General features: G+C 65.8%; 51 protein-coding genes (1 of these 51 cut by a window edge). 35 read left to right on the top strand and 16 right to left on the bottom strand.

Annotated elements, in window-relative coordinates:
* From VFW84_RS04580 to VFW84_RS04565, 4 genes are all read left to right on the top strand, one after another.
* On the top strand, positions 1-951 hold the 3' end of the coding sequence (locus VFW84_RS04580) for a phospholipase effector Tle1 domain-containing protein (RefSeq protein WP_329679254.1). 1,725 nt of this gene lie to the left of the window's left edge; 951 of the gene's 2,676 nt are visible here — the last part of the coding sequence; its start codon lies off the left edge, out of view; it ends in the stop codon at positions 949-951.
* Positions 948-1,661 carry a hypothetical protein gene (locus VFW84_RS04575; protein ID WP_329679253.1) on the top strand — a complete coding sequence of 238 codons (714 nt, stop codon included), beginning with the start codon at positions 948-950 and terminating at the stop codon, positions 1,659-1,661. Before VFW84_RS04580 ends, VFW84_RS04575 begins: the two co-directional genes overlap by 4 nt.
* Positions 1,662-2,071: 410 nt before the next feature.
* Entirely contained in the window at positions 2,072-2,719 is a 648-nt protein-coding gene (locus VFW84_RS04570) for a hypothetical protein (protein WP_329679252.1), read from the top strand.
* A 135-nt stretch (positions 2,720-2,854) separates the two neighbouring features.
* Positions 2,855-3,055 carry a hypothetical protein gene (locus VFW84_RS04565; RefSeq protein ID WP_329679251.1) on the top strand — a complete coding sequence of 67 codons (201 nt, stop codon included), beginning with the start codon at positions 2,855-2,857 and terminating at the stop codon, positions 3,053-3,055.
* Positions 3,056-3,139: 84 nt separating this feature from the next.
* Here VFW84_RS04565 and VFW84_RS04560 read toward each other — a convergent pair whose 3' ends face one another.
* Entirely contained in the window at positions 3,140-4,951 is a 1,812-nt protein-coding gene (locus VFW84_RS04560; RefSeq protein WP_329679250.1) for a PKD domain-containing protein, read from the bottom strand.
* 195 nt (positions 4,952-5,146) lie between these two features.
* Here VFW84_RS04560 and VFW84_RS04555 point away from each other — a divergent pair, with 195 nt between their 5' ends.
* The 10 genes from VFW84_RS04555 (at position 5,147) to VFW84_RS04510 (ending at position 14,682) form a co-directional block, all read left to right on the top strand.
* Positions 5,147-5,380 carry a hypothetical protein gene (locus tag VFW84_RS04555; protein WP_329679249.1) on the top strand — a complete coding sequence of 78 codons (234 nt, stop codon included), beginning with the start codon at positions 5,147-5,149 and terminating at the stop codon, positions 5,378-5,380.
* A 15-nt stretch (positions 5,381-5,395) separates the two neighbouring features.
* Positions 5,396-6,178, top strand: a complete 783-nt coding sequence (locus VFW84_RS04550) for a DUF692 domain-containing protein (RefSeq protein ID WP_329679248.1) — start codon at positions 5,396-5,398, stop codon at positions 6,176-6,178.
* Positions 6,151-6,426, top strand: a complete 276-nt coding sequence (locus VFW84_RS04545; protein ID WP_329679247.1) for a putative DNA-binding domain-containing protein — start codon at positions 6,151-6,153, stop codon at positions 6,424-6,426. Before VFW84_RS04550 ends, VFW84_RS04545 begins: the two co-directional genes overlap by 28 nt.
* Positions 6,386-6,886, top strand: a complete 501-nt coding sequence (locus VFW84_RS04540; RefSeq protein ID WP_329679246.1) for a DoxX family protein — start codon at positions 6,386-6,388, stop codon at positions 6,884-6,886. Before VFW84_RS04545 ends, VFW84_RS04540 begins: the two co-directional genes overlap by 41 nt.
* A complete protein-coding gene (locus tag VFW84_RS04535) occupies positions 6,883-7,458 on the top strand; it encodes a sigma-70 family RNA polymerase sigma factor (protein ID WP_329679245.1) in 576 nt (191 codons plus the stop codon). The genes VFW84_RS04540 and VFW84_RS04535 overlap by 4 nt, the downstream gene beginning before the upstream one ends.
* Positions 7,452-7,649, top strand: a complete 198-nt coding sequence (locus tag VFW84_RS04530) for a hypothetical protein (RefSeq protein WP_329679244.1) — start codon at positions 7,452-7,454, stop codon at positions 7,647-7,649. The genes VFW84_RS04535 and VFW84_RS04530 overlap by 7 nt, the downstream gene beginning before the upstream one ends.
* 33 nt (positions 7,650-7,682) lie before the next feature.
* Complete coding sequence (locus tag VFW84_RS04525) at positions 7,683-10,349, top strand: cation-transporting P-type ATPase (protein WP_329679243.1); 2,667 nt, start codon at positions 7,683-7,685, stop codon at positions 10,347-10,349.
* Between the two features lie 146 nt (positions 10,350-10,495).
* The gene (locus VFW84_RS04520) at positions 10,496-13,993 is read left to right on the top strand and encodes an MASE3 domain-containing protein (RefSeq protein WP_329679242.1); all 3,498 of its coding nucleotides are present in this window, start codon (positions 10,496-10,498) and stop codon (positions 13,991-13,993) included.
* Between the two features lie 229 nt (positions 13,994-14,222).
* Entirely contained in the window at positions 14,223-14,432 is a 210-nt protein-coding gene (locus VFW84_RS04515; protein ID WP_329679241.1) for a cold-shock protein, read from the top strand.
* A 112-nt stretch (positions 14,433-14,544) separates the two neighbouring features.
* The gene (locus VFW84_RS04510; protein ID WP_329679240.1) at positions 14,545-14,682 is read left to right on the top strand and encodes a hypothetical protein; all 138 of its coding nucleotides are present in this window, start codon (positions 14,545-14,547) and stop codon (positions 14,680-14,682) included.
* A 21-nt stretch (positions 14,683-14,703) separates the two neighbouring features.
* Here VFW84_RS04510 and VFW84_RS04505 read toward each other — a convergent pair whose 3' ends face one another.
* The 3 genes from VFW84_RS04505 to VFW84_RS04495 are packed head-to-tail and all read right to left on the bottom strand — an operon-like array spanning position 14,704 to position 17,337.
* Positions 14,704-15,135, bottom strand: a complete 432-nt coding sequence (locus VFW84_RS04505; RefSeq protein ID WP_329679239.1) for an MAPEG family protein — start codon at positions 15,133-15,135, stop codon at positions 14,704-14,706.
* A gap of 13 nt (positions 15,136-15,148) precedes the next feature.
* Positions 15,149-15,925, bottom strand: coding sequence for a 5'-methylthioadenosine/adenosylhomocysteine nucleosidase (locus tag VFW84_RS04500; RefSeq protein ID WP_329679238.1), 777 nt, complete (start codon positions 15,923-15,925; stop codon positions 15,149-15,151).
* A gap of 2 nt (positions 15,926-15,927) precedes the next feature.
* A complete protein-coding gene (locus VFW84_RS04495) occupies positions 15,928-17,337 on the bottom strand; it encodes a HAMP domain-containing sensor histidine kinase (protein ID WP_329679237.1) in 1,410 nt (469 codons plus the stop codon).
* A 206-nt stretch (positions 17,338-17,543) separates the two neighbouring features.
* Here VFW84_RS04495 and VFW84_RS04490 point away from each other — a divergent pair, with 206 nt between their 5' ends.
* The gene (locus VFW84_RS04490) at positions 17,544-17,843 is read left to right on the top strand and encodes a hypothetical protein (protein ID WP_329679236.1); all 300 of its coding nucleotides are present in this window, start codon (positions 17,544-17,546) and stop codon (positions 17,841-17,843) included.
* On the opposite strand, the gene VFW84_RS04485 is transcribed toward VFW84_RS04490, so the two are convergent.
* Positions 17,818-19,077 carry an MFS transporter gene (locus tag VFW84_RS04485; protein ID WP_329679235.1) on the bottom strand — a complete coding sequence of 420 codons (1,260 nt, stop codon included), beginning with the start codon at positions 19,075-19,077 and terminating at the stop codon, positions 17,818-17,820. The two genes, VFW84_RS04490 and VFW84_RS04485, sit on opposite strands and share 26 nt — an antisense overlap.
* A gap of 87 nt (positions 19,078-19,164) precedes the next feature.
* Here VFW84_RS04485 and VFW84_RS04480 point away from each other — a divergent pair, with 87 nt between their 5' ends.
* From VFW84_RS04480 to VFW84_RS04465, 4 genes are all read left to right on the top strand, one after another.
* Positions 19,165-20,154 carry a bifunctional enoyl-CoA hydratase/phosphate acetyltransferase gene (locus tag VFW84_RS04480; RefSeq protein WP_329679234.1) on the top strand — a complete coding sequence of 330 codons (990 nt, stop codon included), beginning with the start codon at positions 19,165-19,167 and terminating at the stop codon, positions 20,152-20,154.
* Positions 20,151-21,344, top strand: coding sequence for an acetate/propionate family kinase (locus VFW84_RS04475; RefSeq protein WP_329679233.1), 1,194 nt, complete (start codon positions 20,151-20,153; stop codon positions 21,342-21,344). The genes VFW84_RS04480 and VFW84_RS04475 overlap by 4 nt, the downstream gene beginning before the upstream one ends.
* Before the next feature lie 35 nt (positions 21,345-21,379).
* Positions 21,380-23,995, top strand: coding sequence for a magnesium-translocating P-type ATPase (gene mgtA / locus VFW84_RS04470; RefSeq protein WP_329679232.1), 2,616 nt, complete (start codon positions 21,380-21,382; stop codon positions 23,993-23,995).
* A gap of 67 nt (positions 23,996-24,062) precedes the next feature.
* Positions 24,063-25,823, top strand: a complete 1,761-nt coding sequence (locus tag VFW84_RS04465) for a PHA/PHB synthase family protein (protein ID WP_329679231.1) — start codon at positions 24,063-24,065, stop codon at positions 25,821-25,823.
* 18 nt (positions 25,824-25,841) lie between these two features.
* Here VFW84_RS04465 and VFW84_RS04460 read toward each other — a convergent pair whose 3' ends face one another.
* On the bottom strand, positions 25,842-26,417 hold the full coding sequence (locus VFW84_RS04460; RefSeq protein ID WP_329679230.1) for an NnrU family protein: 576 nt from the start codon (positions 26,415-26,417) through the stop codon (positions 25,842-25,844).
* A 161-nt stretch (positions 26,418-26,578) separates the two neighbouring features.
* Here VFW84_RS04460 and VFW84_RS04455 point away from each other — a divergent pair, with 161 nt between their 5' ends.
* Genes VFW84_RS04455 through VFW84_RS04445 form a run of 3 tightly spaced genes read left to right on the top strand, consistent with a single transcriptional unit; the run spans position 26,579 to position 29,908 of the window.
* The gene (locus tag VFW84_RS04455; protein ID WP_329679229.1) at positions 26,579-27,997 is read left to right on the top strand and encodes a glutamate-cysteine ligase family protein; all 1,419 of its coding nucleotides are present in this window, start codon (positions 26,579-26,581) and stop codon (positions 27,995-27,997) included.
* 11 nt (positions 27,998-28,008) lie between these two features.
* Positions 28,009-29,076, top strand: a complete 1,068-nt coding sequence (locus VFW84_RS04450) for a M14 family metallopeptidase (RefSeq protein ID WP_329679228.1) — start codon at positions 28,009-28,011, stop codon at positions 29,074-29,076.
* Positions 29,060-29,908, top strand: a complete 849-nt coding sequence (locus VFW84_RS04445; protein WP_329679227.1) for a class I SAM-dependent methyltransferase — start codon at positions 29,060-29,062, stop codon at positions 29,906-29,908. Before VFW84_RS04450 ends, VFW84_RS04445 begins: the two co-directional genes overlap by 17 nt.
* A gap of 4 nt (positions 29,909-29,912) precedes the next feature.
* Here the strand turns inward: VFW84_RS04445 and VFW84_RS04440 are convergent, their stop codons facing one another.
* Positions 29,913-30,542, bottom strand: a complete 630-nt coding sequence (locus VFW84_RS04440; protein ID WP_329679226.1) for a PEP-CTERM sorting domain-containing protein — start codon at positions 30,540-30,542, stop codon at positions 29,913-29,915.
* A gap of 241 nt (positions 30,543-30,783) precedes the next feature.
* On the opposite strand from VFW84_RS04440, the gene VFW84_RS04435 reads away from it, so the two are divergent.
* Both VFW84_RS04435 and VFW84_RS04430 read left to right on the top strand, forming a co-directional pair.
* A complete protein-coding gene (locus tag VFW84_RS04435; RefSeq protein WP_329679225.1) occupies positions 30,784-30,951 on the top strand; it encodes a hypothetical protein in 168 nt (55 codons plus the stop codon).
* A gap of 30 nt (positions 30,952-30,981) precedes the next feature.
* Complete coding sequence (locus VFW84_RS04430; protein ID WP_329679224.1) at positions 30,982-31,974, top strand: cation diffusion facilitator family transporter; 993 nt, start codon at positions 30,982-30,984, stop codon at positions 31,972-31,974.
* Here VFW84_RS04430 and VFW84_RS04425 read toward each other — a convergent pair.
* Positions 31,940-34,471, bottom strand: a complete 2,532-nt coding sequence (locus VFW84_RS04425; RefSeq protein WP_329679223.1) for a response regulator — start codon at positions 34,469-34,471, stop codon at positions 31,940-31,942. The genes VFW84_RS04430 and VFW84_RS04425 overlap by 35 nt on opposite strands.
* A 218-nt stretch (positions 34,472-34,689) precedes the next feature.
* Here VFW84_RS04425 and VFW84_RS04420 point away from each other — a divergent pair, with 218 nt between their 5' ends.
* From VFW84_RS04420 to VFW84_RS04380, 9 genes are all read left to right on the top strand, one after another.
* A complete protein-coding gene (locus VFW84_RS04420) occupies positions 34,690-35,892 on the top strand; it encodes a nitronate monooxygenase family protein (protein ID WP_329679222.1) in 1,203 nt (400 codons plus the stop codon).
* A gap of 127 nt (positions 35,893-36,019) precedes the next feature.
* A complete protein-coding gene (locus tag VFW84_RS04415) occupies positions 36,020-36,844 on the top strand; it encodes a gamma-glutamyl-gamma-aminobutyrate hydrolase family protein (RefSeq protein ID WP_329679221.1) in 825 nt (274 codons plus the stop codon).
* Between the two features lie 19 nt (positions 36,845-36,863).
* On the top strand, positions 36,864-38,231 hold the full coding sequence (locus VFW84_RS04410; protein ID WP_329679220.1) for a glutamine synthetase family protein: 1,368 nt from the start codon (positions 36,864-36,866) through the stop codon (positions 38,229-38,231).
* Between the two features lie 32 nt (positions 38,232-38,263).
* Positions 38,264-39,664 (top strand): aspartate aminotransferase family protein, encoded by a 1,401-nt coding sequence (locus VFW84_RS04405; RefSeq protein ID WP_329679219.1) that lies wholly within the window; start codon positions 38,264-38,266, stop codon positions 39,662-39,664.
* A 26-nt stretch (positions 39,665-39,690) separates the two neighbouring features.
* Entirely contained in the window at positions 39,691-40,803 is a 1,113-nt protein-coding gene (locus tag VFW84_RS04400; protein ID WP_414638893.1) for a polyamine ABC transporter substrate-binding protein, read from the top strand.
* Positions 40,804-40,825: 22 nt separating this feature from the next.
* Positions 40,826-41,965: an ABC transporter ATP-binding protein gene (locus VFW84_RS04395; protein WP_329679218.1), complete on the top strand. Its 1,140-nt coding sequence runs from the start codon at positions 40,826-40,828 to the stop codon at positions 41,963-41,965.
* A gap of 9 nt (positions 41,966-41,974) precedes the next feature.
* The gene (locus VFW84_RS04390; RefSeq protein WP_329679217.1) at positions 41,975-42,877 is read left to right on the top strand and encodes an ABC transporter permease; all 903 of its coding nucleotides are present in this window, start codon (positions 41,975-41,977) and stop codon (positions 42,875-42,877) included.
* Complete coding sequence (locus tag VFW84_RS04385) at positions 42,874-43,731, top strand: ABC transporter permease subunit (protein WP_329679216.1); 858 nt, start codon at positions 42,874-42,876, stop codon at positions 43,729-43,731. The genes VFW84_RS04390 and VFW84_RS04385 overlap by 4 nt, the downstream gene beginning before the upstream one ends.
* Positions 43,728-45,215 (top strand): DUF3138 family protein, encoded by a 1,488-nt coding sequence (locus VFW84_RS04380; RefSeq protein WP_329679215.1) that lies wholly within the window; start codon positions 43,728-43,730, stop codon positions 45,213-45,215. The genes VFW84_RS04385 and VFW84_RS04380 overlap by 4 nt, the downstream gene beginning before the upstream one ends.
* Positions 45,216-45,227: 12 nt before the next feature.
* On the opposite strand, the gene VFW84_RS04375 is transcribed toward VFW84_RS04380, so the two are convergent.
* From VFW84_RS04375 to VFW84_RS04365, 3 genes are read right to left on the bottom strand one after another with little or no spacing between them, the layout of a single operon-like run.
* The gene (locus VFW84_RS04375; protein WP_329679214.1) at positions 45,228-45,614 is read right to left on the bottom strand and encodes a hypothetical protein; all 387 of its coding nucleotides are present in this window, start codon (positions 45,612-45,614) and stop codon (positions 45,228-45,230) included.
* Positions 45,611-46,381, bottom strand: coding sequence for a polymorphic toxin type 44 domain-containing protein (locus tag VFW84_RS04370; RefSeq protein WP_329679213.1), 771 nt, complete (start codon positions 46,379-46,381; stop codon positions 45,611-45,613). Before VFW84_RS04370 ends, VFW84_RS04375 begins: the two co-directional genes overlap by 4 nt.
* 5 nt (positions 46,382-46,386) lie before the next feature.
* Entirely contained in the window at positions 46,387-47,001 is a 615-nt protein-coding gene (locus tag VFW84_RS04365) for a ParA family protein (RefSeq protein WP_329679212.1), read from the bottom strand.
* A gap of 157 nt (positions 47,002-47,158) precedes the next feature.
* Here VFW84_RS04365 and VFW84_RS04360 point away from each other — a divergent pair, with 157 nt between their 5' ends.
* Positions 47,159-48,688 (top strand): aldehyde dehydrogenase, encoded by a 1,530-nt coding sequence (locus VFW84_RS04360; RefSeq protein ID WP_329679211.1) that lies wholly within the window; start codon positions 47,159-47,161, stop codon positions 48,686-48,688.
* A gap of 15 nt (positions 48,689-48,703) precedes the next feature.
* Complete coding sequence (locus VFW84_RS04355; RefSeq protein WP_329679210.1) at positions 48,704-49,081, top strand: thioredoxin family protein; 378 nt, start codon at positions 48,704-48,706, stop codon at positions 49,079-49,081.
* Between the two features lie 13 nt (positions 49,082-49,094).
* Here the strand turns inward: VFW84_RS04355 and VFW84_RS04350 are convergent, their stop codons facing one another.
* The 5 genes from VFW84_RS04350 to VFW84_RS04330 all read right to left on the bottom strand — a co-directional run.
* Positions 49,095-51,509, bottom strand: coding sequence for a putative bifunctional diguanylate cyclase/phosphodiesterase (locus VFW84_RS04350; protein WP_329679209.1), 2,415 nt, complete (start codon positions 51,507-51,509; stop codon positions 49,095-49,097).
* A 267-nt stretch (positions 51,510-51,776) separates the two neighbouring features.
* The gene (gene holA, locus VFW84_RS04345; RefSeq protein ID WP_329679208.1) at positions 51,777-52,850 is read right to left on the bottom strand and encodes a DNA polymerase III subunit delta; all 1,074 of its coding nucleotides are present in this window, start codon (positions 52,848-52,850) and stop codon (positions 51,777-51,779) included.
* A gap of 7 nt (positions 52,851-52,857) precedes the next feature.
* Positions 52,858-53,409 (bottom strand): LPS assembly lipoprotein LptE, encoded by a 552-nt coding sequence (gene lptE, locus VFW84_RS04340; protein WP_329679207.1) that lies wholly within the window; start codon positions 53,407-53,409, stop codon positions 52,858-52,860.
* Between the two features lie 10 nt (positions 53,410-53,419).
* Positions 53,420-56,110, bottom strand: a complete 2,691-nt coding sequence (gene leuS, locus VFW84_RS04335) for a leucine--tRNA ligase (protein WP_329679206.1) — start codon at positions 56,108-56,110, stop codon at positions 53,420-53,422.
* Positions 56,111-56,209: 99 nt separating this feature from the next.
* A partial coding sequence (locus VFW84_RS04330) for a glutathione binding-like protein (RefSeq protein ID WP_329679205.1) occupies positions 56,210-56,668 on the bottom strand: 459 nt, incomplete at its 5' end.

The raw sequence follows: 56,668 nt of genomic DNA, 5'->3' as shown, positions 1-56,668 counted from the left end.
GCCCTGGGGCCGACGACGCAGGATGGTGCTGGCAACTTCTCAGGTAGGGCGCGGATTGATCGCATGGTGGAGTATTTCAATCAAGCTGCGACCATTGCGCCCGACAGCGAAGTCATGGATGTTGACATCATCGGGTTCAGTCGAGGGGCAGCTCAGGCTCGCGAATTCGCCAACCGAATTGTGACCAATACGGTCAATGGATACTATCGCTACTCCGTCAATGGAGTCGCTAGGTGTCAGAGGGTCAACTACCGGTTCATGGGCTTGTGGGATACCGTGTTGAGCACCGATTTGGCGCCAGGACCGAGCTACCGGTTGAGCATTCCCGATCAGTTTGCCTATGTTGCGCAGGCAGTGGCACTCAACGAGCACAGAGGTGGCGCGAACTCGGTGGGCTTGGGGCGCTCATTGGTCAATTCGTACGGGAATTTTCCTTTGGAATCCATCATGGCAGGCATGTCTAGTACAGCACCAGTGACGGGCAGGGTAAGAATAGAAAGGGGCTTTTTGGGCGCGCACAGTGATATAGGCGGTGGCTATCTGGCCGGTCAGGATCAGTTGTCCCTAGTGGCCTTGGCATGGATGGTGAATCAGGCGACCGCCGCGGGGGTGCAAATGGGGCGCACGCCAGAGATCATCATTGACAGGCCAGTTGTTCATGACCCCAGCGACAACCAATATGCCCGGGACAGTAATAAGCCGTCATTGGTCAATGAGGATCGTCAGGTGCACTATATGGGCGGAAGCACGGCCACGCAAAAGCAGATGGTTGGGACGGGGATGACCTATCAAGATACCCTCGGATTCATTGAGTTTAGACCGGGGGCAGTGTCACCTGGCCTCACGATCGCGCCAAAACCTGCAGATCACTCCGTGGGGCATGTTCGCATGGAGGAGTATCTTGCTTGGTTGAATAACCATGGCTACGGATTGAGGATGCGTGTGCAATGAACAAAAGAGAGACATTCAAGATTGGACGGTCGGCTGGCTTGAGCCATCTACAGCAGGGCGCGGAACGGCGAGCCTTTTTAGGCCTGACTGCAGGCGTTGTGATGTTGCCTGCTTGCGGTCGGCAGTTCAGCGCAGATGAAAGGTTGGCGCATAAATTCCGGGGGATTGGTGGAGTGGTGCTATGGATTCATGCCATACCTCACAAGACCTATGTTCAAGTAACGGATGAAGGAGGGCGTGTGCTTACTGCTCCGGCCGGTTTGGGATCGGGGGGGGATGTGCTTTCGTATATGGGACCGAAGTTTCCTATTCCGCGATCAGTTCGTGCAGTATGGAAGGTCGGATCCCACTCAGCATGGGGGCCTGATGGCAACATCGCGTGGGAAGGCGGAGAGGCAGCCGGTGACTACACAATCCCCGTGGCTGAGCGCATTCCCGAGGATGTTTTGGACGATATCCGTGCCAATGGCGGCGCCTTGCGCATCAAATTGCGCATCAAGGACGATGGAATTCTGCTGGGCTGGGACATCGAGCGCGGTCGGCCGATCCCGGTCGCAGAGGCGCGTCGATGTGGCGATGAATGCGTCCGTGAGCTGATCTATGAGAAGGCAGGTGGCGACTTCAGAGAGGCCACAATCGAGAACGGTCGAGTGGTGCAGCCCGGTTGGTACCTAGACTCCTCAGGTCGCAAGGTTGAAACCCAGTTGTGATGGGATCATGTGTTGTCCTGGCCTCAAACAGCGCAACTTTGGTGATGTGGTGTGCGAATGGGGCGATGATTTGGATCAATACAACCGCTGAGCGCGCCAGGATCTCATCGTGCAGGACGAGGCCGGCAGGCACTAAGACTGGGCACGGCGCGACGGCCGCATACAGCGGTTCGGTGCGCGAGGGTTGCTGGAGCGATCTGGCTGGTGCCGCATCCCCAGTGGCTCAGTTTTCGATCGACGTCAACACGCGATGCGCTGGGGCGAATCACCCGGCACGTGGTGAGCCGCCCGGGCCAGGCCGGGTAGGTCACCACGCTGAACTACAAGGGCCCCTGGCTGAACTGCACGATCAATTGAGTGCGTGAAACGCAGGCGCAGCCTTCATAGATGACGACAAGCAGGAACAACGAATGATCAACAACCGTCTCAAGTGGATTGGGCTGTGGCTGGTATTCAGTATGGCGATGCTGTGCGCAGTTACCGCGTGCCACAGCAAGCCCCCCGGTCCGGGCATGATCCTGAAGTTTGGCAGTGTGATCGAGGGCAAAAGAGTATATGTTAAGTCTTCCAAAACGACCAACGGGCAGCCCTTCAGTAACCCTGGGTCAGTGGGGGGCGTGGGCACCAGCAAGTGGGGGTCATGGCGGCATATTCCTGCTGCAGTTGAAGCAGCCTCCGGCGATGGCCGTGACCTGCCCGAATGGGTGGAGTTTGTTTGGCAGGAGCTTGAATACCCCGGGCTGCAGCCCGCTGATTTCCCTAGTGATGAGGCATATAGAAAGCATGTTCGGGAAGAGTTTTCTAGCGCATTGATCAAGACCCAGCGCCTGGAAATCAAAAGCCGCGTTCCACAAGACGTAGTGGATGAAGTCATCGAATCCAAGCGCCATGCCTCCAGAGGATCAGTAGCTGAAAAGTCTTTTTGGGTGTTCATCTTCTGGACCCCAGAAGGCATCAAGATGCGCTGGCAATTGCGTTATGACCCTGGCCTGAAGCAGCGCAATTTTGGTGATGTGGTGCGCGAAGGGGGCGATGATCTGGACCAATACAACCGCTGAACGCGTCAGGATCACATCGTGCAGGGCGAGGTCGGCAGGCACTAGCAATGGACACGGCGCGACGGCCGCATACAGCGGTTCGGTGCGCGCCAAGTCGCAAATCGACCAGGGACTACTTGAACCAAGGTGACGAAGATGCCCACCAAGATTGATCACGACGAAAGCGAACTTCTGGATGCCTTTGAACAGGGGCAACAGAAGCCCGTCGCAACGAAGAGCGAATTGGCCAAGTTCAAGGCAGCGGCACGAGCCACCGCTTTGAAGAACAGGCCGCCTGACGGAGCGCCCTGCAGCAAGTCGGCAAGCGACGAAGCCCCTGACGTCCAAAAACGGTAGCTGACTGAGCGCTTTGGCCATGCCAAAGACGCCCAACGGGTGCTTTGCACGCGGATGCCAAGATGGGCTGCGCCCACCTTCCCCTCAACGCTCCAGCGCCCCCAGATCCCCGCGCCCACCTCGGGGCGCACGCGGCGCGGCCTTGAACGCCGCATCCAGCTGGAACAGCACCGGGTGCTGCTCTGCCGCTGCGGGCAGTGCCGCTGCCACATCCACCACGGCGCTGCCCGCCAGCGGCATCAGGGTGGCGGGGTCCACCGGCAGCACCGGCCCCGACAGCAGTTGCGCCGTGCCATTGAGCTGGCCGCCCACCGGGTGCCAGGGGTCTGAATCCATCCAGCCCGCGCTGACCCAGTTCACGCCCAGGTTCACGATGCCGCCCGAGGTCCAGGCGCTGCCCACTTCCGAGCCCATGCGCAGGCGGGGGTAGGGGTTGGCAGGGTCGAAGCTGATGATGTTGTTGAAGGCCTCGACACGCTCTTCGGTGGTCGACACCTGGAACAGCGCAGCAAACTCGGTGCCCGTCACCTGCACGGTGTTGTTGAAGAAGTAGAGCACGCCCTTGCGGTAGATGGGCTCGCCCCAGCCGTCATCGGGGTTGGCGCCATAGTGGTCGCCCCCGTAATGGATGACCGAGCCCGTGTTGCCGCTCTTGACGATCTGGTTGCCATAGACCCAGGTGCTGCGGTAGGCCGGCAGCGCGGTGGCCGTGGCCGGGAAGTCCTCGGCCTCGACCAGGTCGATGGCGTGCGCGCCTTCTTCGATGCGGTTGTAGCGCACCACCGTGCCGGCCGATCGGTCCTTGATGGCATTGCCGCCCGCACCCGGCCGCTGCGGGCCGATGTGGTTGAACTCGAAGACGATGCCGTTGGCGGCGGTGTAGATGTCGTGCATGTGGTCGTCGCCCACGATGCCATTGCCATGGATGCGGTTGCCGGTGATGCGCAGGTCGGTGCTCACGGCAAAGTCGCCGTCGTCGGTGGACTTGGCATACAGGCCGTTGGTGCAGTCGTGGATCTCGTTGTCGGCGATCACGACATGGTGGCCACGGTCGATCCACAGGCAGGCGCCAAAGGCCTCATAGGGTTTGACGGCGCCACTGGCATCGGTGAAGGTGTGGCTGGGGTGGGCGCCACGGATCTCCAGCCCGTCAACGATGATGTAGCGCGGGTAATCCTGCCAGGCCTGGCCCGACAGGGTCTTGATGACCAGCACGCTGCGGCTCTGGTGCAGGGGGTGGCCGTACAAGGGGGCCAGCGCCGCGCGGGTGGTGGCGCCGTCACCGTCGATGATGGGGCGCTCGCCGTTGGCGCCCTTCACGCCGCACACGCGCACGGGCTGTTCGGCCGTGCCTTGCGCAGCGATCAGGATCTTGCCGCGCCAGGGTTCGGCCCGGTGAAAGATGCGCACGGTGTCGCCCGCCTGCAGGGCCTCCCAGGGCACATCGTTCAGCGAGGCCAGTTGCCCCGCCTGGGTGCCAACCTGGTAGTCGCGGCCTTGGCCGCTGGGCTCGCAGGCGCCGGGTTGCACACTGGCGGTCCAGGGGGCCGGTGCGCTGCGCGGTGCGCGGACCGTGAAGGTGCCCTTGCTCACATAGGCCTGGCCCCACTGGCGGGTGCTGGCGTCCACCACCGACAGGGTCACCTCGTAGGTGCCCGGCTCGGCATAGCGGTGTTGCGCGGTCTTGCCCGAGGCGGTGTGGCCATCACCGAAGTCCCAGCGGAATTCCTCCATGGTGGCTTCCTTGGCCGCGAACTCGGGCAGCATGCGCGCCTCGAAGGTGGTGTCGGTCTGGGGGGCGATCTCGGCCGGGGCCACGATCTCGGCGACGGGGTCGCAGCCCGCCAGAACAAAGGCGAGCAGCAGGCTGCTCAGCACGGTCAGCCAACGGGCCATGGTGCAACTCCTGGGATTTGTGTGTGGGCGCCAGAATAGCGCGGCCTGGTCCAGGCACACCCCCCTTGGGCAAGCGGTTTGTGTGACGACTGGTTTCAAAAATATTTTTGGCCCACCTTGTCAGGATTCGATGGCCTGGCCCGACTGAGTCACTGTGCACGCTGTGATTGCACGCTCAACCCTGAGGACATCACCATGAACCTGAAATCCATCGCCACCCTGGCCGCTGCCCTGGTCGCCACCTCTGCCTTTGCTGCGGGCGCCCCCGACAAGAAGTGCGGCGCAGGCACCTGCGGCAAGAAGGAGTCCGCAGCCAAGAAGGCCTCGGACGCCGCCAGCAAGGAGGCGTCTTGTTCCAAGAAAGAGGCCTCTTGCTCGAAGAAGGAAGCCTCCTGCTCCAAGAAGGACGCGTCCTGCAGCAAGAAGTGATCAAGGGGTGATGCCATGGCAGGACTGGGTTACCGCCGCGAGATGGCCGACTGGGATCTGTCGGCCGTGCAGGCCGATTTTTTCGAGGTGGCGCCGGAGAACTGGGTGCATCGCGACCGCGAGCCCCTGCACCGGCTGATCGCATCGGGGCGTCCCGTGCATCTGCACGGGGTGTCGCTCAACCTGGGTGGCTCATCACCGATCAACGCCCACTTCTTGCGCGAGGTGCGCGCCTTGATGGACGATCTGGGCGCGCAGCACTACTCCGACCATCTGGCCGCCAGTGGTGACGCGCACCAGCTCTATGACCTGTTCCCCATCCCGTTCACGGTGGCCGAGGTGCTGCGCGTGAGTGACCGCATCCGCCAGGCGCAGGATGTGCTGGGCTGCCGCATGGCGGTCGAGAACACCACCTGGTATGCCAATGTGGGCGACATGCCGGAGGCCGACTTTGTGTCGGCCGTGGCCGAGCGGGCCGATTGCGCCATCTTGCTGGACATCAACAACATCGCCGTGAACCACAAGAACCATGGGGGCCATGACCTGGCCGCCTATGTGGCCCGGATCGACCCGGCCCGCGTGAGCTATCTGCATGTGGCCGGGCATGAGTTCGATGAGCGCTTCGGGCTGTACATCGACACCCACAGCCAGCGTGTCGAGCCGGACACGGTGGCCATGGCGCGCGAGCTGCATCGTGCCCATGGCCTGCCCATCTTGCTGGAGTGGGACAACGATGTGCCGACGCTGGAGACCATCAACCGGGAGCTGGCATGTCTGACGCCTTCTACGACTACGTGAGGGGCCGCACGGATGTGGTCCCCAGCGGGTACGCCGAGCCCGGCATGCGGGCTTACCGATACCTGGTCTATCTGGGCGCCAGCCAGATGGTGGAGGCGCATTTCCCGGCGGTGCGGGCCGAACTGGGCGACGACGCCTGGCGCCTGCTGATCGAGGACTTCGTGCGCCAGTCGCAGTGGACCTCGCACTACTACGGAGACCTGAGAGATGAATTCGTGGCTTACCTGGCGCGCACAACAGGTGCGTGAGCTCTTGAACGATCTGGGCCTGCTGGCCTTGCGCCTGTGGGCCGGGCAGGAATTTCTGCTGGCGGGCTGGACCAAACTGTCGGGCGGCTGGCAGGCCCCCGAGTGGTTCGCGGGGCTGGACTTTCCGCTGCCGCTGAACGCGCTGCCGCCGGACCTGAACTGGCTGGCCGCCGGGGTGGGCGAGGTGGTGCTGGGGCTGGCCCTGCTGCTGGGCCTGTGGAGCCGGCTGGCGGCGCTGGGGCTGTTGTTCATCACCTATGTGGCGGTCTACACGGTGCACTTCGACCTGGGCTGGGCGGGCTGGAACCAGATCGACACCGAGGCGGGGCAGGGCTTCAAGGTGCCCCTGATGCTGGCCATCATGTTGTGGACGGTGCTGACCCAGGGCGGTGGACAATACGCGCTCGATGCCTGGCGCGGCCGGGCCCGGCCATCCTCCCCTTTGACCCCGAGCACATGAGCGCATCCCTGGATCTGGACCAATGGGCCCGCCAATGGCGCGGCCCCATGCTGCGGTTTGCCCAGTTGCACCTGCAACCCCGGGAAGAGGCCGAAGACGCCGTGCAGGACGCTCTGGCCGCCGTGCTGACGGTCAAGGCCGACACCCTGGCGCAGGGCGATCCCAAGCGTTACCTGTTTGGCATCCTCAAGCACAAGATCACCGACCGCCTGCGCCTGAAGTACCGGCCCGAGGTGGGCTACAGCGAGGCCTTTGTCGACGATCTGGACGAGGTCCTGTTCAATGAGCGCGGGCACTGGGTCGATGGCGTGGCCCCGGCGGGCTGGGTCACCCCCGAGGCGCAACTGCAGTCCGACCAGTTCTTCGCCATCGTGGACCTGTGCGTGCAGAAGCTGCCGACCAAGCCGGCGCGGGTCTTCAGCATGAAGGAGCTGCTGGAGTGCGAGGCCGACGAGATCTGCGCCACGCTGGGCCTGAGCAAGGCCGACTACTGGCAGTGCATGAGCCGGGCGCGCAAGCAGATCCAGCTGTGCCTGAGCCAGAACTGGTTTGAAGGAGCCGCCGCATGCTGACGTGCAAGGACTACATCTTCAAGCTCACCTCCGGGCAACTGGAGGAGGCGGGCACCGTGGAGCGCCTGTGGGCGGTGCAGCACCGCATGGTGTGTCGCCATTGCCGGGCCTTCACGCGCAACGATCAGCGCCTCGATGACATCATGCAGGCGTATAAAGAGCAGTTGAGCAAGACACCTGACTCGACCTGAGGCCGAGGGGGTCTGCCTCAAGGGAGCATGGAGATGTCGGGCGACGAACACCTGGCCCACTTGTCGGTGGCCGAGGCTCTGGCCAGTCTGGAGACCTCCGAGCAGGGCCTGAGCAGCGCGGAGGCGGCACGCCGCCGCCAGGAGTACGGCGGCAACACCCTGGTCGAGGTCGCCGTGGAGGCGCCCTGGCGCGGCATCCTGCGCGAGTTCACGCACTTCTTTGCCATCATCCTGTGGGTGGCGGCGGCGCTGGCCGGGGTCTCGGAGTGGCATCAGCCCGGCGAGGGCATGTGGCAGCTGGGTGTGGCCATCGTGGCGGTGATCCTCGTCAACGGCAGCTTTTCTTACATTCAGGCCTACCGGGCCGAGCGCGCCATCGATGCCTTGCGCGATCTGCTGCCCCAGCAGGTCAAGGTGATGCGCGACGGGCTGCTCACCCCCTTGCCCGGCGATGCACTGGTGCCGGGCGACATCGTGCTGCTGGAGGCGGGTGACAACGTGCCGGCCGATTGCCGGCTGGTGGCGGCCACCGATCTGCGCGTGAACAGCTCGACCCTCACGGGGGAGGCCCTGCCCCAGGCGCGCCACCCGGAGCCGGACACCGCTCACCCCTCCGTGCTGGAGCGGCGCAATCTGCTGCTGGCGGGCACCTCCCTGGTGTCCGGCGAGGGGCGGGCGGTGGTGTTTGCCACCGGCATGCGCACCGAGTTCGGGCACATCGCCCACCTGACCCAGTCGGTGCAGAAGTCCAGCTCGCACCTGCAGGATGAGATCCGCCGCCTGTCGCGCCTGGTGGCGCTGATGGCCACCGGGCTGGGCCTGTGCTTCTTTGCCGTGGGCTGGGCCCTGGGCCTGCCGTTCTGGGCCAACCTGACCTTTGCCATCGGCATCATCGTGGCCAATGTGCCCGAAGGCCTGCTGCCCACGGTGACCCTGTCGCTGGCCATGGCCACGCAGCGCATGGCCCGGCGCCACGCGCTCATCCGCCATCTGCCGGCCGTCGAGACGCTGGGCGCCACCACGGTGATCTGTACCGACAAGACGGGCACGCTCACCCGCAACAGCATGGTGGTGCGCCAGCTCTACCTGAACCATCAGTTCGCCGACGATCATCTGCAGGCCTCGGTGCCCGGGGCGCAGCACCTGCTGCGCAATGCCGCCATCTGCCACAGCCTCAAGCTGGGGCATCAGGAGGGGCGGCCGGTGTGGCTGGGGGATCCGATGGAGGTGGCCTTGTCCACCTTTGCAGCACAGACCCAGGTCTTTGACGACATGGTGGTGAGCGAAACCCTGGCCTTTGACAGTGACCGCCGCCGCATGTCGGTGGTCGTGCGCCGCGATGGCGCGCGCTGGATGTACTGCAAGGGGGCGCCCGAAGTGGTCCTGCCCTTGTGCGATGCGATCGAGCATGAAGGCCAGACACGGCGCCTGGAGGCAGCCGACCGGCAAGCCGTGCTGGCCGCGCAGCAGGCGATGGCCGGCCGGGGCCTGCGCGTGCTGGCCTTTGGCTGGCGCCTCCTGCACGAGGGGGAGGCGCCGCACGAATCCCGTCTGGTGCTCTCGGGCCTGATCGGCCTGTACGACCCGCCACGTGCCGAGGTGCCCGAAGCCCTGGAGCGTTGCCGCACGGCGGGCATCAAGGTCATCATGGTGACGGGCGACCACCCGCACACCGCGCTGGCGATCGCGCGCGACATTGGCCTGGTGCGTGGCGAGCAGCCGCGCGTGATCCTGGGCGAATCGCTGCGCCACATGGCCCCGGCCCAGTTGCAGACCGTGCTCAAGGCGCCGGAGATCCTGTTTGCGCGGGTCACCGCCGAGCAGAAGGCCCTGGTGGTCCAGGCGCTCAAGAACAAGGGCGAGATCGTGGCCGTCACCGGGGACGGGGTCAACGACGCCCCGGCCCTCAAGTCCGCCCACATCGGCATCGCCATGGGCATCGCGGGCACCGATGTGGCCAAGTCGGCCGCCGACATGATCCTGCTGGACGACAACTTCGCCAGCATCGTCAACGCGGTGGAGGAGGGCCGCGCCGTGTTCGAGAACGTGCGCAAGTTCCTGACCTACATCCTGACGTCGAACATCCCCGAGCTGATTCCCTACCTGGCCTACATGCTGCTGGCCATTCCGCTGCCCTTGACCATCATCCAGATCCTGGCGGTGGACCTGGGCACGGACATGCTGCCGGCCCTGGCCCTGGGGGCCGAAGAGCCCGACCCCGCCGTGATGAAGCGCCCGCCTCGGCGCGCTGACGAGCGCCTGCTCACCTGGCCCTTGCTGGCGCGGGCCTACCTCTGGCTGGGGCCGATGCAGGCGGTGATCGCCTTGAGTGCCTTCTTCCTGGTCCTGAACCTGGGGGGCTGGCAGTTCGGCCAGGCGCTGGACCTGCGCGATCCCCTGTACCTGCAGGCGACCACGGCCTGCCTGGCGGGCATCATCTGCGCCCAGGTGGTCAATGTGTTCGTGTGCCGCCACCCCGTGCAGGCGGCCTGGTCCTTCCCCCTGGGGCGCAACCGCCTGTTGCTGGCGGGCGTGGCGGCCGAGGTGCTGCTCCTGCTGCTCATCGTGTTCACCTGGCCCGGGCAGGCCGTGTTTTCGACCTGGCCCTTCCCGCCGGTGGTCTGGGGCGTGATCGCCCTGATGGCGCTGGCCTTTGGCCTGCTGGAGGAGGGACGCAAGGCCCTGGCCCGTCGCCTTTGATTCAAGGAAATCGGATGCCGGGGTGTTGGTCTCAAGGTACAGCTTCTGTCAGGCCAGGCCCCGCAATTGGCCGGACAGTGGGATAGTTGACAGACGACTCACATCATCAGGGCGGCCTTCAGGCCAGCATCGCGAGAATCTGCTCCATGCACCTCATGACTCAGCACGCCGCTGCCACGCCAGACGGGGCTGTCTCCAGTGACAGCCTCTGGAGCCTTGCCTGGCGTGCCCTGGGGCCTCCGACCTTGCTGGCGGCGCTTGTCTGGTGGGCGGCCGACATCGGTTATCTGTTTTCGCACACGCTGGCCGAACTGCTGTCCATGGTGGTGGCAGGCACGGCGCTGGTGGTGGCCTCCACCTCGGTGCATTTCACGCGCAACCACTTCGTGGTGCTGGTGTCGGTGGCCATTGGCTGGTGTGCGGGTCTGGATCTGCTGCACACGCTCACTTTTCAGGGCATGCGCCTGCTGCCCACCGACAGCGCCAACCCCGCCACGCAGTTCTGGGTGGCCGCCCGCTTCATGCAGGCGGTGGCCCTGGTGCTGGCCCCCTTCATGCTCACCCGATCGATCCGCATGGTCTGGCTGCATCTGGGTTTTGGCAGTTGGAGCGTGCTGTGCACGGCCCTGATCGCCGCGCAACGGTTTCCTCAGGCCTATGTCGATGGCCAGGGGCTGACGCCGTTCAAGATCTACACCGAATACCTGATCATCGCGCTGCTGGGCCTGGCGCTGTGGAGCTTTTGGCGGCACCGGGCCTTGATGTCGAAGCGCCTGCTGTTGAGCATGAGCGTGGCGGTGCTGGCCATGATGGCCTCGGAGCTGGCTTTCACGGTTTACGTGGGCGTGTATGCCGGTGCCAATATGGCGGGGCATCTGCTCAAGATCTACGCCTACTGGTTCGTCTATGTGGCCCTGGTGCACGACACCTTGCGCGAACCCTTCAGCCTGCTGTCGCGTGCAGCCAGCACCTACGATGCCGTGCCCGATCCCACCTTGATCGTTCGCTCCGATGGGCTCATCCAGCAGGCCAATCGTGCCGCAGCATCCTACCTGGGGTGCCCTGCGGAGCAACTGGTGGGGCAGTCCAGCCATGCTCTGCTGCACGACGCCGCGCTCCGCCAGACGGATTGTCCGGTGTGCACACGCTTGCGCCAGCCCGGCCCGGGCTTCCTGCTGGAGCTGGAGCTGTCCAATCGGCGGGCCATCGAGGTCCACATGGCGCCTTTTGCGACGGTGGGTGGCGGGGGCCAGGCCTGGGTGCAGGTGGTGCGAGACATCTCGGAGCGTCGGCGACTGGCCCGTGAGCGCGAAGCGCTCCTCCATGATCTGGGTGAGCGTGTCAAGGAGCTGCGCTGCATGTACGCGGTGTCGGAGTTGACCGATCGACCCGACATCCAGATGTCCGCCTTGCTGCAAGGCCTGGTGGAGGTGCTGCCCGCCGGTTTCGTGCTGCCGCAGCATCTGTGCGCAGCTGTGGAGGGGCACTGGGGCCACTTTGGTGTGGACTTGCCGGGCACGCTGCCGCAGTGCCACCTGGTGGCTGCTATCGAGCATGCGGGTCACGAGGTCGGCCACATCCAGGTCTGGTATCCCGATGCGCTGGACGACCCGCAGGCGTGTTTCCTGCCCGAGGAGCAGGTGCTGATCCAGAACATCGCACGGCATGTCAATGAGGCCATCCAGCGGCAGCAGTCTGCCGAGCGCATTCAGCGCCTGTCCTATCTCTACGAGATGCTCAGCGCGACCAATCGGGCGGCCGCACGATGCCATGATCAGGCGGAGCTGCTGGGCGCCTTGCGCGATGCCTTGCTGGCACATGGCACCTTCCCGATGTTGTTCATTGCCCTGGTCGACGAGGCCGATGGCGTGCTGCGCCTGACGCATCACCATGGCATCCCCGAGCAGCGTCTGGGGCAACTGCAGGCCAGCCTGAGTGATCCGGACAGCCCGCTGGTGCCTGCCTTTGCCGCCGTCCAGCGTGGCGAGGTGATCTACCTGGCCGTGCCGCCTGCGGTGAGTCAGGATCCCGCCATGCCGATGGACGACTTCCACCACTGGGTGCATTTCCTGTCGGAGCAAGGCATCGAGCAGCGTGCCTTCATGCCCCTGATGTGCCAGGGTCAGTTGTTCGGAGTGGTGGGGCTGTACCCCGGTGGTCTGGCGTCCATGGATGCCGAGCAGATGCGCCTGCTGGAGGACATGTCCTCGGACATCGGCGTGGCCCTGGATCGTTTTGAGATGGAGCGCCGCCGACAGCAGGCCGAGGACACGGCGCAGCGCATGGAGCATCGCTTCCGGGAGGTGTTCCGCGCCTCACCCTTGCCCATGCAGATCGTGTCGGTGCCGGAGGGGCGGCTGCTGGCCGTCAACGAGGCGTACACGCGCTGGCTGGGGTATGAGCTCAGCGACCTCCCGACCGTGACGCACTGGTTCGAGCAGGCCTATCCCGATGCCGACGTGCGTGCCGATCTGGCCAGGCACTGGCAGCACAGCCTGGAGGAAGCCCGCCGCGAGGGGCGCGCCGTGCAGTCACCGGAGCTGACCTTGCGCTGCAAGGATGGCAGCACCCGCATCGCGCGTGGCACGGTCACCGTGGTCAATGACGATGCCATCGTGGCCTGGATCGATCTCACCGACATGCACCGCAGTGCGCAGGCCCTGCGTGACAGCGAACAGCGCTTTCGGGGCATGGTGGAGCAGACCATCAGCGGCATGTACGTGCGCCGTGATGGCCGCTTCATCTATGTCAACCCGAGGTTCTGCGAGATCATTGGCTGGTCGGCCGAGGAGTTGGTGGGGCGGGACGTGCTGGAGTTCACGACGCTCGACCCTGAGAACATCGACCGCATCAAGCAGGCCTGGCGCGAGCTGCATACCTCGGAGTCCCAGAGCGTGGCCTACAGCGTGCCCATGGTGCGCAAGGATGGGCAGATCATCGAGGCGGGCCTCAAGGCCAAGGTCATCCTCTGGGATGACGGCCTGCCTGCCACCATCGTGATGGCGCAGGACATCACCGAGCGCAAGCGGGCCGAAGACCAGATCGCTGCCTATGTGAAGCAACTGGAGGGCTCGATGCGGGGCACCTTGCAGGCCGTCTCCAACATGGTGGAAATGCGCGACCCCTACACGGCGGGTCACGAGCGTCGGGTCGGCCTGCTGGCCCGCGACATTGCGCGCGAGATGGGGTGGGATGAATCGCGCTGCCAGAACCTGGAGTTGATGGGGCTGGTCCATGACATCGGCAAGATCGCCGTGCCTTCGGAGATCCTGACCAAGCCCACTCGTCTGTCGGATCTGGAGATGGCCCTGATGCGGGGGCATGCCCAGGCGGGCTACGAGATCCTCAAGGACGTGCCCTTCCCTGCGCCGGTGGCCGAGATCATCCGCCAGCACCATGAGCGCATGGATGGCAGCGGCTATCCCCAGGGCCTGAAAGGCGATCAGATCCTGCCCGAAGCGCGTGTGCTGGCCGTGGCCGATGTGCTGGAGTCCATGTCCTCCCACCGCCCCTACCGACCGGCGGTGGGCATGGATGCGGCGCTGTCCGAGGTGGTCAACAACCAGGGGCGGCTCTACGACCCCGACGTGGTGGCCGCTGCCGTGAAGCTGGTCAAGGAGCGTGGCTACGTCTTGCCTGCCTGAGCCCTTGAGGGTGCACTGCAATATATTTCACACGCGATGCCCGATCGGGTGTACCATGGGCTTTGTAGGCATACACAAGGACCGTCTTGCTCGAGGTCTCTCTTGGTTTACCTGCCCCCAAGGCAGGCGCTCTCAGGTTTGAATTTCCCAGGTGATCTTCTTGCGTGTTTCTGCACTGCGCTGGCATGTGCTGCGCTTAACCTCACTTGTAATCAAGGAAATTTAAATCATGACGACTCAAACCGGCACCGTGAAGTGGTTCAACGAAGGCAAGGGCTTCGGCTTCCTGGCCCAAGATGGCGGCGGTCCTGACCTGTTCGCTCACTTCAGCGAAATCACCGGCAGCGGCTTCAAGACCCTGCTCGAAAACCAACGCGTTGAATTCGAAGTCAAGCAAGGCCAGAAGGGCCCCCAGGCTTCCAATATTCGTGTGCTCTGATCACGGCACCCTGGCTTCACCCGAAGCCACGTGACTGAAGAAACCGCGGTCTCCACCGCGGTTTTTTTTCGCCCGCACGATCCCACCATCCATCGACCGACAGGAGTGCCACATGGCCAAAGGACAGCAACGCAGCAACAAGGAGGCCAAGAAGCCTTCGAAGAACCAGCCCCCGGCCAAGCCGATCTCCGCGCAGGCGGTCATGCCCACGGTGGTGACCGTGGTGCCCGACCGCAGCAAGAAGAAGTGAGTTGAATGCCTGAGGGCGTGCTCAGCCCGGCAGCAGGCGCCACAGCAGCACGCCCCACATGACCGCCACCACCCCGTTGCTGAGCGCGAACACGCTCAGGCGGTGGATGACGTGGTTGTAGCTCAGGTAGATCAGGGAGTGCGCCAGGCGCAGGGCGACGTACAGCCAGGCCAGGGTCATGAGCAGACCATCGACATGCTGGCTGACAAAGGCGACGACGCAGGCCACGTAAAAGAGCACGGGCACTTCCAGCAGGTTCATGAACACCCGGTTGGGCAGGCGCACATGGGCGGGCACCCGTTCGGATTCGCCATGCTTGAAGTCATTGACCTCGACCTGTCCGGCCACGCTGGCGCGGATGCGCGCGATCGGGATCAGCAGCAGGACGGTCAGGGTCCACAAGGCCAGCGAGGCCACGGGCAGGAAGATGGCTTGGGCAAGGGGGGTGGTCACGGGGGCTCCTCAATCAAGGATGGGCGGGCCATGAGCGCAGCACCTGCGCCACGATGGCGCTCGAATAGCGCTGGGCGACATCGCTGACAAAACGCATGAAATCGACGTGGGCGGCGTCATCGGCGCGGTCCGAGATGGTCCGCACCACGGCAAAGGGCAGGGCCAGATCCATGCACACCTGGGCGATGGCGGCGCCTTCCATCTCCACGGCCAGCGCATCGGGAAACGCCTGGCGCAAGGCCTGGCTGTCGGCGGCCGTGCCGATGAAGCGGTCGCCGCTGAGGATCAGCCCGGTGTGCACGCGGGGCGCCTGCAGGCCCAGCTCATGGAGGTGGACATCCGACAGCGGCCCCCCTTGGCCCAGCGCCTCGGGGCACAGGGCCTGGCGCGCGCCGCGGGCCAGGGCCTCGCTCAGGGCGGGGCTGGCCGGCAGGCGGGTGATGCCTCGCCCGGGGATCTCATGGCGGGGGAAGAGGGGGGAGGCGTCCATGTCATGCTGAACCAGATCGGTGGCCACGACCACATCGCCGACGCGCACGTCCGGCCCCAGTCCGCCGGCCACGCCGGTGAACAGCAGGGCGTCGACCTTGAATTCACTGATCAGCAGGGTCGTGGTGATGGCCGCCGCCACCTTGCCGATGCCCGAGAGCACGGCCACGACCTCCACGCCGTGCAGGTGCCCGCACCAGAACTCGCGCCCGCCGCGTCGCACCGGGGTCTCGTCCGGCATGGTGTCCAGCAGAGCTTGCAGTTCTTCGGGCATGGCAGCCACGAGGGCGAGACGGTTCATGGTCAGGAGCGATGGGGCAGGCTGAAGAAGAAGCTGGCGCCTTGTCCGGGGCGCCCTTCGGCCCAGACGCGCCCGCCGTGGCGTTCAATGATGCGCTTGACGATGGTCAGGCCCACGCCGTCGCCAGAGAACTGCTGGCCGTGCAGGCGGCGAAAGGGCTGGAACAGCTGCGCGGCCTGTTCCGCCGTGAAGCCCACGCCGTTGTCGCGCACTTCGATGACGATCTCGCTGGGAGTCTCGCCCTGGAGGGGGCTCAGGACACGCACTTCCGCCTTGGGGCGCACCTGACTGAACTTCAGGGCGTTGCCGATCAGGTTGACGAAGACCTGGCGCAGCAGCCCGGCGTCGACCTGCACCTGCGGCAGGGCATCGCGGTGCACGCACGCCGCGCGCTCCTGGCCCAGGCTGACGGCCAGGGTCTGAAGGGCATCGTCCAGCACCGCGTCCAGGGCGGTGTGCTGCAGGTTCAGCTCGGCATGGGAGACGCGGGCCAGCTGGAGCAGATTGCCCACGAGATGCGTCAGGCGGTGAGCTTCGGCACCGATCTCGGCCACCATGCGCTGGGCGCGGGGCAGATCACCCTGCTGCAAGGCCTGCTCCGTCAACTGGGTCAGGCTGTGCATGCCGCCCAGGGGGCCGCGCAGGTCATGCGAGACCATGCCGTTGAAGGCCTCCAGGCCTCGCACCACTTCGTGCAGCTCCTCGGTGCGCTCATCGATGCGCTGCTCCAGCGATTCATTGAGCTGGCGCAGCGCCTGTTCGGCCTGCTGGCGGCCCCGCAACTCGGCCTCCAGCTCCTTGTGCAATCGACCCAGCGACGCCGCCACAATGCCCACCCCGACCAGGGTGAAGGGCGCCGAGGCCCAGTAACGCAGGATGAAGGTGGTCTGTCCCGCCAGGGCGGCGGCGGCCACCATGGTCGGATAGAGCAGCAGGCTGATCAGGAGCGCGCCGGAGCTGTCGCCAGAGACGCGGTGCAGATGGCGGTGACAGATCAGCAAGCCGTAGCTGAAGACCAGGCAGGAGGCGGCGTGACCGCTGAACTCGCCCAGGCCGAGCAGATACAGGAGCCCCGTCACGGCCAGGAAGGTGGGTGGCATCACCGCCACCACGACCCAGCTGGAGGGTGTGTGCAGACCGGCGTAGCGCCGCAGGCCGGCCAGCAGGGCGGCCATGCAGCCCACGCCCAGCACCAGATTGATGCCGTGCCTCCAGACGATCGGCATGTCCGCGTTGTTCACCGTGGGCGCGATGATGTTCAGCGTGGCGGCCATGGCAAAGGCCGCAGCCAGCCAGGCCAGGCCCCAGTCAGGGCGGATGCGCCGGCCCTTCCAGAGCAGCACGGCGAGAAAGGCCTGGACCACGCCTGAGCTGATGCCAAAACCTTCAGCGTGGGTCAGTGACAGGGGCATGGGTGATCCTGGCGGAGTTCTGAAGGGGGTAGCGCCCGGGTTGGAACGGGTTCAGTGTAAGGGAGCGAGCCGGGCTCCGTGTCAGGGATGTCCGGGTACAAACCTGAGTGTGGATCGCCAAAGTTTGCGCACGATCCCGTGTTTTTGGGTATGGTGGTGCGTGTCCTTCTGTCGTAATCTCGGAAGCAGGGCTGCTGGAAACCGCCATGGTTGACTTTGAACGAATCCTGGCCGGCGTGGTCGTCGGCATCTGCGTGTTGCTGCTGGTGCGCCTGTCGATTGGCGCGCGCCGCAGGCAGCGGCTGGACCGCGTCTTGTGGGACCGTTGGCAGGCGCTTCGCCGCGCGGCCTGGTCTGTCTGGCACTGGCGGGCCTCACGCAGGGCCGCCACCCAGGCGGCCGATGAGGCGCGGCGCGCCATCGAGCGCGCCCGTCAGCGCAAGGTGGACCGCCAGGGCAATGTCTACACCCCCGAGGCCTTCAAGGAGCCCCGCAAGCCGCATTGATGCGTCGCCCCACCAGACTGGCCGACACGATGCCCAGCAGCAACACGAAAGCCGCCCCCTGGAACACGCCCTGGTCGTGTCCATGGTCGAGCAGGGCGCCAAACACCGGTGCGGCCGCCGCGAACCCCACATCCAGGGCCGAGTAGACCGTGCCGTAGACGCGTCCGGTGGCCCCTTCCGGGGCAGCGCGCTTGATCAGCATGTCGCGCGAGGGGCCGGCCAGGCCCGTGCCAAAGCCCGCCAGTGCGGCGGCGACCGAGGCGCTCCAGGCCGACAGCCAGCCGGTCGAGGTCAGCAGGAGCAGCACCACGGCCAGTGCCATGGCGCCGGCGATGAGCCGCTCCAGGCGCTCGACGCGTGCCAGCAAAAAGCCCCCCAGCACCATGCCGACGGCGCCGCAGAGCATGTAGCCCGTCACCACAAAGGCGGTGGCCGAGATGGGCAGCCCGTACATGTGGCTGAGCGCCGGGCTGGCAAAACTCTGGATGGCGCTGAGGGCCGCCGTGGTCCAGAAAAAGAAGGAAAAGCACAGCCACACGGAGGGCAGTTTCAAAAAGGCCAGGGGATGGTCCTGACGTGGCGCGGTGGTCGTGGGGGCCCCGGCAGGGCCGCTCGGCGCCGTGTGGGGCTGGCGGTCCTGGATGTCTGCACGGAAGACCAGCAGCAGGGCCAGCACGGTGATCCCGATGCCGGCGGCGGCCAGGCAGGCCAGGCGCCATTGCCCGGTGGCCGAGCTGATGCCGATCAGGAAGACGGGCGCCAGCGCCCAGCCCAGGTTGCCGCTGATGCCATGCACGGCGAAGGCATGCCCCAGGCGGGGCAGCGACACCCGTTTGTTGAGGATGGTGAAATCAGCCGGGTGAAAGGGCGCATTGCCCAGCCCGGCCAGGGCGGCGGCCAGCATCAGGCCCTGGTAGCTGTGGGCGGCGGCAGCGGCCAGCGAGGCCGCCACGAAACAGACCATGGCGCCCCAGAGCACGGGGCGGGCCCCGATGCGGTCGACCACGAAGCCGGCCAGGGCCTGTCCGACCCCGGAAATCACGAAGAACAGCGACACCAGCAGGCCCAACTGGGAGTAGCTCAGACCGAATTCCTGGATCAAGGCCGGGAACAGCGGCGGCAGCAGCATGTGGTGGAAGTGGGAGGTGCCGTGCGCCAGACCGATCAGGCCGATGGTTCTGGCCTCCTGGCGGACGGAGGGCGTCGGTGCGCTGGACAGGGTCGCGGTGCTCATTGTTGACACTGTAGGTCATGATGCGGCCACAAGCCGCCGTCATCCTATAAGCTCTGCACTCAAGCCACGCATTCGGGACCGACTCACATGAACGCCAACGCCCCCGTCCACCGGACACCGACCGACGTGCCGCCGATGCACTTGTTCGACCCGCATGTCATGCTCAACCAGTGGGTGGACAGTTTCAAAGGGCTCGATCCGGTGCATTGCGCCGTGGTGCACCCCTGTGATGTCGAGTCCCTGCGGGGGGCGGTCGAGGCAGGACACCGGGGGTTGATCGTGCCTCGCCTGGTGGGGCCGGAGTCGCGCATCCGGGCCATGGCCGATGTGGCGGGCATCGACCTGCGTGGGCTGGTCATCGACGCTGTGCCGCACAGCCATGCGGCGGCGGCCCGCGGGGCCGAGCTGGCGGCGGCCGGCCAGGTGCATGTCCTGATGAAAGGCAGCCTGCACACCGACGAGATGATGCATGCGGTGATCGGGACACCGGCGCTGCGCACCAAGCGGCGCCTGTCGCATGTGTTTCGCTTCAACATCCCGACCTATCCCAAGCCCCTGTTGCTGACCGATGCGGCCATCAACATCAACCCCTCGCTGGACGAGAAGGTGGACATCGTCCAGAACGCGATCGATCTGGCGCACTTTCTGGGGGTGTCACACCCCAAGGTGGCGGTGTTGTCGGCCGTGGAAACCGTCACCCCTCGCATCTCCTCGACCCTGGATGCGGCGGCGCTGTGCAAGATGGCGCAGCGCGGGCAGATCACGGGAGGCATCATCGATGGCCCGCTGGCCTTCGACAACGCGATCTCGGCCGAGGCCGCGCGCATCAAGGGCATCGAGTCCGAGGTGCCGGGGGATGCCGATATCCTGGTGGTGCCTGATCTGGAGGCCGGCAACATGCTGGCCAAGTTGCTGGAATACCTGGCCGGCGCAGCCAGCTGTGGCGTGGTCATGGGCGCGCGTGTGCCCATTGCCCTGACCAGCCGCTCCGATGGCGCGGAGTCGCGCATGGCCTCGGCGGCCCTGGCTGCCCTGGTGGCGCGCGGCAGCCATCCGGAGCTGGCGAGGAAGGCATGAGCGAGGCGGTCCTGACGGTGAACGCGGGCTCGTCGTCCCTGAAGTTCGGGGTCTACGAGCGGGGGCAGCCGCACGCCGCCATCACCGGTCAGATCGAAGGGCTGGAGCCGGGCGGCACGCCGGTGCTCAAGCTGGCGGGGCAGGCGCCCGAGGGGCTGGAGGCGGGGGCCGGTCAGGCCGGAGGGCATGAGGGCGCTTTCGAGATGGCGTTGCGGCGCTTGGCCGCCCTGCTGGGCGCGCGGGCGCGACCGGTGCGCCTGCGCGCGGTGGCGCACCGCATCGTGCATGGCGGCGAGCGCTACACCAGCGCGGTGCGCGTGGATGCCGAGGTGATGCAGGCCTTGCAGGCCCTGGAGCCGCTGGCGCCGCTGCACCAGCCCCACAACCTGGCGGGGGTGCGTGCCTTTGCGCGGGCCTATCCCGATCTGCCACAGATCGCCTGTTTCGACACCGCCTTTCATGCCACCTTGCCCGAGGTGGAGCGTCGCTTCGCCCTGCCGGCCTTGCCGGCTCTGGCTGGCGTGCGTCGCTATGGCTTTCATGGGCTGTCCTATCAGTACCTCACGCAGGTGATGGGCGAGCGCAGCCCCCGCATGGCGGGCGGGCGGGCCTTGATGGCGCATCTGGGCAACGGCGCCAGCGTGTGTGCCGTGCGCGAGGGTCACAGTGTGGCCACGTCCATGGGCTTCTCTGCGCTGGATGGGCTGATGATGGGCACCCGAAGCGGCAGCCTGGATGCCGGCGTGCTGCTGCACCTGCTGCGCCAGGGCTGGACGGCGGATCAGCTCGAAGACCTGCTCTACAAACGCTCGGGACTCAAAGGGGTGTCGGGCCTGTCGGCCGACATGCGCACCCTGCGGGCCAGCCAGGATGAGCGGGCGCAGCAGGCCATTGCCTTGTTCACCCACCGCGTGCTGCGTGAAAGCGGGGCCATGGTGGCGGTGCTGGGGGGGCTGGACGTGCTGGTCTTCACGGGCGGCATCGGTGAGCATGACGGGGTCCTGCGCCAGGCCGTGTGCCAGGGGCTGGCGCACCTGGGCGTGGTGCTGGACGAGGCCGCCAATGCGCGGGCCACCGGCGACGACATCCTGCCCATCCATGCACCTGACAGTGCCGCCGAGGTCTGGGTGGTGCCCACCGATGAAGGCCGGGTGGCGGCGGGGCAGGCCTGGTCTCTGCTGGAGGGGTGAGCGCGGTCGGCGGCGGTTCAGGCAACAAGGGCGACATGTCACAAGCATTGCATCCGGTGGACAGCGAAGCGGCACTGGTGCGCTGGGCCACCCTGTCGGTGGAGGAGGTGCTGCGGGATCTGGGCGGCTCGCCCCACGGCCTGCGGGAGGATCAGGCCCGCGAGCAGCGCGCCAAGGTGGGCACCAACAGCGTGGCTGCGCCGGATCAGGAGGGCCTGTGGCGGCAATTGCTGGGCCGCCTGATCAACCCGCTCAACATCCTGCTGGCCGTGCTCGCCGGCGTGTCGTGGTTCAGCGGCAACCAGGAGTCCGGTGTCGTCATCTTGCTGATGGTGGGGCTGAGCGTGTCACTGGGCTTGTGGCAGGAGCGCCGCTCGGGTCGCGCGGCGGCGGCGCTGCGGGCCATGGTGCACACCACGGCCACGGTGCTGCGGCCATGTCGTGAAGACGCTGCCGTGGCCGCTGAAGACGAGCGGCTGGAGGTGCCGATCGAATCCCTGGTGCCGGGGGATGTGATCCACCTGTCGGCGGGGGATCTCGTGCCGGCCGATGTGCGGCTCTTGAGCGCCAAGGACTTCTTTGTCAACGAGTCGGCGCTGACGGGCGAGTCCTTGCCGGTCGAGAAATACGTGCTGTGCGAACCCCCGGGCGTGGAGGCGCTGCACCTGCGCAATACCTGCTACATGGGCACCCACGTGGCCAGTGGCTCGGCCCTGGCGGTGGTGGTGCAGACCGGTGCGCGAGCCACCTTCGGTGCCATCGCTTCGGTGGTGTCGGCAGAGCATGTGGCCACCAGTTTCGATCTGGGGCTCAGCCGCTTTACCTGGCTGATGTTGCGCTTCATGGCCGTGATGGTGCCCCTGGTGTTCCTGATCAACGGGCTGACCAAGGGCGACTGGATGGAGGCCTTGCTGTTTGCCACCGCCGTGGCCGTGGGCCTGACGCCCGAGATGTTGCCCATGCTGGTGACCGTGAACCTGGCCAAGGGCGCGCTGACCATGTCGCGCAAGAAGGTGATCGTCAAGCGCCTCAACGCCATCCAGAACCTGGGGGCGATGGACATCCTGTGCACTGACAAGACGGGCACGCTGACGCAGGATCGCATCATCCTGGAGCGCTATGTCGACGTCGACGGGCAGCCCAGTGATCGCGTGCTGGAGCTGGCCTATCTGAACAGTTACTACCAGTCGGGCCTGAAGAACCTGCTGGATGTGGCCGTGCTCAAGTACAACGAAGTGCATGAGCGGCTGCATGAGGGCGGGCACTACCGCAAGGTCGACGAGATCCCCTTCGACTTCATGCGTCGGCGCATGTCCGTCGTGGTGGAGGGGCAAGGCGAGCGCCTGCTGATCTGCAAGGGGGCGGTCGAGGAAGTGTTCAGTGTCTGCACGCAAGGCGAGCGCCAGGGCGTGCGTTTTTCGCTGGATCCCAGTCACCTGGGGGCCCTGCAGGATGCCAGCCGCTTGCTCAATGAGGAGGGGTTCCGGGTCATTGCCATTGCCTACAAGCGCGTCGAGGTGCAAGAGGGCGTGGCGACGGCCCACGACGAGTCCGAGCTGGTGCTGCTGGGCTACATCGCCTTTCTCGATCCACCCAAGGACAGTGCACGCGAGGCCTTGCGTGCGCTCACCGGACATGGCTTGCAGGTCAAGATCCTGACAGGCGACAACGAGATCGTGACCCGCAAGGTCTGTCGCGATGTCGGCTTGACGGTCGAGGGGGTGCTGCTGGGTCACGACATCGAGGCGATGACGCCGGAGCAACTGGCCGATGCCGCCGAGGCGACACAGGTCTTTGCCAAGCTCTCGCCCATGCAGAAGGCGCGTGTCATCGAGGCCTTGCGTGGCCGCGGGCATGTGGTGGGCTTTCTGGGGGATGGCATCAACGACGGGCCCGCGCTCAAGGCGGCGGATGTGGGCGTGTCCGTGGACACGGCGGTGGACATTGCCAAGGAGTCGGCCGACATCATCCTGCTGGAAAAGAGCCTGCTGGTGCTCGACGACGGGGTGAGCGAGGGCCGCAAGGTCTTTGCCAACATCCTCAAGTACATCCGCATGGGGGCGAGTTCCAACTTCGGCAATGTGCTGAGCGTGCTGGGGGCCAGCGCTTTCCTGCCTTTCCTGCCCATGGCGCCGATCCAGGTGCTGACCAACAACCTGCTCTACGACGTCTCGCAGACGGCGATCCCGACCGATCAGGTCGACCAGGAGTACCTGGCCAGCCCGCGCCGCTGGGAGATCGGCAACATTGCCCGCTTCATGCTGATGATGGGGCCGGTGAGTTCGGTGTTCGATTACCTGACCTTTGCCTTGATGATCTGGGGCTTCCAGGCACTGGCACCGGGCGGTGAGGCCTTGTTTCACACCGGCTGGCTGGTCGAGTCCCTGCTGTCTCAGACCGTGATCATCCATGTCATCCGCACCTCGCGCCTGCCCTTTGTGCAAAGCCGGGCCAGCACGCCCCTGATGTGGACCAGCCTGGCCGTGTGCGCCGTGGGGGTGTACTTGCCTTATTCACCGCTGGCCGCCTCGCTGGGCCTGGTGGCCTTGCCGTGGGCCTACTGGCCGGCCTTGGCGCTCATCCTGCTGTCCTACATGGGCGCCATGCACCTGATGAAGCGCTGGTTTGCGCGGCGTTACGGCTGGCACTGACAGGATCGGTGTTCGTCGTCCTGAAAGTCTGTCAAACTGAAGATCGAACGGTCGAAACAAGAGAGTCATGCGCCCCTCACAGCAACCTCGTTATGTGGCCACGTCGCCGGTGGATGCGGCACGTGCACTGGATCAGAGCTTTCGCGGCACGGTCGCCCACCTCACCTCGGGGCTGTCGCCCATCGGCTTGGGGCTGGCCTGGGCCGACTGGGCCTGGCATCTGGCGGCGGCACCAGGCACGGCCGCCCGACTGGTCACGGAGGCGCAAGCCACCGGGCTGAAGGCGCTGGCTCGGCAGGCCGCCACGAATCAGGGCGAGCCGCCCTCCGCCGACCCGCGCTTTTCCGGGCCGGAGTGGTCGCAGTGGCCTTATTCCTGCTGGGCGCATCTGCACGACGTGAGCCAGGCCTGGTGGGACGATGCCACCAACCTGGAAGGGGTGGAGCCGCACCACCGTGATGTGGTCCGCTTGTTTGCCCACCAGTGGATGGATTTCCTGTCACCCAGCAACTGGCCCTGGACCAATCCGCAGGTGATCAAGGCCACAGTGGAGACCAAGGGCAGCAACCTGGTCCAGGGCCTGCACAACGCGCTGGATGACTGGCGGCGTGTGCATGGCCTGGATCCCCTCAATGGCGATGCACGTCAGGTGCATCAGCCGGGCGTGGATGTGGCCTGCACGCCGGGGCAGGTGGTGCACCGCAACCACTTGGTCGAGTTGCTTCAGTACGAGCCCACCACCCCCACGGTCAAGCGCGAGCCCGTCTTCATCGTGCCCTCGTGGATCATGAAGTACTACATCCTGGATCTGTCGCCGCACAACTCCATGGTGCGCTACCTGGTCAGCCAGGGACACACGGTCTTCATCCTGTCCTGGCGAAACCCGGATGAGAGCGATGCGCTGATCGACATGGAGGACTACCTCCACCTGGGTGTCTTCGACTGCCTGGCGGCCATCACCCGGCTGACCGGTGGCGTGCCCATCCATGCGGCGGGCTACTGCCTGGGCGGCACGCTCTTGTCCATCGGCGCGGCGGCGCTGGCGCGACCACAGAAGATCGAGTCCGCCGAGCAGATCGCCCCGATCAAGACGCTGACCTTGCTGGCCGCCGAGGTGGATTTCCGGGAGCCCGGGGATCTGGGCATCCTGATCGACGAGTCACAGGTCAAGCTGCTCGAAGACATGATGGCCGAGCGGGGCTTCCTGACCGGGCCGCAGATGGCGGGCTCCTTCCAGTTCCTGCACTCGCGTGACCTGATCTATTCGACGCGCATGCGCGAGTACCTGCTGGGCGAGCGCGATGCCCCCAGCGACCTGATGGACTGGAACGCCGATGTGACGCGCATGCCGGTGGCCATGCACAGCCAGTATCTGCACAGTCTTTACCTGAACAACACCCTGGCCGATGGCCGCTACCGGGTGGAGGGGCAGCCGGTGTCGCTTAGCGACATCCGCGTGCCGATGTTTGCCGTGGGCACCGTCAAGGACCACGTCTCACCGTGGAAGTCGGTCTACAAGATCCATCGCCTGACCGAGACCGAGTTGACCTTCGTGCTGACCTCGGGTGGCCACAATGCGGGCATCGTGTCCGAGCCGGGCCATCCTCGGCGCGACTTCCAGCTGCTGCGCACGCCAGCCGATGCGCCCTGGCTGGATCCGGATGCCTGGGCCCAGCGCGCCGAGCGTGTGGAGGGCTCGTGGTGGCCCACCTGGCACGATTGGCTCAGTGCGCGCAGCGAGGGGGAGGTCCCTGCGCGCCAGCTCAGCCCCAAGACCACACTGGGCCCGGCACCCGGCACCTATGTGCACGTGAGGTACCGCGACTGAACGCGCGGCTGGGGTGGCTCAGCCGCGGATCAGCGGCATGCCGATCAACCAGGCGTGGCCCTTGACCACGAAGGCGCCATAGAGCGCCAGACCGCCCACCACCACGATGACATCGTTGAGGGCCGTGCCAGGCAATTGGGGCGTGGCGCGGGGCGCACGACGCTTGAGCGAGATGCGGTCGGCCACGGCCCAGGCCAGGAAGGCGCCAAAGAGCAGCACCTCATGCAGGCTGCCGTTGCACAGCAGGTGCCCCAGCGCCCACAGCTTGGTGGCCACCAGCATGGGGTGCTTGGCTGCGGTCTTGATGCGGCCGGGCAGGTAGGCGGCCAGCAGCAGCGGGAACACCGGCACCATCAGCAGCATGGTCAGGTGGCGCGTCCAGCTGGGGGGTGTCCACAGCACGGTGGGCTCCAGGCGCACTTGCGCCCAGCCTTGCACCAGCAGCACGAAACCCACCAGGGAAATCAGCGCGTACACGCCCTTCCAGGGCCATTCGCCCAGGCGCGCGGCCAGGGCATTGCGCAAGGGGTTTGCCACGATGGCGATGGAGTGGATCCCCAGAAAGATGATCAGACCCAGGACAAACTGTGACATGGCAGGACGGCTCCGCAGTGGTGCATGCAATGACGGGATTGTGCCGGGCTCCGGGGGCGACACAGCACTTGATGTTTCTCAAGAAGTGCGCAAACAATGACGCCGATGGCCGTGAGCATGGCCATCATGTCCGTATCTCCACATGACACGAGCATCACATCATGGGACAAGACATCGACACCATGGCGTTCCAGGACTGCGACGTCGAGCGTTTCTCTCGCCGCCTGGAGGACGAAACTTTGCTGGCCCGGCGCATGTTTGCTCAAGGTGACTTTGACGCTGTCGGGCGCTGTGCGGGTTTCGAGCTGGAGGCCTGGCTGGTGGATCACAAGCACTGCCCCTTGCCTTGCAATCAGCGTGTGTTGGCACGCCTGGCCGATCCCCTGGTCGTGCCCGAGCTCTCGCAGTTCAACATCGAACTCAATGGCACGCCCCAGCCCCTGAAAGGCGCGGCCCTGTCGCAACTGGCACAGGAGCTGACGGCGACCTGGGGGCGCTGTGTGCAGGCGGCGCATGAGGAGGGGGCCACCGTCATGGCCATCGGCACCTTGCCGACCCTGCGCGATGCAGACCTCACGGTGGCGCACATGTCGCCCACACGCCGGTATGCGGCGCTCAACGAGCAGGTGCTCAAGGCCCGTGGCGGACGCCCCCTGACCTTGAACATCGAGGGGCGCGAGAGCCTGTCCACCAGCCATGCGGATGTCATGCTTGAAGCCGCCTGCACATCGTTCCAGGTGCATCTGCAGGTGCCGGCCGACGAGGTGTCGCGCCACCTCAATGCCTCCATGTTGCTGAGCGGGCCGCTGGTGGCTCTGGCGGCCAACTCGCCCTTCCTGTTCGGTCGTGCACTCTGGCACGAGACCCGCATTCCCTTGTTCGAGCAATCGGTGGATTGCGGGGTGAATCACCCGGAGCGCAACCGCGTGACCTTCGGTGAGGGCTATCTGGGGGCGGATCCCATCGACTATTTTGGTGACCATGAGGTGCGCTACCCGGTGCTGCTGCCCTTGTGCAGCGAGGGGCCTCCGGAGGCCTTCGCTCATCTGCGCCTGCACAATGGCACGGTATGGAGCTGGAACCGCCTGCTGATCGGCTGGGACGCCCAGGGCCAGCCGCACCTGCGCATCGAGCAGCGCGTCATGCCCGCCGGGCCCAGCGTGGTGGACATGATGGCCAATGCTGCGTTTTATTACGGTGTGGCACACATGCTGGCACGGCAGCCGCAGCCGCCCGAGAGCCTGCTGCCCTTCGAGCAGGCGCGCGACAACTTCTACCGCGCGGCCCGCGATGGGCTGGATGCGGGCATCACCTGGCTGCACGGTGTGCGGCAGCCCGTGTTGAGCCTGCTGGAGCAGCACCTTTTGCCCATGGCCCGTGAAGGCCTGCAGGACATGGCTCTGGACGCGCAAGACATCGACCGCTACCTGGATGTGATCGCGGCGCGCTTGCGGACGCGGCAGAACGGGGCGGTCTGGCAACTGAGCCACCATGCCCGTCATGGTGATCTGTTCAAGCTCACCGCGGACTATCAGGAGCACCAGCGCAGCGGCATGCCCGTGCACGAATGGCCCTTGTGAATGATGTGCCTGTGCTGACCCGCCTCGACACCCTGCCCGAGGGCTTTCTGGACACCCCGGCCAGGGATCTGCATCGCCTCTTGTCCGGCCCGACCCTCATCCATCTGCCCGGGCGGCGCACCCCCGAGCTCTTCGTGTCCGTGCTGCTGCATGGCAACGAGGACGTGGGCCTGGTGGCGCTGCAGCAGGTGCTGCGTGCGCATGCGGGCAGACAATTGCCGCGCGCGATGTCCGTGCTGATCGGCAACGTGCCGGCGGCCCGCGAGGGCCTGCGACGCCTGGACGGGCAACCGGATTTCAACCGTGTCTGGCCGGGCACCCAGGAGCACATCGACCGGCCCGAGGCCGCCGTGATGCGCGAGGTGCGCGACATCATGGCCGCGCGGGGCCTGTTTGCCAGCATCGACATCCACAACAACACCGGGCTCAACCCCCACTACAGCGTGGTCAACAGCCTGGCGCCGGCCGTCTTGCATCTGGCGCTGCTGATGTCGCGCACGGTGGTGTGGTTCCAGGGCCCGCCCGGATCGCAGACGGCGGCGTTCACGCCCCTGTGCCCCTCCGTGGCGGTGGAGTGCGGCAAGCCGGGTCATCCCGCCAACGAAGCGGCGGCGGCACGTTTTCTGGAAGCCTGTCTGCATCTGGCCTCCTTCCCCGAGCATGGGGTGAGGCCGCATGACATCGATCTGTATCACACCGTGGGTCTGGTCAAGGTGGCGCCCGACGTGTCCTTCGGCTTCGGCCGGGTCGATGTCGATGTGAACTTCCATCCTCAGCTGGATCACCTGAACTTCCGTGAACTGGACGCCGGGGCCACGTTCGGGTTCACGCGACAGCCGGCACCGCTGCAGGTGTGGGATGAGGCGGGTCAGGACGTCGCGGACGAGTTCTTCCAGGTGGCCGATGGACAGTTGCTGCTGCGGCGCCCGTCCATGCCCGCCATGTTGACGCTGGACGAACGGGTGGTGCGCCAGGACTGCCTGTGCTACCTGATGGATCGGGTGCCTTTTGCCCATGTCACCCATGCCGCCAGCGATGCCGCCCCTGCGGCAGGAGAACCCCATGGCACGACGCTCTGAGGACATCAGCCCCACCGCGCATTACACCGGCTACACCTGGTATCACCACGGCCTGTCGCATCCAGCCTTCGTGACGCCACAGGGCCGGTTCATGGTGGGGGCCACCCGGCCACTGCACTGGATGGCGCAGGCCGTCGGGGCGCCGACCTTGTCCGGCTTCCTGCTCGCACGCCACCGCGTGATCGACCACCTGCTGCACGAAGCCATCGACGCGGGACAGGTGAGTCAGGTCATTGAAATTGCCGCGGGCCTGTCACCTCGTGGCTGGGCCTTCAAGCAACGCCACGGCGTCGCCCTGACCTACATCGAGGCCGATCTGCCCCACATGGCCCGGCGCAAGCAGCGTCTGCTCGCACAGGCCGGTCTGGCGAGCGAGGGCCATCGCGTCGTGGCCCTGGATGCCCTGGCCACGTCGGGTGAGGGGTCCTTGTCCGCGCTGGCCGACTCCCTGGACCCCACCCAGGGGCTGGCCATCGTCACCGAGGGCTTGCTGAACTACTTCGATCAGGCAGCGGTGCTGGGCATGTGGCAGCGCTTTGCCCAGACGCTGGGGCGCTTCCCTCATGGGCTGTACCTGTCCGACATGCATTTGGCGCATCAGAACGCGGGCGCCCATGCCCGGGGTTTTGTGGCCATGCTGTCGGCCTTTGTGAGGGGCCGGGTGCACCTGCATTTCCAATCCGACGCCGAGGCGCTGGCAGCCTTGCGACACCAGGGCTTTGCGGCTGCGGCACTGCACGACCCGCGCGTGCTGCTGGCGCGCTGGGGGCAAACCGCCGCCCCCGGCGCGGGCCTGGTGCGGGTGATCCAGGCCAGCACCGCCAGCCCTTGAGCGATCAGCGCGCCTGCCTGGTGCGACGCTGGGCCAGTCCGCCCATCACGCCCAAGCCTGCCAGCACGAGCGTGTAGGTCTCAGGCTCGGGCACCGCCGGTGCGCTGTTGATGGTGAACTGGAGGTAGGCGGGTTGCCCACCTTCGGCGCTGGAGAAAGTGAAACCAGAGTAGCCGGTGTAGGAGAAGTAGAAGTCTGCGGTGGTCTGACCGGCTCCCAGGGCGCTCTTGACCGCCGACGTCACATCGAAGGACTTCCATCCTGTGCCACCACTGGCGAGGACCGTGCCGATGCCGTTGAGGTTGGCAACATCGTCGCGGCCGGAGGTCCAGATGCTTTCGATGTTGAAGTTGAATGTGATGGCAGTGATGTCATCGAGCACCAAGCCCGAAGCCGTGGACAGATCGAAACTCAGCGCCGTTTCACGTGACGTGCCATAGCCAGGCTCGTAGTAGTGAGACACCTGGTTGGGGTTCGCATCAACGATCCAGCCTCTGTCATTGCCACCGTACCACCAGTCGCGGTAGTACACACGGTCGCCTGCAGCGGTGACGGCGATGTCCTGCGTGGCGGCCATGGCCGGAACAAGGGCGGCGAGGGACAACAGGCCCAGCGCCAGTCGAGCGGCTTTCATCGTGAAACCTCTTACTTCTTGATGACGGTCTGACGATTCAAAAGGGGTCAGCCACCCAGACCTCAGCGACTGACAGTGTCATTCTGTGATCGTGCTCACGATCGAATCTTTGCTTTATCTCAAGGTGGGTCACCTGATGGCCGCCATGACCCCTTGGTCAGGGGTGTCCGCTGAGCTAAGGTAACCTTAAGGCTGGGCCTGCAAGATGACCTCATCGACAACACATCCATGAGGTTTTGCCATGCAGACATCCCTGAACTTGTTCATTCGCCAATACGTGGGCGTGGTCCTGGCCGCGCTGGTGCCTGTGGTGCTGGTGGCCTTCATGTCCATGCCGTTCACGATGGGTGGGCACCCGGGCGAGATGCGTGTCGTCGCCGAGGTGTCGACGATGCAGCATCCGTCCTGACACCTGCCCTCACACGACGATCCTTGCCCCATGAAATTCGCCCCCTTTGACGACGATTCCGAAGACGCCCTGTTCAGCCCGGAGGAGCGCAGCGCGGCCGCCTCGCGCAGCACCTGGGTCAGCGTGGTCGTCAATCTGGTGCTCACGGTCATCCAGATCGTGATCGGGGTGATGGCCAAGTCTCAGGCCCTGGTGGCCGACGGCATCCACTCCCTGTCGGATCTGGTGGCGGATTTTGTGGTGCTCTTTGCCAACCACCACAGCCAGAAGGATGCCGACGAGGACCACCCCTATGGCCATCAGCGCTTCGAGAACGCAGCGTCGCTGGTGCTGGGCCTGATCCTGCTGGGGGTGGGCGGCAGCATGCTGTGGTCCGCCATCGTGAAGCTGCAGAACCCCGACACGGTGGCCACCGTGCACGTCATGGCCCTGTGGGTGGCAGGGGCGGCCCTGGTGTTCAAGGAGCTGCTGTTTCGCTACATGCTGGCCATTGCCAAGCGCGTCAAGTCCAGCATGCTGGTGGCCAATGCCTGGCATGCCCGTTCGGATGCAGCCTCATCCCTGGTGGTGGGCGTCGGCATCGTGGGCAACCTCATGGGCTACCCCATCCTGGATCCGATCGCCGCACTCATCGTGGGCGTGATGGTGACCAAGATGGGCTGGGAGTTTGGCTGGGACGCCATGCATGACCTGATGGACCGGGCGGCCGACGATGAAGAGGTCGACGCCATCCGCCAGACCTTGATGGACACGCCGGGCGTCAGTGGCGTCCATGACGTGCGCACCCGCAAGATGGGCGACATGATCGTGGTGGATGCGCACATCGAGGTGGACGGTGCGATCACGGTGGAGGCCGGGCACGACATCGCCGTGGCAGCCCGTCAGCGGGTGATGCAGCGGCACCGGGTGCTCAATCTGATGACGCATGTCGACCCCTGGCACCGTCCGGATCTGGACCATGCGGCCTCGTCGACCGAGGCCCGCGTCGCTAGCGGGCCACGCCCTGGATCCAGCGTCCCATGACCCGCCAGAGCTCATCGAGCAAGATGGGCTTGGAGATGTAGTCGTTCATCCCGCTGGCCAGGCAGCGTTCGCAGTCGGCCGGCATGGCATTGGCCGTCATGGCGATGATGGGCAGGTCGGCCAGGCCCGGCATGGCACGGATGGCCTGTGTGGCGGCCATGCCATCCATCACCGGCATCTGCATGTCCATGAAGACGAGGTCATAGCGCCGGGCCTGGACCTTTGCGGTGGCCTCGTGGCCATGCTCCGCAAAGTCCACCAGGGCACCTGTGGGGCGCAGGATCTCGTCCATGAGCACGCGGTTGAGAGGCGTGTCCTCGACCACCAGGATGTGTCTGCCCTGGAGCTGAGGCAAGGGCGTGTGCGCCGGGGCGACGCCGTCGGCAGGCACGCTCGACGCCGAGGTCTGCCAGGACTGCAGCGCGTCTCTGAGCATGGACCGTTGCACGGGCTTGACCAGGACCTGATCCGGAGGCTCGGCATGGGCCCGGTCCTCGATGGCGGTCTGGCTGGGGGTGGTCATCCAGATGATCCGGGGGGTGGTCTGCAATGGCAGTGCGCGGATCTGGTGCGCACAGTTCAGGCCATCGGCCTGACCCACACGGGCATCAATGAGCAGCAGGTCGAAGGCTTGTCCTTCCTGGTCACCTTGGGTCACACGCTCGACCGCCTGGGCGCTGGAGGCCACCGTGTCCACCTGCAGACCCAGGCGGCACAGCATGCCTTGCAGCAGCTCACGCACGCGCGGGTGAGCGTCGACCACCAGGGCGCGACGGCCCGAGCAGGTCTGGGCGTGATCCTCAGACGCGGCGCTGGGGTCTTCCTCCAGAGGCAGGCTGAACCAGAAGGTGCTGCCTTGCCCAAGGGTGCTCTCCACCCCGACCTCTCCCCCCATCTGCTCGGCCAGGCTTTTGGAGATGGCCAGTCCCAGGCCTGTGCCACCGTACTTGCGCGTGGTGGAGGCATCCGCCTGCTCGAAGCTCCGGAACAGGCGCGCCTGCTGCTCGGCACTCAGGCCAATGCCGGTATCGCTGACCGCGCCATACAGGCGGGGCGCCTGCCCGGGGGCCTGCTGACGCCGCAGGGTGATGGTGATGTCGCCGTGATCCGTGAACTTGACGGCATTGGCGCCATAGTTGAGCAGGATCTGACCGATGCGGCGTTCGTCGCCGATCAGGTGCTCTGGCACGTCGGGGGCCACATCCAGGATCAGCTCCAGCCCTTTGCTGCTGGCCTTGTCGACCAGTTGCGCGCAAGTGTTGGCCAGCAGCGTGTCGAGCGCGAAGGGCTGGTGAGCGATCTCGACCTTGCCCGCCTCGATCTTGGAGAAGTCCAGGATGTCGTTGATGATCTCCATCAGGTGGTCGCTGGCCGCGCTGACCTTCTCCAGGTAATCGCGTTGCTGCGTCGACAGGTCCGTGCGCAGTGCCAGATGCGTCAGACCGATGATGGCGTTCATGGGCGTGCGGATCTCGTGGCTCATGTTGGCCAGGAACTGGGCCTTGGTGTTCGCGGCGGCCTCGGCGGCCTCCTTGGCCACCCGCAGCGCGTCCATGGTCTCGCGCTCCTGGGTGATGTCCTCGATCACGCCGACCATGCCTTTTTCAGGGTGTGCCAGATCCAGGGCGCGCGCGGTGATGCGTGCCCAGAATGGGCGGCCATCGCGTCGCAGCAGTTGCTGCTCGCGACGATGGGTCTCGCCCCGCATCATCTGGGCATAGACCTGGGCCCCGCCCACGGCGTAATCCTCGTCACTGGCATACCAGACCCGGGTGGACTGTCCGTTGAACTCGCCAGGCGCCACGCCGAAGATCTCTTCGGCCTTGCGGTTGCTGCGCAGGATGACACGGTCGCGCACCAGGCCAATGCCCACCGTGGCAGCGTCGAGGATGGCGCTTTGCTCGATGTTGGCCTTGCTCAGGGATTCGGCCACTTCGGCCAGTTTGGCGGTGCGTTCGTCGACCAGCTCCTGCAGATGATGGCGCAGGCCTTCGAGCTCTTGCGCCGCCCGCTGGCGCTCGGTGATGTCGCGCGCCACGCCCAGCACGCCGATGGGGTGGCCCTGCGCATCGAGCATCGGTGTTTTGACGGTCTCGAACAGCAGGCGCTCGCCGCTGTCGGCAAAGGTGAGCCACTCCTCATTCACCTGGGGGCCACCGGCATCGATGGCGCGCTGGTCATTGAGGCGGAAGAAGTCGGCCAGTTCCTGATCGACAAAATCATGGTCCCGCTTGCCGATGATCTCGGCCTCCGGGGCCCCGAAGTAGCGCTCGAACGACGGGTTGCAGGCCAGGTAGACGCCGTTCAGGTCCTTGAGCCAGACCAGGTCGGGGATGCTGCGCACCAGCGCGTGCAACTGGGCCTGTTGTGCGGCCAGTTCCGCCGTGCGCTGGCGCACGTTGCGTCTCAGCGTCCAGGCCCAGATGCCCAGGAGCGTGCCCGCCAGCAGCAAGACGAGCAGACCCGCCCCCAGGACCGGGGCATAGGGGGTCAACATCGTGTGGACAGGTGTCGGGACGCCGGGCACGTCTGCTCCTGCGGCTGATGGTGGACTGACGAGAACCACAGTGTGCACCAGGTGGGCGGCCTGGGCTGTGGGCTGTGCGGGGCCGGGCGTCAGGGCTTTCCAGCATGCCCTTGATGTTGCTCAAGGCCCTGTTGACAGCGTGCGCCTACCTTCGGGGCCTCAGTGTCGACACCTGCAGGTACCCGTTCATGTCAAGCATCCCCCACGATCTGGATCAAGTTCTCAGCCGCAGCCCCGCGCGGGCGATGACCCTGGCTGGGCGACGATTGCTGCCGATCGTGCAGGGGGGCATGGGGGTCGGGGTGTCCGGTCACCGACTGGCCGGCACCGTGGCCAGCCTGGGCGCGGTGGGCACCTTGTCCTCGGTGGACCTGCGTCGCCACTACCCCGATCTGATGGAGCGCACGACCGGCTTGCCGCAGGATGAGCAGGCCAAGGAGGCCATCAACCAGGCCAATCTGGAGGCCCTGGACCGCGAGATCGCCGCCGCACGCAAGGTGTCCGAGGGGCGGGGTCTGCTGGCGGTCAACATCATGCGAGCCGTGTCCGAATACGCGCCGGCCGTCAAACGCTCGCTGGAGGCAGGGGCCGATGCCGTCGTGGTGGGCGCAGGCCTGCCGCTGGATCTGCCCGATCTGGCCTCCGATCACCCCGATGCGCTGCTGATCCCCATCCTGTCCGATTCACGTGGGGTGCAGTTGATCGTCAAGAAATGGGAGCGCAAGAAGCGTCTGCCCGATGCCATCGTGATCGAGCACCCCCGTTTGGCCGGTGGCCATCTGGGGGCCGCGCGCATCAGTGATCTGAACGATCCGCGTTTTGATTTCGAGCGGGTGATCCCCGAGTGTTTGGCCTTCTTCAAGTCGGCGGGCCTGGAAAAGGAGATCCCCCTGATCGTGGCCGGGGGCATCCGCAGCCTGGACGACATCCGCCGCGTGCAGGCGCTGGGCGCCGCTGGCGTGCAGTTGGGCACTCCCTTTGCCGTGACCGAGGAGGGCGATGCCCACCCCGAGTTCAAGCGCATCCTGGCCGAGGCCAAGGACGAAGACATCGCCGAGTTCACCAGCGTGGCGGGCCTGCCCGCGCGTGCCGTGCTCACGCCCTGGCTGCGCGCCTACCTCAAGGCTGAGCCCAAGCTGCAGGCCGTGGCCCATGTCAAGGCACGTTGCACCAAGGCCTTCGACTGTCTGGCGCAGTGTGGCCTGCGCGATGGTCTGCAAGGCTGGGGCCAGTTCTGCATCGACAACCAACTGGCTGCGGCCTTGCGCGGCGATGTCAAAAAGGGCTTGTTCTTCCGGGGCGCCGGGTCGCTGCCGTTTGGTGACCAGATCCGCAGCGTGCGTGAATTGATGGAGCGGCTGCTCACCGCCCCGAGCCCGGCTCTGGCCTGAGCCCGCTCGCGGGCGTCATTGTTCACGCCCGGCAGGGCTTTGATGCAACACTCCCTTGGTCGACCCCGTTGACAGTTGCCGGCGGTTTGGCACACTGATTGCATCGGGTCTTCGCATGAGTGCTGACATGAATCGCCCCGCGCCGGTTGTTCTGGTGCCTGCCTGCCACCGCGTCCTGGGCCGCCATCCCTTCTATGTGGCGGGTCAGAAGTACGTGGACGCCATCCGTCTGGCGGGCTGTGTGCCCCTGGTCGTGCCGGCGGCCAGCCAGGCTGAACTGACGGTGCTGCTGAGCCTGGCCGACGGTCTCCTGCTGACCGGATCGCCCTCCAACGTGCACCCCAGCCACTTTGGTGAAGAGGTGCACGACCCGACCCTGCCTCTGGATCCCGCCCGTGACGACTGGACCTTGCCCATCATCCGGCAGGCCCTGCAGCAGCGTTTGCCCTTGCTGGGCATCTGCCGGGGCTTCCAGGAGGTGAATGTGGCCCTGGGCGGCTCCCTGCATCAGGCCGTGCACGAGCAGCCCGGCCTGATGGATCACCGGGGCGATGCCGGTGCCCCGGTGGATGTCGAGTACGGCCTGTCGCATCAGGTCAGGCTGGTGCCAGGCGGTTTCCTGGACCAGACCTTGCGGGGCGTGAGCACCGTGCAGGACGGGCAGTTCATGGTCAACAGCCTGCATGGACAAGGTGTCAAGCGCCTGGCCACTGGTCTGCGCGTCGAGGCCACCGCGATGGACGGCGTGGTCGAAGCCTTCACCTGGGTGCCCGATGACGGCGGCCCGACCGCCTTCAGCCTGTGCATGCAATGGCACCCTGAATGGAAAGCCGCGGACAACCCGGTCTCGCGCCGGGTGTTCGAAACCTTTGGGGAGGCCTGCCGGGCCTACCACGCACGCAAGGCCGAATCGCGGCAAGCGCCCAGACCCGAGCCTGCCGTCTCCCCCTGAAACCAGGAAAGCCCTCGCCATGACCGCCAACGTCCCCACCACCTTCAGTGACCTGGAACATTGGCTCAACGAGCGGCAGGTCACCGAGATCGAATGCCTGGTGCCGGATCTGACCGGTGTGGCGCGCGGCAAGATCCTGCCGCGCGAGAAGTTCACCGAAGACCGCGGCATGCGTCTGCCTGAGGGCATCGTGGCCATCGGTGTCACCGGCGAGTTCCCGGCTTCGGGGCCGTATTACGACGTCATCACCCCCACCGATCGGGACATGCACCTGCAGCCCGATCCGCGCACGGTGCGCATCGTGCCCTGGGCCACCGACCCCACGGCCCAGGTCATTCATGACTGTTATGACCGCGACGGCATGCTCATCCCGTATGCGCCGCGCTCGGTGCTGAGGCGGGTGTGCCAGCTCTACGACGCGCAAGGCTGGGTGCCTGTGGTGGCGCCCGAGCTGGAGTTCTATCTCATCGAGCGCAGCATCGATCCCAACATGCCCCTGAGGCCCCCCCGGGGACGCAGTGGGCGGGCCGAGACTTCGCGGCAGGCCTACTCCATCGATGCGGTCAACGAGTTCGACCCGCTCTTCGAGGACATCTACGACTACTGCAAGAAGATGGCGCTCAATGTGGACACCCTGATCCACGAGGTGGGGGCCGGGCAGATGGAGATCAACTTCTTTCATGACCACCCGCTGGGGCTGGCCGATGAGGTCTTCTTCTTCAAGCGCACCATCCGCGAGGCGGCGCTGCGCCACGAGATGTACGCCACCTTCATGGCCAAGCCCATGGCCAACGAACCGGGCAGCGCCATGCATGTGCACCAGAGCGTCAAGGACGCCAGCACGGGTCACAACATCTTCAGCAACGCCGATGGCAGCCCGTCGCAGGCCTTTCGCTGGTTCATCGGCGGTCTGCAGCGCTACATCCCGGCCGCCATGGCGCTCTTTGCGCCCTATGTGAACAGCTACCGCCGCCTGGTGCGCTCCAATGCGGCGCCCATCAACATCCAGTGGGGGGCGGACAACCGCACGGTGGGCATCCGCTCGCCCGTGGCCTCGCCCGAGGCGCGGCGCATCGAGAACCGCGTGATCGGGGCCGATGCCAATCCCTATGTGGCCCTGGCGGCGACCCTGGCCTGTGGCTACCTGGGCATGACCCGGCAGATCGAGCCCACCCCCGAGTGCCGGGGGGACGCCTACCTGGGTGACTACCAGTTGCCCCGCAGCCTGGGTGAGGCGGTGGCCCTGCTGCGCGACGAGGCCGATCTGGCCGAGGTGCTCGGCCAGGACTTCGTGACGGTCTACACCGAGATCAAGGAAGTCGAGCACGCCGAGTTCATGAAGGTGATCTCGCCCTGGGAGCGCGAGCACCTGCTGCTGCATGTGTGAGCCCCCGCCGACCAACGCACCAAGGTGATCCCATGACGCCCCAGTTCGAACACAGCACTGCCGAGTGGCAGGCCCTGGATTCAGCCCACTTCCTGCATCCCTTCACCGATCACCAGGCCCTGGCGGCCAAGGGCGCACGCATCATCACGCGGGCCGACAACATCTACCTGCGGGACAGCGAGGGCCATCAGATCCTGGATGCCATGAGCGGCCTGTGGTGCGTGAACGTGGGCTACGGCCAGCGCGATCTGATCGACGCGGCCACGCGGCAGCTGGAGACCTTGCCCTTCTACAACGCCTTCTTCCAGACGGCCACGCCGCCGGCCATTGCGCTGGCGCACAAGCTCTCGCAGATCAGCCCGCCGGGTTTTGAACATGTGTTCTTCACGGGCTCGGGCTCGGAGGGCAACGACACCGTGGTGCGCCTGGTGCGCCGCTACTGGGACCTGATGGGCCAGCCGCAGCGGCACACGCTCATCAGCCGCTTCAATGCGTATCACGGCTCGACCATGGCCGGGGCCTCGCTGGGCGGCATGAGCGACATGCACGCCCAGGGCGGTCTGCCCATTCCCGGCATCGTCCACATCGACCAGCCTTACCAGGTGCAGCATGGCCTGCCCGGCGAGAGCCGCGATGACTTTGGCCGGCGTGCCGCCTCCTGGCTGGAGGCCAAGATCCTGGAGGTCGGCGCGGACCAGGTGGCCGCCTTCATTGGCGAGCCGGTGCAGGGTGCAGGCGGCGTCATCATCCCGCCGGAGACCTATTGGCCCGAGATCCAGCGCATCTGTGATCGCTACGGCATCTTGCTGCTGTCCGACGAGGTGATCTGCGGCTTCGGGCGCACCGGCCACTGGTTCGGCTGCGAGCGCTTTGGTTTTCGGCCGGACCTGATCACCTTTGCCAAGGGCATCACCTCGGGCTACATCCCTCTGGGTGGGGTGCTGGTGGGCGAGCGCATTGCCAAGGTGCTCATCGAGCAGGGTGGGGAGTTCAGCCATGGCTACACCTACAGCGGCCACCCGGTGGCCTGTGCCGTGGCGCTGGCCAACCTGGCCCTGATCGAACGCGAGGGTCTGGTGCAGCGTGTGCACAACGATACGGGCCCCTATCTTGCAAGTTGCTTTGCGGCGCTGCAAGATCATTCCCTTGTGGGCGACGCCGAGACCTGTGGCCTCATGGGGGCCCTGCGCTTGGTGCGACGCAAGGCCTCGGGGGCGACAGCGGCCGAGGCCTTTGCGCCGGAACAGTCGGTGGGCATGCTGTGCCGGGGGCACTGCTTTGCCAACGGGCTGATCATGCGCGCCGTGGGAGACCGCATGATCATCGCGCCGCCGCTGGTGATGACACGTGCACAGATCGACGAGATGATGGGCCTGATCAGGCGTTGTCTGGACCTGAGTTGGGCTGACCTGCAACAACGTGGCTGGGTGTGAGCCCGGCCTTGAGGGAAAGCATGACCATGCGCTTGAAGATGAGCTTGGCCTCCACCGTGTCCGCCCTGATGGCGGCCTCCTTGCTGGCCTTGCCGGCACAGGCCGAAGAGGAGAAGGTCCTCAACGTCTACAACTGGTCGAACTACATCGCCCCCGACACCATCTCGAACTTCGAGAAGGAAACCGGCATCAAGGTGCGCTACGACAACTTCGACAGCAACGAGGTGGTGCACGCCAAGATGGTGGCCGGCAAGACGGGTTACGACATTGTGGTGCCTTCGTCCTACTGGGGCAAGCTGCAGGCCGATGGCGGCTTGCTGCAAAAGCTCGACAAGAGCAAGCTGCCCAATCTCAAGAACCTGGACCCGGCCATTCAGGCCCAACTGGCCAGGCTGGATCCGGGCAACCAGTACCTGGTGAACTGGATGTGGGGCTACACCACCGTGGGCATCAATGTTGACAAGGTCAAGGCGGCCCTGGGCAACACCCCCATGCCGGCCAATGTGTGGGATCTGGTCTTCAAGCCCGAGTACATCAGCAAGCTCAAGAGCTGTGGCGTGTCCTTCCTGGATTCGGCCACCGAGGTGGTGCCGGCCGCACTGCACTACCTGGGCAAGCCCGCTTTCAGCAAGAACATTGCCGACTACCAGGCCGTGCCTGGCCTGCTGCGCAGCATCCGTCCTTACGTGACCCTGTTCAGCTCGTCGGGTTACATCAATGACATGGCCTCGGGCTCGATCTGCGTGGCCCTGGGCTGGTCGGGGGACATGAACATCGCTCGTCAGCGCGCCATCGAAGGCAAGACTGGCCAGAACCTGCGCACGCTCACACCCATCACCGGGGGCGTGATCTTCATGGACACCATGGTGATCCCGGCCGATGCGCCTCACCCCGAGAACGCACACAAGTGGATCAACTACATCCTGCGCCCCGAAGTGCATGCCGGGCTGACCAACAAGGTGTTCTATGCCAACCCCAACCTGGCCTCGCGCAAGTTCGTCAAGCCCGAGGTGGCCAATGATCCGGCGGTCTTCCCGCCCGAGGCGGACATGAAGAAGATGGCCTTGCCCGAGGCCATCAACAACGACATCCGCCGGCAGATGACGCGCATCTACACCTCGTTCAAGACTGGTCTGTGAGCATGGCCTGGGAGGGCATGGCATGAGCGCTGAAGCCGAGAACGGCGACCAGGGCTATCTGGTCATCGACCAGGTCACCAAGGACTTTGGGGGCCAGGGAGGTGGCCGTTTCCGCGCGGTGGACAACGTGTCCCTGCGCATCGAGCAGGGCGAGATCTTTGCCCTGCTGGGCTCTTCGGGCTGTGGCAAGACGACGCTGCTGCGCATGCTGGCGGGGTTCGAGACCCCCAGCGCCGGGCGCATCACCCTGGGGGGGCAGGATCTGTTGTCCCTGGCCCCTTACGAGCGGCCCTTGAACATGATGTTCCAGAGCTATGCCCTGTTCCCGCACCTCAGCGTGTGGGACAACATCGCTTTTGGCCTGCGGCGCGACGGCATGCCCCGGGCCGACATCGATGAGCGTGTCGAGGCCATGCTCAAGCTGGTGCAGTTGGGGGCGTACGCCCGGCGCAAGCCCCACCAGTTGTCGGGTGGTCAGCAGCAGCGTGTGGCCCTGGCGCGCAGCCTGGCGCAGCAGCCCAAGCTGCTCTTGCTGGACGAGCCCCTGGGCGCCCTGGACAAGAAGCTGCGCGAGGAAACCCAGATCGAGCTGGTCAACATCATCGAGTCCGTGGGCGTGACCTGCATGATGGTCACCCACGACCAGGAAGAGGCCATGACCATGGCCACGCGCATCGGCATCATGAGCGAGGGGCGCATCTTGCAGGTGGGCACGCCGCACGAGATCTATGAGACACCCGCATCGCGCTTCGTGGCCGACTTCATCGGCAACGTCAACCTGATGGATGGCACCCTGGTGGTGGACGAGCCCGATCACGTCGAGATCGCCAGTGCCGATTGCCGCCATCACGTCGGCCACGGCATCACCGGCCACATCGGCATGACGGTGCATGTGGCCTTGCGGCCCGAGAAGATCCGCATCTCGCGCTTCGCCCCGGTGAGCAGCGATCGCCTGTCCGTGCCCATGAACCAGGTGCAGGGGCGCATCAAGGACATGGCCTACTTCGGCAGCTACACCGTCTATCACCTGCAGTTGCCCAGCGGGCACATGCTCAAGGTGAGCCAGAGCAACACCGAGCGGCACCCGGATGACACCCTCAGCTGGGATGATCTGGCCTGGGCCTGGTGGACGCCCTCAGCCCATGTGGTGCTGACGCAATAGGGGCCGGACATGAGATGGTCGGCCCGCACCCTGATCGGCATTCCCTACCTGTGGCTGCTGGCCTTTTTCATGCTGCCCTTCCTGATCGTGGTCAAGATCAGCGTCTCCGAGATGGAGGTGGTGAGCTTTCAGGACATCGTCACCTGGGTCGACGGCGTGCTGAGCATCAAGATCAAGCTGAGCAATTACCTCTACATCACGCAAGATGCGCTGTACTTCACCACCTACCTGGTCAGCCTGAAGTACGCCGCGATCACGGCCGGGCTGTGTCTGCTGATCGGCTACCCCTTTGCCTACTTCATGGCCCGGGCCGATCAGAGCGTGCAGCCGGCCCTGCTGATGATGGTGATGCTGCCCTTCTGGACCTCCTTTTTGCTGCGCGTCTATGCCTGGAAGGCCTTGCTGTCGGCGGGGGGCTGGGTGTCGGGCCTGCTGAGCGCACTGGGTGTGGACCACCTGCTGGTGGCGCTCAACCTCATCCCCGGACCGGGGCAGTACCTCAACACCCCGTTCTCGCTGGTGCTGGGCATGGTCTACACCTATGTGCCCTTCATGATCCTGCCGCTGTACGCCAACCTCTCCAAGATGGACACGCGCCTGCTGGAGGCGGCCTACAACCTGGGGGCCACTCCCTGGGTGGCCTTCTGGACCGTGACGGTGCCGCTGTCGCGCGCGGGCATCGTGGCGGGCACCATGCTGGTCTTCATCCCCTGCGTCGGCGAGTACGTGATCCCCGAGTTGCTGGGCGGGCCTCAGACCCTGATGATCGGCCGTGTGCTGTGGGATGAGTTCTTCGCCAACAACGACTGGCCCATGGCCTCCAGCGTGGCGGTGGTGATGATCCTGCTGATCATCGTGCCGCTGGCGCTGTTCAACAAGGCACAGGCCGAATCCCGGGAGGGCGCGCGATGAGCCGTGAGGCACAGCCCGCCTACCTGCGCCAGGGCCAGTGGTTGAGCCGCCTGTGGCTGGCGGCGGGCTTTGTCTTTCTCTACCTGCCCATCGTGGCGCTGGTGGTGTATTCCTTCAACGCATCCTCGCTGCCCACGCAATGGGGCGGCTTCACGCTGGCCTGGTTCAGCAAGCTGGCCGACGATGCGGAGGTGCTCGATGGCCTGTGGCTGTCGCTCAAGATTGCGTTCTGTTCGGCCACGGCGGCGGTGGTGCTGGGCACGCTGGCAGCCCTGTCCCTGGTGCGCTACAAGCGGTTCACCGGCCGCACGGCCATGGTGGGCATGATCAACGCGCCGCTGGTGATGCCGGAAGTCATCATCGGCCTGTCGCTGCTGCTGATGCTGGTGTCCCTCCAGCGCTGGCTGGGCTTTCCCGAGCGCGGCATGCTGACCATCTGGCTGGCCCATCTGCTGGTGGGCATGGCCTATGCCACCGTGGTGATCCAGGCCCGGCTGCAGGGGCTCAATCCGCAGCTCGAAGAGGCCGCGCTCAACCTGGGCGCCCGGCCGGTGCAGGTGTTCTTCCTGGTCACGCTGCCCATGATCGCCCAGTCCCTGATGTCGGCCTGGTTGCTGACCTTCACCCTGTCACTGGACGACGTGGTGCTGGCCGCCTTCCTGTCGGGGCCGGGCTCGACCACCCTGCCTCTGGTGATCTTTTCCCGCGCGCGCCTGGGGCTGGACCCCAGTGTGAACGCAGTGGCCACGGTGGTGATCGCCGTGGTGTCGGTGGCTGTGATCGGGGGCAGTTATGCCCTGGCCCGGGCCGAACGCCGACGGCAGCAGGAGGTCGCTCAGGCGGCCCATTCATGAGACGAGAACAACCCGCACGCAAGGACACGCCCGTGATGACCACTCAGCCTCAGACGACGACACCGATCCGCTCACGCTCGCCCGTGGCCCTGGCCACCGCCGTGCTGGTGGGTGCGCTCTCCACCCTGGCCGCGCCCGGCCTGGCCCAGGCCGATACGAATGAGGAGCTGCTCAAGGAGTTGCGCGCCCTCAAGGCCCGTGTGGCCGAGCTGGAGAAGAAGGTCGAGCAGGCCGAAACCCGTGCCGCCGAGAACCCGCCGGGCATGACGCCCGAGCAGATCCAGGACTTCAACCGCATCGCCATCAAGGCCGAGGCCCTGGAGGATTCACGCGACATGCTGGGCTTCAAGGGGCTGAAGATCAATGGCTACATGGACCCGACCTTCATCTACAACCAGCGGCAGGACCGTGCGGGCTTCCAGTTCCTTAACAATGTCAGTGACGACGGCTACAACTACGACAACAGCTACTTCGGCGCCGCGGTGATCGACTTCACCAAGGAGACGGAGGGGGGATCGCGCTGGCGCCTGACCCTGGCGCCCAACCGTGGGGTGGGCTCGGTGTTCAATGGCGAGTCGCCCATCCACGAGGCCTCGGTGTCCATCCCGCTGTCCGATCTGCAGACGCGCTTCATTGCCGGGCAGATCCCCGACTGGTCGGGTTATGAATACCTGCAGCCCACGCTCAACAAGCTGATCACGCACAACCTGCTGTTCGACTTCACGCTGCCGACGGCCTACACCGGCGCGGGCATGGAGATCACGCGTGGCAAGTGGCTGGTCAAGGCCATGCTGGCCAACGTGAATGGCACCCGCCGCAACCCGGGTGAAACCTCGCCGGCCCTGGTCTACCGGGTGGACTACGCCAAGGGCGAGTTCCAGGGCTTCGGCTTTGCCGGTGTGCACGGCAAGGCAGCCAATTTCAGCGAGAACATCGTCGATGAGTTTGACGAGGTCGTGGCGCAGCCGGACTCCAGCGTCAACCTCTTCGAGTTCGATGCCTACTTCATCCGGGGTGACTGGACCGTGCAGGGGCAACTGAGCTGGGGCCAGCAGGCCAAGTCGGCCATCAGTGTTGATCCGGACACAGGGGCCTTGCGGGACGCCCAGTGGTGGGGCGCTTCGGCCCTGGCGGCCTACAAGTTCGAGCCACGGCTGGAAGGCACGCTGCGGGTGGATTACCTCAACAACCGCCAGAACGGTGGCGGGCTGTTTGGCTACAGCGGCGCGGACGACCGCAACGGCATTGGCCCGGCCGTGGTGGGTGTCGACGATGACGGCACCCCCATCTATGGCGACACGGAGCGCGGCGTGAACCGCTGGGCCCTCAGCCTGGGCCTGAGCTACCTCTTCAATCAAAACACGACCTTCAAGGTCGAGTACCGATTCGATGGCGCCAGCGGTCCGGTGTTCCTGGATGTGCGTGATGGCAGCTACCGCAAGACCAACCAGTTGCTGGGGGCGTCAGTGCTGGTGAGTTTCTGAGCGGGCGTTCGCTCAGTCCAGCGCGCAAGGCAGCAGGCAGTGTCGCGCCTGGATCTGGCCAGGGGCCGTCATCTGGATCACGATGCGGTAGCCTGCATCACCGCCCACGGGGGGGCCCATCCAGGCCAATGGCGCGCCTGTGTGGCCGGGTGTGGCATAGAGCAGCGTCAGCCGACGGTCCGCCCCCTGGGTGGGCAGGAAGGTGGCGTTCAGGGCGGCTCCGGCTTCGAGTGTGGCCCAGGACATGCGCTCGTCACCGACCACGATGGCGATGTCCTGCAGGGCGGGGGCTTGGGGGGCCAGGCGAAGTTCGACCTCGACGCGGTCCTCATGCCAGGAGCGGCAGGCTGTCAGCGTCAGGATGAGCAGCGCCAGGGGCGCCCACCGTGGCGTGTTCATGGGGTGAAGGGGCGGCGTGTGATGAGGGACGAGGGCAGGATGATGTTGAGCAGATCTTGCGCACGCACCGCCTGAGGCTGTCGCCGATACAACTGGATGCCCATGGTGATGGCCGCGCGATCGGCTGGGTCATCCCAACTGCGCAAGCCGGAGGTGCTGCCACGTCGCGCTGGGCGTTGTAAACGGACCAGATCCGAGCCGATCTGCTCCAATCCGGCCCCGTCCAGCAAGACGCTGTCGCTGAACCCGGCGGCGGCACCGACATAGCCGTAATGCAGGTTGGACCACACATCGTAAAAATACTCGGTGTTGCCATAGACGTGCCAGACCTGGATGCCGCCGGGTGATCTGGTGTTGAACCGCCGGGCGATGATGGGCTTGTGGTCCCAGTCGCCGTTCTGCATCACCTTCTGCCCCCACATCAACAGCGCCGCGGTGCGGTAACTCATTTGCATGTCGATGCATTGCTGGGGGGAGATGCCCAGGCCCAGCAACTGCCGCCACAAAGGTTGGCGCGTGTAGTCCTGAATGCATTGTTCGGGCGAGAAGCTGTTGAGCTCCCTCAGACGTCGCACATCCGGGCCGGACGTGTTGACGTTGATTTCCTGCGCCATGTAGCGCGCAATGGGGGTCAGCTCGTCGTGTGTTGCCTGTGCTGCCGCGTCGAACCGTCCTGTGCGCTGCGGTGCCTCAACACGGCACATATTGCCGGGTTCGATCAAGGGGGTGTAGTTCAGTCCGACGGGACCCGGGGGCTTGCCTGACATGGGTCTCACCCCAGCCACTGGACGATGGGTTGCCACTGCGCCAGATCCTTTTCGACCTTGGCGGGGGCCACATCAAAGAGTGTCAGCCCGTGGGCGGCCAGGTGGGCATAGTTCTGCGTGTCGCGCAGCATGCTCAGCACCGGGATGCCCAGGGTGTCCAGGAACTCCTGCAAATGCTCGGTCGCCTTGGTGTGGTCCTTGATGCGGTTGCCCACCACGGCCAGCTTGACCTGGTCCGAGCGCTTGCGTTTGTGCAGTTCGGTGATGAAGTCGCGGGTGGCGTAGATGTCGAAGACGCTGGCTTGCAGGGGGATCAGCACCAGATCGGCCAGTTTCATCACCCCATCCAGCCGTTTGCCATGCAGCCCGGCGGGCGTGTCGAGCACCATGTGCGTGGTGCCCTTGGGGGGCTTGGCCAGGTGGTCCTCGTCGATGTCCCAGGACCGGATGCGGGGCAGCGACTCGGGCCGCAGGCTCAACCACAGGCGAGAGGACTGTTGGCGATCGATGTCACCCAGCATCACGGCGTGGCCCTGAGAGGCCCAGTAGCCTGCGATATTGCTTGACAGTGTGGATTTGCCCACGCCCCCCTTGGGATTGGCGACCACGATGACCGGCATGATGTGCGCTCCTCTTGACTCATGGGGCGTGTCCGTCACGCCGTCAGGACCCAACTGTAGATCATGTGCCGACGTACGACAGCGCGGGTGCACAAGTGGCCGCATTTGGCTAGAGTGGGGGTGAGGATTGCCCAACGATTCGATGGAGCCTGATGTCATGACCTCTGCCCAGCCCGCCACCGCCCAAGCCCTGATCTGGCGTGACCGCGCACAAGCCCTGCTCGATGAGCGGCGTCTGGACGGACGGGCACTCATCGACGGCCAGCGCATGGATGCGACCGATGGCCAGACCTTTGCCAAGCACTCACCCATCGATGGCCGGGCGCTCACCGCCGTGGCGCGGTGCACGGCGCCCGATGTCGATGCCGCTGTGTTCGCCGCCCGGCAGGCCTTCGAGCAGGGGCGCTGGTCGCGTGAGGCGCCAGCGGCGCGCAAGCGCGTGCTGGCCCGCTGGGCCGAGCTGATCCTCCAGCACAAGGACGAGTTGGCCCTGCTGGAAACGCTGGACATGGGCAAGCCCATCGGGCACAGCCTGAACGTGGACGTGCCCCTGGCGGCACGCTGCATCCAGTGGTATGCCGAGGCGGTGGACAAGGTTTATGACGAGATCGCGCCCACGCCAGAGACCGCCCTGGCCCTGATCCGGCGTGAGCCGGTAGGCGTGGTGGGCGCCATCGTGCCCTGGAACTACCCCATGCTCATGGCGGCCTGGAAGCTGGGGCCCGCCCTGGCCACGGGCAACAGCGTGGTGCTCAAGCCCTCTGAAAAAGCCCCGCTGACGGCCTCGCGCCTGGCCGAGCTGGCCCTGATGGCCGGCCTGCCCGAGGGCGTCTTCAATGTGGTTCCCGGCTACGGCCATGAGGCGGGCGAGGCCCTGGCGCTGCACATGGATGTCGATGCCCTGGGTTTCACCGGATCGACCCGGGTGGGGCGCAAGATGCTGGAGTACGCTGGCGCCAGCAACCTCAAGCGTGTGTTCAATGAGCTGGGCGGCAAGTCGGCCTTCATCGTGTTCGAGGATTCGGACGCGATCGAGCGTGCGGCGCAGACCGTGGCCGGGGCCATCTTCTTCAACCAGGGTGAATCCTGCAACGCCCCGTCGCGCCTACTGGTGCACGAGTCCATCGCCGACGACGTGGTGGCGCAGGTCCTGGCCCAGGTGCCGCACTACCAGCCCGGGGATCCGCTCGATCCGCACACCGCCATGGGCGCCCTGGTGGACGAGTCACAGCTGCACACGGTGCTGGGCTACATCGAGTCCGGGCGGCACGAGGGCGCACGGTGCGTGGCAGGCGGGGTACAGGTGCGGGCCGAGACGGGGGGCTACTACGTCACCCCCACGGTGTTCGATGGCGTGAGCAACCACATGCGGATCGCCCGCGAGGAGATCTTCGGCCCGGTCCTCAGCGTCATCCGCTTCCAGGACGAGGCCGAGGCGGTGGCACTGGCCAACCAGTCCAGCTACGGCCTGCAGGCCAGCGTCTGGAGTGCCCACATCGACCGGGCGCATCGGGTGGCGCGGGCGCTGCGCGCGGGCACGGTGCACGTCAATCAGTACGACGAGGACGACATCACCGTGCCCTTTGGCGGCTACAAACAGTCGGGCAACGGGCGCGACAAGTCCCTGCATGCGCTGGACAAGTACACCGAGCTCAAGACCACCTGGATCCGTGTCAACGGTGTGTGATGCCACAATTCAGGCATGGCCACTCCCATTCTTGACATTGCCTGCCTGTGCGCCGCGTGGTGTGGCACCTGCGGCGAGTACGAGGCGACCTTTGCGCAACTGCAGGCCGCCCTGCCCGGGCACCGCTATCGCTGGATCGACATCGAGGACGAGGCCGATCTGGTGGGCGATGTGGATGTGGAAACCTTCCCGACCCTGCTGGTGGCCCGCGACGGACAGGTCCTGTTCGCAGGGCCCGTGCTGCCTCGCCTGGCCGATGCCCAGCGCCTGATCGAGGTGCTGGTGTCGCAGGCACAGGCCGAGGTGTCGCGGGATGCGGCTGCGCTGGGACTGCCCATGGATCAGTGGCTGGCGTTCACCGCCCTGGCGCGCACGCTGGCCTCGGCGGGCTGACCACGGCGCACGCTCAGATCATCGAGGCGAACTCGGTGCCCAGCCACTCTTCGCTGGTGTCGGGCGGTGTCCAGGTGCGGGCCCACTGCGGGAACAGGGCGGCTGGCATGGGGCGGGCAATCAGGTAGCCCTGGACCTCGTCGCAGTTCAGTCCTGCCAGCAGCTTCCAGGACTTGGCGTTTTCAACGCCCTCGGCCACCACATTGAGACCCAGGTTGTGGGCCAGATCGACCGTCGAGCGCACGATCTTGGCGTCCTGCAGATCGCTTTCCATGTTCATCACGAAGGACTTGTCGATCTTGAGCTCGTCCACCGGCAGGCGCTTGAGGTAGGCCAGCGAGGAGTAGCCCGTGCCGAAATCGTCGATGGACAGCTTCAGACCCATCTCGTGCAGGCGCTCCAGGGTCTGCAGGGCCCGCTGCGGATCGTCCATGATGGCGCTCTCGGTGATCTCCAGGATCAGGGTGGTCGGATCGACGCTGTACTTGCTCAGCAGCTTTTCGAGCTTGACCGGCAGGTCCTGGTCCATCAGGTCGCGGGTCGACAGGTTGACGGACAGCTTCAGGGGCTGCCCCTCGGCCGTGAGTTGCGCGCTCATCATGGCCGACTGCTCGATCATCCAGGTGGTGAGCACGCGGATGAAGCCGGTCTGCTCGGCAAAGGGGATGAAGCGCATGGGCGGCACCAGGCCGCGCTGCGGGTGTTCCCAGCGCACCAGGGCTTCGGCACCCACGACCTGGCCGGTGCTCAGATTGATCTTGGGTTGCAGGAACAGGCGCAGTTGCTGGTGGTCCACCGCGTAGCGCAATTCGCTCATCAGGGTGAGGGACTCTTCACTGGAGGAGTCCAGGCCGGGCTGGTAGATCACCGTGCCGGCCTTGTGCTGCTTGGCGGCGTACATGGCAACTTCGGCGCGGCTCAGCAGGGGGTCGGCCTCCGTGCCGTGATCCGGGCAGGTGGCGATGCCGATGCCGGCGCCCAGGTCGACCGTGTGGTCGTCCAGGGTGATGGGGCGCTCGAAGGCGTCCTGCACGCGCTCGGCCACGACCTTGGCCGCCTGTGCGTCCATGCGGGGCAGCAAGATGCCGAATTCGTCGCCGCTGAGGCGGGCCAGGATGTCCTGCGGTTGCAGGGCCTCGTTGCGCAGGCGCTCGGCCACGGCGCGCAGCAGGCGGTCGCCGAAGCGGTGGCCCAGCACGTCGTTGACGTGCTTGAAACGGTCCATGTCGAGCAGCATGATCGAGCAGGGCGCGTTGTCTTCCTTGGTGCGCATGATGGCCTGACGCAGGTCATGCCGGAACTGTTCCCGGTTGGGCAGATCGGTCAGGGCATCCTGGTAGGCCAGGCGGCGGATCTCGCCTTCGCGGGCCTGGATGGCCTGGCGCATGGTCTCGAAGGACTGGGCGAGTTCGCCGATCTCGTCGCGCGAGGCCACGCGGACTTCGGCGCCATAGTCGCCGCGCTCCAGGCGCCGCGCCGATCCGGTCAGCACGCGCAGGGGGTTGGTGATGCGCCGGGCTGTGATGTAGCCCCCGATGCCGAAGGCACCGATGCCGACGGCCGCCAGCAGCAGCAGGGTGAGCTTGAGGCGGCCATAGGGTGCCAGGGCCTGATCGACCGAGCGCAGCAGCAGGGCCGTGACGGGGGGCTGGCCCGGCGTGCCCGGCAGCACCACCTGGTGGCCGCTGAATTCGTCGCCATCGACCAGCAGGCTCAGATCATTGGGGCCGACCGAGGTTTCGGGGGCCTGCCAGGCAGAGGCCACATGCTGCCAGTGGGTCCTGTCCACGGTGCTCTGGGTGACGCTCCAGTCGCCCACGGGGGTGCGCAGCATCAGCACGACATCCAGTCCGGAGAGGGTCTGCATGTCCTTGAGCAACTTGTCTCCGATGGGAAAGCCCATGCCCACCCAGCCGATGATGTGAGGTGCGCGCACCGGCACGGCCACGATCTGGTAAGGCTGGTTGTCGATGACCTCGACCTGGTTGGCCTGGGCGCCGCCCGTCTGGGTTTGCCGTGCGTAGCGCTGCACGGCGGCCACAAAGTGGTTGGCGTTGGAGGTGGTGCTGGCGCGCAGTTGGAACTGCTCGTCGGTGAAGATGGCCACGCCGGCATTGATGCGGTCACCATGGTTGGCCAGGGCCGATTGCAGGGTCTCGCCATCGCCGCTGGCCACCGCCTCGCGGAAACCGTAGTCCGAGGCCAGCACGCGGGTGGCCTGTTCGAGGTTGTAGGTGTTTTGCTGGAGCAGGCGCAGGAACACACGCTCGCCGGTGGCCAGCTCGGTGTGGATGGACGCGCGGGCATTGCGGTCCACGCTGTCCTGGATGAACCAGTAGCTGGCGGCCTGGATGACCACCAGCAGGCCCAGGTACATCGCAACGATGCGAGCCTGGAGCCGGGTGGGATTCAGCAGGTTGGGCAGCATGAGGGCAGGATGATCAGAGGGCTTTCAGGAAATCATGCATGATTTCTCGCGGACTGTCCTCACAGGAGAGGCTGCGGGTTTCGAGCGGAGGGGCTCCAGTTGGCTGATCATGAGGGGTCCCGGCGGTGCTTTGACCCTTTTGTTATCGGCCAGAACGACGGGATCTCAAGTCCGTGAGTTTGTGAAACCGGTCACGCCATGACGTGATCCCTGGAAAATAGTCATCACTATAGAGCGATGCCTCCTGGCGCGGGATCAGGTTTCTCCTCAGGTGCGGGGCATCGGGGCCACGCTCTTGCAGAGCATGGCCGTCAGGCGGCCCAGGGCCTGCCAGGGATCGTCCGGCCACTGCGGGTGAGGCAGGCCCTTGACGATGCCGTCGACGATGCTGGCGGCGTGCACCAGCCGGGCGGCGGTGGCGCCCTTGACCTGGGGCAGCACGCGCTCGAACAGGCGCTCGCGGGGCCCCCAGATGCGCAGTTCGCGCAGGACCATGGGCAGCGGTTTGCCGCCATCAAGGGCCTGACGGGCCCGGTAAAGCCCGAGGATGTCGTCGGACAGGGCCCAGTGCACCAGCACGGCGGCTTCGCCCTCGGCCTGCAGGCCTTCGATCATGCGCAGGGCCCGGGCCGTCTGGCCGGCCAGCACGGCTTCGCTGAGCTTGAAGACGTTGAAGCGGGCCACGTCGACCACGGCGTCTTCGATCTGCTCGATGCTCAGGGTGCCGGGGGGGTGGAGCAGGCCCAGTTTGAGGACTTCCTGGTGGGCGGCCAGCAGATTGCCCTCGACGCGGTCGGCGAAGAAGGCCAGGGTGCGCTGGCCGGCTTCGCCGGGCTCGACCTGCTGCCCCTGGGCGGCCAGGCGCTGGGCGATCCACAGGGGCAGGGCCTGGCGCTCGATGGGGTCGCAGCGCAGCGTGGCGCCATGCTGGTCCAGCGCGGTGAACCAGGCGCTGCCCTGCTGGGTCTTGTCCAGGCGCGGCAGGGTGACCAGGGTCAACACGCCATCATTGCGCGCAGCCTGCTCGCAGTAGCTCTGCAGGGCGGCGGAGCCTTCCTTGCCCGGCTTGCCCGAGGGGATGCGGATCTCGATGAGCTGGCGGTCACCGAACAGCGACATGGCGCTGCCAGCGCCCAGCAGGCTGGCCCAGTCGTAGTGGGCGCCACTGACGGTGAAGACCTCGCGCTCGGTGTAGCCGGCGGCGCGGGCCGCCTGGCGGATGGCGTCGGCCGCCTCCTGTGCGAGCAGGGGCTCGTCGCCGTAGAGCGTGTAGATGGGCTTGAGGCCGTCGGTGCCCGCCTTCTGCAGGTGGGCGGCGAGCTGCTCCAGACGCAGTTGCATGGGGGCTTCAGCGGGCCGGGCGGGGGGTGACCACCGCCAGGCGGCGCAGCACCTGCTCCACGATGTCGGACTGCATGGCGCGGTGCAGGGCCTCGGATTCGTCCTGCTTGGCCAGGGCGTCCTTTTCGTTGTAGCTCAGGTCACGCGCCAGGGCCAGTTCGGTGTCGGGCAGCAGCACCGAACCGTCGGCGCGCAGCAGGCGAAAGCGGAAGCGGGTGCGCAGGCTGAGGTCGCGCACCTGGCCGAAGGCCGTGGTGGAGGCCACGACCTGGTCGCGGCTGTCATGGCGCGCTTCCAGGATCACGTGCCCGTCCAGGCCCGAGCCTTGCCCCGCCGTCGAAGCGGCGGCCACCGCCTGGGCGGTGGTCTCGACCACGTCCACGCCGCTGGCTTCCAGGGCGCGGGCCAGCTCGGTGGCCAGGGGCGAGTGGCTCACAAAGCCACTGAGTGTGATGGTGCGAAAGGGCAGGCGCTGGGGCTGGCGCAGGGCGAAGCCGCAGCCGCCCAGAGCGAGTGCGGTCAGGCCCAGCAGGGCCGAAGTGGCGAGGCGGCGGTTCATGGCCACCACCTTACACCACCACGTTGACCAGGCGGCCGGGCACCACGATGATCTTCTTGGCGGGCTTGCCTTCGCTGAACTTGGCCACGTCCTCGCTGGCCAGGGCGGCGGCTTCGATGGCGGCCTTGTCGGCCGAGGCGGGCACCTTGATGGACCCACGCAGCTTGCCGTTGACCTGCAGCATCAGCTCGATCTCGTCTTGCACCAGGGCCTCGTCGACCACGGTGGGCCAGGGGGCATCGAGCAGGTCACCACCGTTGCGGGTGGCGTAGCCCAGGTCTTCCCACAGCACATGGGTGAGGTGGGGGCAGGCGGGGTAGAGGCCGCGCAGCAGGATGCCGTAGCCTTCACGCAGCACGGCCTGGTCCTGCGCCGAGGTGCCCTTGTGGGCCTCCAGCGCATTGAGCAGCTTCATGGCGCCGGAGGCCACGGTGTTGTACTGCATGCGCTCGTAGTCGTAGCTGATCTGCTTGAGGATGACGTAGACCTCGCGGCGCAGGGCCTTGGCCTCGGCGCTCAGTTCGGTCTGGACCACCTCGCCGGCACCCTGGAGGGCGGCGCGGTGGCGGGCGCCGAAGTTCCACACCCGCTTGACGAAGCGGTGGGCGCCTTCCACGCCGGCGTCGTTCCATTCCAGAGTCTGCTCCGGGGGGGAGGCAAACATGGTGAACAGGCGAGCGGTGTCGGCCCCCATGGTGTCGATCAGCTCCTGCGGGTCCACGCCGTTGTTCTTGGACTTGGACATGGTGCCCACGCCGCCGTAGTCCACCGCAGAGCCATCGCTCTTGAGCTTGGCGCCGTTGATCTTGCCGTTGGCATCGAAGGTGTTTTCCACCTCATGGGGCCAGAAGTACTCGATGCCGCCCTGCGCTGTCTTGCGCGAGTAGATGTGGTTGAGCACCATGCCCTGGGTGAGCAGTTTCTTGAAGGGCTCGTCGATCTGGATCAGGCCCAGGTCACGCATCACCTTGGTCCAGAAGCGCGCATACAGCAGGTGCAAGATGGCGTGTTCGATGCCGCCGATGTACTGGTCCATGCCTCGGTCGCCCGCCGCATTGGCGGCGCCCATCCAGTAGCTGGTGCGTTCGTCGACCATGGCGCCGTGGTTGTCGGCACAGGTGTAGCGCAGGAAGTACCAGCTCGAATCCACGAAGGTGTCCATCGTGTCGGTTTCGCGCTGGGCGGGTTTGCCGCACTTCGGGCAGCCCACGTTCAGGAAGTCGGGGCGCGATTTGAGCGGGTTGCCGCTGCCATCGGGCACCACGTCTTCGGGCAGGCGCACGGGCAGGTCCTTTTCAGGCACGGGCACGGCACCGCAGCTCTCACAGTGGATGATGGGGATGGGGGTGCCCCAGTAGCGCTGGCGGCTGATGCCCCAGTCGCGCAGGCGCCAGGTGGTTTTCTTCTCGCCCACGCCTTGTTCGATCAGCAGCGCGGCGACCTGGTTGACGGCGGCGCGGTAATCCAGGCCGTCGAGCACGCCACTGTTGACGCACACGCCATGCTGCTTGTCGCCATACCACTCCTGCCAGGCGGCCGGATCGAAGGTCTGCCCCTCGACGGCGATGACCTGCTTGATGGCGATGCCGTACTTGAGTGCAAAGGCGAAGTCGCGCTCGTCGTGGGCGGGCACGCCCATCACGGCGCCGTCGCCGTAGGACATCAGCACATAGTTGCCCACCCAGACTTCGACCTGGGCACCGGTCAGGGGGTGGATCACGAACAGGCCCGTGGGCAGGCCCTTCTTTTCTTGCGTGGCCAGTTCGGCCTCGGTGGTGCCGCCGTGCTTGCAGTCCTCGATGAAGGCCTGCAGGGTGGGGTTGTCCTGGGCGGCCAGCGTGGCCAGCGGGTGCTCGGGGGCCACGGCGCAGAAGGTCACGCCCATGATGGTGTCGGCACGGGTGGTGAAGACCCACAACTGACCGTTGTTGATCAAGGCGCCGTTGGCATCCTGGATGTCGTGCCGGAAGGCAAAGCGCACGCCCTCAGACTTGCCGATCCAGTTCTCCTGCATCAGGCGCACGCGCTCGGGCCAGCCGGACAGGTAGTTGGGGTCTTCGGGGTTGGCCACCGCGCTCAGCAGCTCGTCGGCATATTTGGTGATGTTGAGGTAGTAGCCGGGGATCTCGCGCTTTTCAACGAGGGCGCCCGAGCGCCAGCCACGGCCGTCGATGACCTGTTCGTTGGCCAGCACGGTCTGGTCGACCGGGTCCCAGTTCACGGTCTGGGTGCGGCGCTCGCAGATGCCGGCTTCCAGCATCTTGATGAAGAGCCACTGGTTCCACTGGTAGTACTCGGGCTGGCAGGTGGCGATCTCGCGCGACCAGTCGATCGCCAGACCCATCGCCTTCATCTGCTTCTTCATGTAGGCGATGTTGTCGTAGGTCCAGGCGGCCGGCGGCACCTTGTTCTTGAGCGCGGCGTTCTCGGCGGGCAGACCGAAGGCGTCCCAGCCCATGGGCATGAGCACGTTGTGACCGTTCATGCGCAGGTAGCGCGTGAGCATGTCGTTGATCGTGTAGTTGCGCACGTGGCCCATGTGCAGCTTGCCCGAGGGGTAGGGCAACATGGAGCAGGCGTAGAAGGCCTTCTTGTCGGCCTGTTCGGTGACGCGGTAGGCGTCGCGGTCATTCCAGTGCTGCTGGGCACGGGCCTCGACGGCACGCGGATCGTAGTTCTGGGGTTCGGAAGGAGCGCTCATGGGGTCACCGCAAAGACAAGAGAGGCTGGCAGCCTCCCCGGGGTGTGCCCCCGCGAAAGGCTCCAGCCTGTGGAAGGTGGAATCTGTCGATTATAGGAATCAGATCAGACCTTCGGCCTTCAGCGCGGCCTGGACGGCAGGTCGAGCGCCCACCCGGCCCAGGAAGGCGGTGAGGTGGGGCCAGGCGCTGAGGTCCAGCTGGATGAACTTGGCCCAGCTCACCACGGTGAACAGGTAGGCGTCGGCGACGCTGAAATCCTCGCCCAGCAGGTAGGGGCGGCCGGCCAGTTGCTCGTTGGTGTAGGCCAGGCGGCGCTCCAGGTTGGCCCGGGCGGCGTTCTTGATGTCGGGCGTGGCGGCCGGGTTGAAGAAGGGGCTGAAGTTCTTGTGGATCTCGGTGCCGATGAAGGTCAGCCAGCTTTGCATCTGGTAGCGGGGCAGGGTGCCGTTGGCGGGGGCCAGGTTCTTCGCTGGCACCAGATCGGCCAGGTATTGCACGATGGCCGGGCCTTCGGTCAGCAGCTCGCCGCTGTCGAGCAACAGGGCGGGCACATAGCC

Source organism: Aquabacterium sp., from assembly GCF_036279655.1.
GTDB lineage: Bacteria > Pseudomonadota > Gammaproteobacteria > Burkholderiales > Burkholderiaceae_C > Aquabacterium.
The sequence above is the reverse complement of the archived record's forward strand: the minus strand, read 5'-3'. Positions and strand labels throughout refer to the sequence as shown.

Excerpts from the sequence above, each read along its gene's own strand:
- VFW84_RS04375 (WP_329679214.1), bottom strand. The coding sequence starts at position 45,614 with ATGAACACGCCACGGTGGGCGCCCCTGGCGCTGCTCATCCTGACGCTG.
- VFW84_RS04515 (WP_329679241.1), top strand. The coding sequence starts at position 14,223 with ATGACGACTCAAACCGGCACCGTGAAGTGGTTCAACGAAGGCAAGGGC.
- VFW84_RS04385 (WP_329679216.1), top strand. The coding sequence starts at position 42,874 with ATGAGCCGTGAGGCACAGCCCGCCTACCTGCGCCAGGGCCAGTGGTTG.
- VFW84_RS04500 (WP_329679238.1), bottom strand. The coding sequence starts at position 15,925 with ATGAACCGTCTCGCCCTCGTGGCTGCCATGCCCGAAGAACTGCAAGCT.
- VFW84_RS04575 (WP_329679253.1), top strand. The coding sequence starts at position 948 with ATGAACAAAAGAGAGACATTCAAGATTGGACGGTCGGCTGGCTTGAGC.
- VFW84_RS04435 (WP_329679225.1), top strand. The coding sequence starts at position 30,784 with ATGCAGACATCCCTGAACTTGTTCATTCGCCAATACGTGGGCGTGGTC.
- VFW84_RS04480 (WP_329679234.1), top strand. The coding sequence starts at position 19,165 with ATGAACGCCAACGCCCCCGTCCACCGGACACCGACCGACGTGCCGCCG.
- VFW84_RS04390 (WP_329679217.1), top strand. The coding sequence starts at position 41,975 with ATGAGATGGTCGGCCCGCACCCTGATCGGCATTCCCTACCTGTGGCTG.
- VFW84_RS04430 (WP_329679224.1), top strand. The coding sequence starts at position 30,982 with ATGAAATTCGCCCCCTTTGACGACGATTCCGAAGACGCCCTGTTCAGC.
- VFW84_RS04545 (WP_329679247.1), top strand. The coding sequence starts at position 6,151 with ATGTCTGACGCCTTCTACGACTACGTGAGGGGCCGCACGGATGTGGTC.
- VFW84_RS04360 (WP_329679211.1), top strand. The coding sequence starts at position 47,159 with ATGACCTCTGCCCAGCCCGCCACCGCCCAAGCCCTGATCTGGCGTGAC.
- VFW84_RS04510 (WP_329679240.1), top strand. The coding sequence starts at position 14,545 with ATGGCCAAAGGACAGCAACGCAGCAACAAGGAGGCCAAGAAGCCTTCG.
- VFW84_RS04410 (WP_329679220.1), top strand. The coding sequence starts at position 36,864 with ATGACCGCCAACGTCCCCACCACCTTCAGTGACCTGGAACATTGGCTC.
- VFW84_RS04420 (WP_329679222.1), top strand. The coding sequence starts at position 34,690 with ATGTCAAGCATCCCCCACGATCTGGATCAAGTTCTCAGCCGCAGCCCC.
- mgtA (WP_329679232.1), top strand. The coding sequence starts at position 21,380 with ATGTCACAAGCATTGCATCCGGTGGACAGCGAAGCGGCACTGGTGCGC.
- VFW84_RS04570 (WP_329679252.1), top strand. The coding sequence starts at position 2,072 with ATGATCAACAACCGTCTCAAGTGGATTGGGCTGTGGCTGGTATTCAGT.
- VFW84_RS04535 (WP_329679245.1), top strand. The coding sequence starts at position 6,883 with ATGAGCGCATCCCTGGATCTGGACCAATGGGCCCGCCAATGGCGCGGC.
- lptE (WP_329679207.1), bottom strand. The coding sequence starts at position 53,409 with ATGAACCGCCGCCTCGCCACTTCGGCCCTGCTGGGCCTGACCGCACTC.
- VFW84_RS04530 (WP_329679244.1), top strand. The coding sequence starts at position 7,452 with ATGCTGACGTGCAAGGACTACATCTTCAAGCTCACCTCCGGGCAACTG.
- VFW84_RS04475 (WP_329679233.1), top strand. The coding sequence starts at position 20,151 with ATGAGCGAGGCGGTCCTGACGGTGAACGCGGGCTCGTCGTCCCTGAAG.
- VFW84_RS04495 (WP_329679237.1), bottom strand. The coding sequence starts at position 17,337 with ATGCCCCTGTCACTGACCCACGCTGAAGGTTTTGGCATCAGCTCAGGC.
- leuS (WP_329679206.1), bottom strand. The coding sequence starts at position 56,110 with ATGAGCGCTCCTTCCGAACCCCAGAACTACGATCCGCGTGCCGTCGAG.
- VFW84_RS04355 (WP_329679210.1), top strand. The coding sequence starts at position 48,704 with ATGGCCACTCCCATTCTTGACATTGCCTGCCTGTGCGCCGCGTGGTGT.
- VFW84_RS04415 (WP_329679221.1), top strand. The coding sequence starts at position 36,020 with ATGAATCGCCCCGCGCCGGTTGTTCTGGTGCCTGCCTGCCACCGCGTC.
- VFW84_RS04445 (WP_329679227.1), top strand. The coding sequence starts at position 29,060 with ATGGCACGACGCTCTGAGGACATCAGCCCCACCGCGCATTACACCGGC.
- VFW84_RS04490 (WP_329679236.1), top strand. The coding sequence starts at position 17,544 with ATGGTTGACTTTGAACGAATCCTGGCCGGCGTGGTCGTCGGCATCTGC.
- VFW84_RS04425 (WP_329679223.1), bottom strand. The coding sequence starts at position 34,471 with ATGTTGACCCCCTATGCCCCGGTCCTGGGGGCGGGTCTGCTCGTCTTG.
- VFW84_RS04555 (WP_329679249.1), top strand. The coding sequence starts at position 5,147 with ATGAACCTGAAATCCATCGCCACCCTGGCCGCTGCCCTGGTCGCCACC.
- VFW84_RS04365 (WP_329679212.1), bottom strand. The coding sequence starts at position 47,001 with ATGCCGGTCATCGTGGTCGCCAATCCCAAGGGGGGCGTGGGCAAATCC.
- VFW84_RS04400 (WP_414638893.1), top strand. The coding sequence starts at position 39,691 with ATGCGCTTGAAGATGAGCTTGGCCTCCACCGTGTCCGCCCTGATGGCG.
- VFW84_RS04395 (WP_329679218.1), top strand. The coding sequence starts at position 40,826 with ATGAGCGCTGAAGCCGAGAACGGCGACCAGGGCTATCTGGTCATCGAC.
- VFW84_RS04370 (WP_329679213.1), bottom strand. The coding sequence starts at position 46,381 with ATGTCAGGCAAGCCCCCGGGTCCCGTCGGACTGAACTACACCCCCTTG.
- VFW84_RS04455 (WP_329679229.1), top strand. The coding sequence starts at position 26,579 with ATGGGACAAGACATCGACACCATGGCGTTCCAGGACTGCGACGTCGAG.
- VFW84_RS04460 (WP_329679230.1), bottom strand. The coding sequence starts at position 26,417 with ATGTCACAGTTTGTCCTGGGTCTGATCATCTTTCTGGGGATCCACTCC.
- VFW84_RS04405 (WP_329679219.1), top strand. The coding sequence starts at position 38,264 with ATGACGCCCCAGTTCGAACACAGCACTGCCGAGTGGCAGGCCCTGGAT.
- VFW84_RS04440 (WP_329679226.1), bottom strand. The coding sequence starts at position 30,542 with ATGAAAGCCGCTCGACTGGCGCTGGGCCTGTTGTCCCTCGCCGCCCTT.
- VFW84_RS04550 (WP_329679248.1), top strand. The coding sequence starts at position 5,396 with ATGGCAGGACTGGGTTACCGCCGCGAGATGGCCGACTGGGATCTGTCG.
- VFW84_RS04560 (WP_329679250.1), bottom strand. The coding sequence starts at position 4,951 with ATGGCCCGTTGGCTGACCGTGCTGAGCAGCCTGCTGCTCGCCTTTGTT.
- VFW84_RS04565 (WP_329679251.1), top strand. The coding sequence starts at position 2,855 with ATGCCCACCAAGATTGATCACGACGAAAGCGAACTTCTGGATGCCTTT.
- VFW84_RS04465 (WP_329679231.1), top strand. The coding sequence starts at position 24,063 with ATGCGCCCCTCACAGCAACCTCGTTATGTGGCCACGTCGCCGGTGGAT.
- VFW84_RS04350 (WP_329679209.1), bottom strand. The coding sequence starts at position 51,509 with ATGCTGCCCAACCTGCTGAATCCCACCCGGCTCCAGGCTCGCATCGTT.
- VFW84_RS04525 (WP_329679243.1), top strand. The coding sequence starts at position 7,683 with ATGTCGGGCGACGAACACCTGGCCCACTTGTCGGTGGCCGAGGCTCTG.
- VFW84_RS04520 (WP_329679242.1), top strand. The coding sequence starts at position 10,496 with ATGCACCTCATGACTCAGCACGCCGCTGCCACGCCAGACGGGGCTGTC.
- VFW84_RS04540 (WP_329679246.1), top strand. The coding sequence starts at position 6,386 with ATGAATTCGTGGCTTACCTGGCGCGCACAACAGGTGCGTGAGCTCTTG.
- VFW84_RS04485 (WP_329679235.1), bottom strand. The coding sequence starts at position 19,077 with ATGAGCACCGCGACCCTGTCCAGCGCACCGACGCCCTCCGTCCGCCAG.
- holA (WP_329679208.1), bottom strand. The coding sequence starts at position 52,850 with ATGCAACTGCGTCTGGAGCAGCTCGCCGCCCACCTGCAGAAGGCGGGC.
- VFW84_RS04380 (WP_329679215.1), top strand. The coding sequence starts at position 43,728 with ATGAGACGAGAACAACCCGCACGCAAGGACACGCCCGTGATGACCACT.